This window comes from Streptomyces sp. NPDC102451, assembly GCF_044765485.1.
GTDB lineage: Bacteria > Actinomycetota > Actinomycetes > Streptomycetales > Streptomycetaceae > Streptomyces.
Genome location: NZ_JBIWKD010000011.1, coordinates 111,085 through 164,294, shown reverse-complemented (window position 1 = coordinate 164,294; position 53,210 = coordinate 111,085). Strand labels below are relative to the sequence as shown.

Here is a 53,210-nt window from a genome sequence, read left to right as displayed (position 1 = left end):
GTCTGGGTATCCCTCTGCCGGGCGAGATCATCCTCGTGAGTTCGGCGCTGCTCGCCTCCCAGCACGGCGACATCGACCCCGTGGTGCTCGGCGCCTGCGCGTCGGCCGGAGCGATCATCGGTGACTCCATCGGCTACGCCATCGGCCGCAAGGGCGGGCGCCCCCTGCTCGCCTGGCTCGGCGGGAAGTTCCCCAAGCACTTCGGGGCGCCCCAGATCGCACTGGCGGAGCGGTCGTTCGAGAAGTGGGGCATGTGGGCGGTCTTCTTCGGCCGCTTCGTCGCACTGCTGCGGATCTTCGCGGGACCGCTGGCCGGGGTCCTGCGCATGCCGTACTGGAAGTTCCTGATCGCCAATGTGCTCGGCGGGATCGTCTGGGCCGGCGGCACCACCGCCGTCATCTACTCGGTGGGCGTCGTCGCCGAGGCATGGCTCAAGCGCTTCTCGTGGCTGGGGCTGCTCGCCGCCGTGCTCATCGGCGTGGTCTCGATGCTGGTGCTGAAGAACCGCGCCAAGAAGGCCGCGGAACAGGCCGAGGGCACGGTGCCGGCGCCCGAGCCGGACGTGGTCCCCGCGGCCGACTGAACCGGCGGGGCCCGTCCTCGGGCGGCCCGGCCGATGGTGAGGGCCCCGCGCGGCAGCATCCGCCCGGGGCCCCGCTCCGAACGGCCCGCGGGCCGTCAGCCCTCCTGGTGCGCCTTGCGGTGGGCCTTCGCCAGCTCCACGTAACCGGCCGCGTTGAAGGCGATGCCCTCACGTTCCTCGGCGGTCAGCTCCCGCTTGACCTTCGCGGGCACGCCCGCGACGAGGGACCCGGGCGGCACGCGCATCCCCTGCGGTACGAGGGCCTGCGCCGCGATCAGGGAGCCCGCTCCGATGTGCGCGCCGTTGAGCACGGTGGCGCCCATGCCGACCAAGACGTCGTCCTCGATGACGCAGCCGTGCAGGACGGCGTTGTGACCGACCGAGACCCTGGCGCCCACCGTCATCGGGAAGCCCGGGTCGGTGTGCACGCTGCAGTTGTCCTGGATGTTGCTGTCGGGGCCGAGGGAGATCGGGCCGCCGTCGCCACGCAGCACGGCGTGGTACCAGACGCTGGAGCCCGCGGCCATCGACACCTCGCCGACGACGACGGAGGTCGGCGCGAGGAAGGCGTCCGGGTCGATGTCCGGCTGCCTGTCGCCGATACCGGTGACCAATGCCTGCTGTGCCATCGCCTGTTCCTCCGGTGGGGTGTGGTGCGCTCGGGGCCCTTGTTCCGCACGAACCGTAATGGACGGCCCCGGCGCTCCCGGCAGGTGGGGTGAACATCACAGCTCGTCGCACGGACCCGCTCCGGCCGGGCCGACTACCGTGAGCGGGTGCCGAAGAACCGGAACTCGTCCTCCTCCCTGGCCGTCCGGCGGCGTGGTGTCATGTCCCGCGTCGTCCACCGTGTCTGGGCCTGGGTGCAGGAGACCGGAGCGGTCACGGCGCAGCACCCCGGCCGGCTCAGGTTCGGCCGTATCGGTACGGGAACCCGGCTCGCCTTCCCGCAGGGCACCGTCTTCGGGGAGCCGTGGATCGAGCTGGGCGACCACTGCATCATCGGTGAACAGGTGACGCTCACGGCCGGCCTGATGCCCGATCTGGACCTGGGCGCCGAGACCGTCCTGACCCTGGGCGACGGCGTGGTGCTGGGCCGGGGCAGCCATGTCATCGCCGACACCACGGTGTCGATCGGCTCGGACACGTACTGCGGTCCGTACGTCTACATCACCTCCACCAACCACAGTTACGACGACCCCCACGAGCCGGTCGGCAAGCAGTGGCCGCGGATGGAGCCGGTCGTGATCGGGCCCGGCTGCTGGATCGGCACCGGAGCGGTGATCCTTCCGGGGGCCAGGCTCGGCCGCAACGTCGTGGTCGCGGCAGGAGCCGTCGTACGCGGAGAGGTCCCCGACCACGCGGTGGTGGCGGGAGCCCCGGCCAGGGTGGTGCGGAGCTGGGACCCGGAGAAGGGCTGGCAGCCGCCGCTGCGTACCCCCGCGCCCGTCCCGATCCCCGAGGGGGTCACGCCCGAGCAGCTGGCCGCGGTGGCGCTGCTGCTGGAGGACGCGGCCGACGGGGCCTGACCGCTTCGGGCCCCCTTCCGTGCGTGCCGGACCCTCAGCCCGTCGCCAGCAGGAGCGTTCCGAGGAGGGCCAGGCCCGCGCCCGCCGCCTGGACCCCGCGCAGCCGCTCGCCCAGCACCCCCCGTGCCGCCAGCGCCGTCACCACCGGGTACGTCGACGCGAGAACGGCGGCCACGGTGACCGGGCCGTGCTGGGCGGCGAGCGCATACGTGCCGTTGGCGGCGACATCGGCGAGTCCGACGAAGGCCAGCGCGGGAAGCGCCGCCCGTACGACGCCGGCCCCGCCCTCCTCGGGCAGCGCGCGGCCGCCGCGGCGCACCGAGACGTACAGGGCGGTCCCCCCGACCGCGATGTTCGTGACCCGCTGGACGAACAGGGCGAGGAAGAGGCCCGTCACGGTGGTGGACGCCTCCGAGATGAGCGCCATCACCGCGCCGAAGCCGAAGGCGGCCAGCAGGGTCAGCACGACCGCCTGACGCTGCACCGGCGCCCCGCGCAGCTGCGGCCCTCCGGCCAGGACGATCCCGGCGACGGCGACCGCGACCCCGGCGAGCTGCAGCAGCCCGGGCCGCTCGCCGACGAGCAGGCCCACTCCCACCGGGACCGCCACGCCGATGGAGCCGAGCGGGGAGACCACACCCATCGGGCCCAGCGCCAGGGCCTTGTAGAAGCTCAGCATCGCGACCGGGCCGACGGCCCCCGCCGCCACCGCGAACCAGAGACGGCCACCGGCCTCGCTCCAGCCGCCGGTCGCGATCACGACGGCCCCCAGGACGACGGCGGCGATGCACTGGGACACGACCACCACCGTGAGCGCGGGCGTGCGCCGGGTCAGCACTCCGCCGCCGAAGTCGGCCAGCCCCCACATCAGGCTCGTGGCCAGGGCGAACAGTGCTGTCATCGGGCGCCTCGCAGTACAGTGCGGTGGTCGGGTGGGGACACCACACCGTAGTGCAGTATTTTCGACTCTGTCATCCATAATATTGGACGGAATGTGTCTGACCTCGATCAGCTCACCCAGTCGCTCGCCCGAAACCTCAAGCGCTGGCGAGGGGAGCGCGGTTTCACCCTGGACGCTCTCGCGGCCCGGGCGGGCGTCAGCCGCGGCATGATCATCCAGATCGAGCAGGCCCGTACGAACCCGAGTGTCGGCACCACCGTGAAGCTCGCCGACGCGCTGGGCATCAGCATCACCACGCTGCTCGACTTCGAGCAGGGCTCCCAGGTGCGGCTGGTGCCCGAGAGCCAGGCGGTGCGGATGTGGTCGACGGAGGCGGGGAGCTCGACCACGCTGCTGGTGGGCACGGAGGCCAGGGGGCCTATCGAACTTTGGTCCTGGCATCTGATGCCCGGCGACAGCAGCGCCTCCGACCCGCACCCCGAAGGGACGGTGGAACTCCTGCACGTCACGGCGGGCGAACTGACCCTTGTCGTCGACGGCGAGGACCACACGGTGCCCGCAGGTACCTCCGCCACGTTCGAGGCCCATGTGCCGCACAGCTATCGCAACGACGGCGCCGAGCCCGCCGATCTGACCATGGCGGTGTCGATCCCGCCGGTCCGCCGGGAGGGCAAGTGAGCGGCTCCCCGGGGCTGTTAGCGTGAGCGGCATGCGCGCACCCCTGGGCACCTTCAGCGATGCCTCTCCCGCGGCCGACCGGCTGGACCTGCTCACCGCGCCCGTCGCGGAAGCGGTGGCCGCCGGCTGGGGCGGCATCCCCGCCGAGTCGGTCGTCTATGTCGACACCGACCCCGGGGTCGCCGACACGGCCGTCTTCGTCGAGCACTACGGCCCCGAGCTGCTCGACACCTCGGCCAACTGCGTCGTGGTGGCGGGCAAGCGGGGTGGCGAGACCACCCTGGCGGCGTGCGTGGTGCTGTCGCGCACCCGCGTCGATGTGAACGGAGTGGTGCGCAAGCACCTCGGGACCCGCAAGGCCTCCTTCGCCGCGATGGACGTGGCCGTCGGCGAGAGCGGCATGGAGTACGGCGGGATCACCCCGATCGGCCTCCCGGCGGCCTGGCCCCTTCTGATCGACTCCGCCGTGGTGGACGAGGAGTGGGTCCTCATCGGCAGCGGCCGCCGCCGCGGCAAGCTGATCGTCCCGGGCAAGGCGCTGGCCGCACTGCCCGGAGCGGTCGTGCTGGAGGGCCTCGGGGGCTGAGGAGCGGCGCCCCGGACGGGATGCTCAGCAGCCGTCGGGCCGACGCTCCCCGATCCACTCCGTGGCGAAGTCCACGGCCGTACGGAGGCGGAACAGACGGCTCCGCGCCGCCGCCACCCGGCCGGTGCTGACCGCTCCGGGCCGCGCACGGCAGAAATCGGCCCCGAGGGCGGGGAAGTCGCTGTCGTCGAGGGCGACGTCCTCGTACTCCCACCAGCGGCGTCCGCCCTCCGAACCCACCACGCAGCGGTAGAGGCGGCGGGGCGGTGAGGGGCGGCGGTACTCACCGAGGTGGAAGGCGGTGCAGCTGTCGAAGCCCGTGCCCAGCAGCAGGACCCGCGCGTCCGCCTCGTACAGCCGGGCGAGGGGGGAGTCCTCGCCGAGGTGGCAGTCGCGGCGGTGGCCGGCGAGCAGCTTCGCCGCCCCCGGGCCGAGCGCGGCGAACGAGGTCTGCGGGTGGGCGCTGCGCAGCGCCCCCGGAGCCAGCCGCACCGTCTCCGCGAGCGTGCCCATGGCGGGCGCGGGAGATGTCGCCGGGTCGAAGGCGGGCATCGACGCACGCACCTCGGCGCGGGCCTCGTCGCTCAGCCCCCGGACGCGGTCCAGATAGGCGCGCGAGGTGTCGGAATTCTCCGTAGTGAAGGCAGGGACGACCAGCGTCCCCTCCGGGCCCAGAGCCTGGCGCAGTGCGGCGGCCATGGTCGCGGGGTCCCCGCCCACGGAGCGCATCGAGGCGTGGACCAGCAGGACGCCACCCCGCCGCACGCCGAGCTCGTGCAGCTGGGCGGCGGTGTGTCCGTCCCGGAGGAGGAGATGCTGTGTCACATCGGGCATTCTCCCCGCCGGAGGCCTTCCGCGACACCACGCCTTCCGGACCGGCGGGACGCCGCACGCCCCCGCTGCGGAGGCCGCCCGGAGGCGGGACCGCAGGAGCCGGCGGTCAGCGGCGGGCGTCCAGGCGGGGTATCTCGATCGCGGGGCAGCGGTCCATCACCATGTCGAGACCGGCCTCGCGCGTGCGCCCGTAGGCCTCCTCGTCGATCACGCCCAGCTGGAACCAGACGGCCTTCGCGCCGGTCGCCACCGCCTCGTCGGCCACCGCGCCCGCCAGATCGCTGTTGACGAAGACGTCCACCACGTCGACGGGGAAGGGTATGTCCGCCAGCGATGCGTATCCCTGTTCGCCGTGGACCGGCTCCGCCTTGGGGTGGACGGGTACCACCCTCTTGCCGAAGCGCTTCAGGACCTCCGCCACCCCGTAGGCCGCGCGGGAGCGGTTGGTGGACAGGCCGACCACCGCCCAGGTGTCGCCCGAGTCCTGGAGGATCCTGCGAACCGTCTCATCGTCTGCGTACATGCCCGGACAACGGACGGTCCTCCCGCACCATTCCCCACGGGAGGGTGAAAAGTCGGGGCGGACCGGCGCATAGGGTGGACCGATGCAGGAGCAGTACCGGACAGTCGCCCGCGCGGGTGTGCACGAGACCGAGATCAGCCGATCGCGTTTCCTCTGCGCGCTCGCCCCCGCCGCCACCGAGCAGGAGGCGCAGGAGTTCGTCGCACGCGTCCGCAAGGAGCACCCCACCGCCAACCACAACTGCTTCGCCTACGTCATCGGCGCCGACGCCTCCGTGCAGAAGGCCAGTGACGACGGGGAGCCCGGCGGGACGGCCGGCGTCCCCATGCTGCAGATGCTCATGCGCAGGGAGGTGCGGTACGCCGTCGCCGTCGTCACCCGCTACTTCGGCGGGGTCAAACTCGGCGCGGGCGGACTGATCCGGGCCTACGGCGGAGCGGTCGGCGAAGCGCTCGACGCGCTGGGCACGACCACCCGCCGCCGGTTCCGCCTCGCGACCGTCACCGTGGACCACCAGCGGGCGGGCAAACTGGAGAACGACCTGCGCGCCACCGGCCGTGCCGTCCACGACGTGACCTACGCCGAGGCGGTCACCATCGCGATCGGGCTACCGGACGCCGACGTCGACGGCTTCAGGGCCTGGCTGGCCGATGCCACGGCAGGCACCGCGACGCTCGAACTGGGCGGCGAGGCGTACGGGGATGTCGGAGGCGGATGAGGGGTCCGGGGCCGCGCGGCATTAGCGTGGTCGGGCCGGTCGCGGAAATCCGCGGCGGGTTGCATGCCGGACCCGTCGGGTCCTGGGGGCGGAGGAAGTGGAACATGCAGGTCGGAGCCGTCGGAGTGATGTCGTGAGGATTCTGCACACCTCGGACTGGCACCTGGGGCGGTCCTTCCACCGCGTCTCCATGCTCGACGCCCAGGCCGCCTACCTCGACCATCTCGTCGGGACCGTGCGGGAACACGACGTCGACGTGGTCGTCGTGGCGGGTGACGTCTACGACCGGGCCGTGCCGCCGCTGTCGGCCGTCCAGCTCTTCGACGACGCACTGCACCGGCTCGCAGCCGCCGGCGTGCCGACCGTCATGATCTCCGGGAACCACGACTCGGCCCGCAGGCTCGGCGTCGGCGCCGGGCTGATCGCACGGGCCGGGATCCATCTGCGCACCGACCCCGGCGAGTGCGCCACCCCGGTCGTGCTGCACGGCACACAGGGCGATGTGGCGTTCTACGGGCTGCCCTACCTGGAGCCGGCCCTCGTCCGGGACAGCCTGGGTGCATCGAGGACGAGCCACGAAGCCGTCCTCACCGCAGCCATGGACCGGGTGCGCGCCGATCTCGCCTCCCGGCCGGACGGCACCCGGTCCGTGGTTCTCGCCCATGCGTTCGTGGCAGGCGGTGAACCCAGCGACAGCGAACGCGACATCACCGTCGGCGGTGTCGCCGCCGTGCCCGCAGGAGTCTTCGACGGTGTCGACTACGTGGCTCTCGGCCATCTGCACGGGTGCCAGACGGTCACGGAGCGCGTGCGCTACTCGGGCTCTCCGCTCGCGTACTCCTTCTCCGAGCACACGCACCGCAAGACGATGTGGCTGATCGACCTCGGTGCCGGGGGAGACCTCGTCGCCGAGCGCATCGACTGCCCGGCTCCGCGTCCGCTCGCACGCCTCCGCGGTCGTCTCGGCGCGCTGCTGGAGGACCCGGCCCTGGAACGGCACCGGGAATCCTGGGTGGAGGCCACCCTCACCGACCCGGCGCGGCCGGACGAGCCGATGGCCCGCCTGGCCGAGCGCTTCCCGCACACCCTCAGCCTGGTCTTCGACCCGGAGCGTTCCCCGCAGGACCCCCTCGCCTCGTACGCCCGGCGGCTCGAGGGACGTGACGACCAGGAGGTGGCGGAGGACTTCGTGGCCCATGTACGCGGCGGGGGCGGACCCAGCGCACAGGAGCGGACGGTGCTGCGTGCCGTCTTCGACGACGTACGGGTGAACGACGCAGCCGGCGAGGTGTCCCGTTGAGACTGCACAAGCTGACCCTGACCGCGTTCGGACCCTTCGGCGCCACTCAGGAAGTGGACTTCGACACCCTGTCCTCAGCCGGGATCTTCCTGCTGCACGGCCCCACCGGCGCGGGCAAGACCTCCGTGCTCGACGCCGTCTGCTACGGGCTGTACGGGGCGGTGCCCGGCGCCCGGCAGAGCCCCGGCACCTCGCTGCGCAGTGACCACGCCCCGGTGGACCTGCCGACCGAGGTGCGCCTGGAGCTGACCGTCGGAGGGCGCCGCCTGGAGGTCACCAGACGGCCCGCACAGCCCCGTCCCAAGAAGAGGGGCGGCGGCTTCACGACCGAGAAGGCGCAGAGCTGGCTGCGCGAGTACGACCCCGGGCACGGCTGGAAGGCACTCAGCCGTTCCCACCAGGAGATCGGCGAGGAGATCGGCGGGCTCATCGGGATGAGCCGCGACCAGTTCTGCCAGGTGGTGCTCCTCCCGCAGGGCGACTTCGCGCGGTTCCTGCGCGCCGACGCGGAGGCGCGCGGAAAGCTGCTCGGCCGGCTCTTCGACACCCGCAGGTTCGCGGCCGTCGAGGAGCGCCTGGCCGAACTGCGCCGGGCGGCCGAAGCCCGGGTCAAGGCGGGCGACGAGCAGATCCTCGCCCTGGCCCAGCGCATCGCGCAGGCGGCCGGCCCGGCGGCGGACGAAGCGGCACCACCGGAGGAACGGCCCGGCGAACCGGGCCTCGCCGAAGGGGTCCTGCAATGGGCCGCCGTCGCGCGCAGCGGAGCCCGCGAACGGCTCGACATCGCCCGGCGCGTCCTGGCCGGGGCCGAGGACCGGACCACCGCCGCACACCACGCACTCGAAGCCGAGCGCGAACTCGCCCGCCTCCAGCAGCGGTACGAGGAAACCCGCCGACGCGCCGCGGGGCTGGAGGAGCGCCGCGCGGAACGCGACCGCTGCCACGAACAGCTGGCCCGTGCACGCAAGGCGGAACTGGTCGCCCCGGCGCTCGACCTGCGTGACGACGCCGAGCGGGCCCACCGCACGGCCGTCGGCGCCCGGGAACGGTCCCGCGCAGGGCTCCCTCCCGAGCTGGCCGGAGCGGGCTTCGAGCAGCTGGCCGGCGCGGAACGCGGCCTGCGGGCGGATCTGGGAGCGCTCGACGCCGCGCGCCGCGCCGAACGGCGCAGCCGGGAGATCGACGCCGAACGGTCCGGCCTGGAGAGGCAGTCCCGTTCCGACGACGAACTGATCCAGGAGGCGGCGGAATGGCTGGCCGGCTGGGACGCCACCCACCGGAGCCTCAGGGAGCGCGTCGAGACGGCACGGGATGCCGCGACCCGCGCGGAGCAGCTGGCCGGCCGGCTCGATCCCGCGCGCAGGAGGCTGGAGGCGGCCCGCCGGCGCGACGCTCTCGGTGCGCAGGAGGAGACGGCGTCGGCCGCTCTGACCGCCGCCCGTGAGCGTGCGGTGGACGCGCACGAGAAGTGGCTGGCCCTGCGGGAGCAGCGTCTGCGCTCCGTCGCGGCGGAACTGGCCGGTCAGCTCGTCGACGGCGTGGCCTGTACGGTGTGCGGCTCGGCGGAGCACCCCGAGCCGGCCCGCGCGGAGGCCGGCCATGTGGACCGGGCCACCGAGGAGGCGGCGCTCGCCGCCCACCGGCGGGCCGACCGGGCCCGTGCGGATGCGGAGAGCGAGCTCGGGGTCCTGCGCGAACGCCTCGCCGCGGCGCGGACCGAGGCGGCCGACCCGGAGGACACGCCCGGCGCTCCGGGACCGGTGGGCCCGCAGGACGCGACCGCGGCCCCGGGACCGGAGGACGCGGACCGTGCCCCCGCCTCCGTGGCAGCACTGCGGGCGGTCGTCGACCGTCTGACCCGGGAGCACGCGGACGCGCACCGTCTCGCCGCGGGCACGCACGCCGCCAGGGAAGCCCTCGCCGCCGCCGAGCGTGAGCACCTCGGCCGTCTCGACGGCCGGCAGCAGGCCGAGCGGCGTGCCGCTGCCCGCACCTCGCAGCGTGAAGCGCTCGACCGTGAACAGGCTTCGCTACAGGCTGACTTGGTGAAGGCCCGTGGCGGCTGCGCCTCCGTGGCCGAGCACGCCGGGCTGCTGGAGCGCCGTGCCGGGATGCTGGCCGAGGCCGCCGAGGCGCTCCGCGCCGAGCAGGACGCGGCGGAGCGGCTCAAGGAGGCCGACGGCAGGCTTGCCGACGCCGCCTTCAGGGCCGGCTTCGCCACCCCGCAGGCCGCCGCCGCGAAGCTCCTCGGCGACACGGCCCAGCGGGAGCTCCAGCACCGGATCGACGCCTGGCAGACGGAGGCCGCCACGGTCGCCGACCGGCTCGCCGAGGAGGACGCCCGGACCGCCGCCGAACGGCCGGCCGCGGCACCGGACGCGGCTCAGGAGGCGTACGACCGGTCCGCGAAGGCCCTGCGTGACAGTGCGGCGGTGCACGCCGCCGCGCAGGAGCGCGGTGCGGAGCTCGGCCGGCTCTCCCGCCGCGCCGAGGAAGAGGTGCGTGCCCTGGGCCCGCTGCGCCAGGAGTACGAGAGGGTGGCCCGTCTCGCCGGCCTGACCGCGGGCACCTCAGCGGACAACGAGCGCAAGATGCGGCTGGAGGCGTACGTACTGGCGGCCCGCCTCGAACAGGTCGCCGCAGCGGCGACGGCCCGGCTCCAGCGCATGTCGGCGGGCCGCTACACGCTGGTCCACTCCGACGAGCGCAGCGGGGGCCGCAGGGCGGGGCTCGGCCTGCACGTCGTCGACTCCTGGACCGGCCGGGAGCGCGACACGGCAACCCTGTCCGGCGGGGAGACCTTCTTCGCCTCGCTCGCCCTGGCCCTCGGCCTCGCCGATGTGGTGACGGACGAGGCGGGCGGAGTCCGACTGGACACCCTCTTCATCGACGAGGGCTTCGGCAGCCTGGACGACCAGACGCTGGACGAGGTGCTCGACGTCCTGGACTCGCTGCGCGAACGCGACCGCAGTGTCGGCATCGTCAGCCACGTGGCCGACCTGCGCCGTCGCATTCCCGCCCAGCTCGAGGTGGTCAAGGAGCGAAACGGATCGGCCGTCGTCCACCGCGCGGCCGGCGCGCTCAGCGGCTGATCGCCCGCCGGGGGAGGGGCGAGGAGTACACGACGCTGGTGGTCACGGATCCGAGGGCGCCGATTCTCCCCGTGACCTCCTCCAGATGTCGCATCGACCTCGCGGTCACCTTCAGGACGAAGCAGTCGTCCCCGGTGACATGGTGCGCCTCCACGATCTCCGGGGTCGTCTCCGTCAGATCGTGGAACGGCTTGTAGTTGCCGTTCGGATAGCGCAGCCGTACGAGGGCGAGGATCGGGAGACCCAGCCGCTCCGGATCCACCACGGCGGCGTATCCGCTGATCACCCCCACCTCCTCAAGCCGGCGTACGCGCTCCGTGACGGCGCTCGGGGACATCGCCACGGCGCGGGCCAGCTCGGCGAAGGTCGCACGTCCGTCGCGTTGCAGGACTTCGAGGATGCGCCAGTCCGTGGCGTCCGGGGAATACTCGGTCATGGGAGCAGGCAACAGGGGAATCCCCTGCGGATCAAGTGATGTGCCGGGGATCACTGCTTCCGCTGGAGGTGAGCCGACCGTAGATTTCTGGCCATGACCTCACAGCTCCTCACCTCGGACAACCCCGTCCTCCGGGTACCGCCCGCCTCCCCGGCAGCGGCCGCCGCCCATTTCGGCGCGTCGCTCGCGTTCCACGCGGACGTGTCCGACGTGGCCACCGCCCTGGGGGCCGGCGGCGACCCCGGATTCGTCGTACTGGACTCCCGGTCCACCGCGTCCTGGGACCAGGGGCACGTCCCGGGCGCGGTGCACCTGCCGACCGCCCTCGTCGCGGAGCGGACCGCCGGGCTCCTCGACCCGGCGGTCCCCGTGGTCACGTACTGCTGGGGGCCGGGCTGCAACGGCGCGACCCGGGCCGCCCTGGCGCTCGCCGAACTCGGTTACCAGGTCAAGGAGATGCTCGGCGGATTCGAGTACTGGGTGCGCGAGGGATTCGCCTTCGAGACCTGGGAGGGGTCAGGGCGACGCGCCGCCGACCCGCTCACCGCACCGGTGGACGCCGACGACTGCGGCTGCTGAACGGGCGGAGGAGGCTCAACGGTTCCAGGAGCGCGCCGGGCAGGGAGAGCCGCTCATCCCTGGAGCAGCGCGCCGAACAGGCCCTCGCCGTCGTCGCCTGCGGGCAGCCCGCTGACCTGGCCGTCGCCGACCTCCACCACCCGCCACGCCCCGTCCTCCCGCAGCGCCATGTCGGTGGTCACCCACCGGCAGCCCAGAGAGCGGACGGCCTCGCCGACGCTGTCGAGGGCGGGTGCCGGGAGCAGACCGGGCGTGTCCGGATGAGCTGTCACCCGCACCGCCCGGCCGTCCACCCACCACACCCGTGCCTCCCCGCCCGGCACGAACGGCTCGTACGCGCGCAGCACCACCCCGCCGGCCAGGAACTCCCCCTGCAGTTCGAGGAACCGCCCGACGACGCCCGCCAGCCGTTCCGCGTCGCTCAGCTCCGGCACGAAGCACGCCTCATGCCATTCATGCTTACGGGACTTCACGAAGTCCTTGACGATGCCCGGGCCCGAGCCGAGATCTCCGGCGAGGTCCGACCACGCGGAAGGATCAGGCAGTGCCTCTCCCACGGACAGGACGCGCCAGACGCTGCGCGGGGTGAGGCCGGCGAACGCCTCGTACCAGCCGGGAAGTTCATGGGCGGTGCGATACGCGGCGGAACCCGTGAGCAGTGAGCAGCCACGGGCGAGGAGGGCGCGCTCCAGGTCCGCGTAGCGGTCGGGCGGGATCATCCAGCCCCGGTACCAGTACTGGCCCGAGTCCCGCCGCACCCGGCCGACGGCGGTCTCCGCGTCCCCGGAGAGCAGCGCGTCGTGGTCGATCAGGACGACCTGCGCGCCGGTGCGTCGTGCGGCGGCCTCCTCCTGGGCGAACCCGGGATCGGGGTGACGCGGCCGCAGTGGGTCGGAGCAGAACAGGAAGCCGGGCGGAGACATGCGGAGATCGTCCTTCGGGCCGTCGGCGAGGGAGAGTCGGCGGGGAGAGCGAGTGCCGGGGGCCGGTGCACGGGCACCGGCCCCCGGCACCTCCCGGATCAGAGCCTGGACAGCTCGTCCACCAGGTCGTCCAGGCCGAGCGACCCCTGCGACAGGGCCGCCATGTGCCAGGCCTTGAGGTCGAACGCGTCGCCGTGGGCCTTCCGGGCGTTCTCCCTGCCCAGGAGCCAGGCACGCTCGCCCAGCTTGTAGCCGATGGCCTGGCCCGGCATCGACAGATAGCGGGTCAGTTCGCTCTCCACGAAGTCGGCGGGCCGGCCGCTGTGGCTGCCGAAGAACTCCTCGGCCAGGGCGGGCGTCCACCGCTCACCCGGGTGGAACGGGGAGTCACCGGGGATCTCCAGCTCCAGGTGCATGCCGATGTCGACGATCACCCGGCAGGCCCGCATCATCTGCGCGTCCAGATAGCCCAGGCGGCGCTCCGCGTCGGGCAGGAAGCCGAGTTCGTCCATGAGCCGCTCGGCGTACAGCGCCCAGCCCTCGGCGTTGGCGCTGACCTGGCCGACCGACGCCTGGTAGCGGGAGAGGCTGTCGGCGACGTGCGTCCACTGCGCGATCTGCAGGTGGTGGCCCGGCACGCCCTCGTGGTACCAGGTGGACACCAGGTCGTAGACGGGGAAGCGGGTCTCGCCCATGGTGGGGAGCCAGGTGCGGCCCGGGCGCGAGAAGTCCTCCGAGGGCCCGGTGTAGTACGGAGCGGCGGCGCCGCCCGCGGGAGCGATCCTGGACTCCACCTTCCGCACGCGCTCGGCGAGTTCGAAGTGGGTGCCGTCGAGCGCCTCGATCGCCTCGTCCATCAGGCTCTGCAGCCAGACCCGGACCTCGTCCACGCCCTCGATGTGCTTCCCGTGCACATCGAGGTGGGCGAGCGCCTCCCAGGGACCCGCGCCCGGAAGGATCTTGTCCGCCTCGGCCCTCATCTCGGCCAGCAGCCGGTGGTATTCGGACCAGCCGTACGCGTACGCCTCGTCCAGATCCAGATCCGTGCCGTTGAACTGCCGCGCCCAGCGGGCGTAGCGCTCCCGGCCCACCGTGTCGGGGGCACCCTCGATCGCGGGGGCGTACACATCCCGCATCCAGTCCCGCAGCGCGACCAGGGCCGCGGCGGCCTGCCCGGCCGCCTCGTCCAGCTCCGGGCGCAGCGACGCGGGTCCCTCGGTCACGAAGTCCTGGAAGAAGCCGGGTCCGTCGCCCTCCCCGGCCCAGGTGCCCAGCTGTCCGATGAACGTCGCGGCCGGGCGGGGGCCGCCGTACAGCTTGCGCTCCAGACCGAGGGCGAGCGAGGCGCGGTAGCCCTCCAGGGCCGCGGGAACCGCCCGCAGCCGGTCCGCGACCGCGGCCCAGTCCTCGTCGGTCGCCGTCGGCGTCGCCGAGAAGACGTCACGGAGGCTGTGCGCCGGGGAGTGGATGTTGGACACCGCCCGCAGCCCCTCCTCCGCCTCGTGGATGGCGAGTTCGGCCGTCAGGCGTTCCCGCAGCAGTCGCGCGCAACGCCTCTCCTCGTCGGCGTCGGCGCCCGGCACCCGCTCGGCGGCGTCGAGTTCCGCGAGGGTGCTGCGGATGAGCCCGGCCATGGCCTCCTGGCCGGCGGGCGAGAAATCGGGCAGCCGGCGGGAGCTTTCCGCGACACCGAGATAAGTACCTGTGATCGGGTCGAGTTCGATGTACGCGTCGACGTAGGCGTCGGCGACCTGGCGCGGCAGTGCGCTGCTCGATGTGTCTGACATGTGGGACATCCTCGTACGGCGGAGGCCTCCCCGTCACGGGGGAACAGGACTTCGGCCGGAGGAAGATCCTTTATGGCGCGGAGGTACCGGGGCGCTCCGGGGCGCCCGCAGGACTCCGCGCGCCCGTCTCGGGCGGCATCAGCGGGCCGCATTCCCACTGCTGGAAGATGAGCCGGGTCTCCACGCGTGCCACCTCGCGGCGTGATGTGAACTCGTCCAGGACCAGGCGCTGCAGATCCGTCGGGTCGGCGACGGCCACATGCACCAGATAGTCGTCGGGACCGGTGAGGTGGAAGAACGCCCGGGACTCCGGCAGGGCCCTGATCCGCTCGACGAACGGGCCGATGAGCTCCCTGCGGTGCGGCCGGACCTGGACCAGCAGGAGAGCCTCCAGGCCACGGCCGAGCCGCGCCGGGTCGAGCCGCAGCCGGTGTCCGAGGATCACCCCCGAGCGGCGCAGCCGTGCCACACGGTCCAGGCAGGTGGACGGGGCCGCTCCGACTTCTGCGGCGAGCTCCCGGTACGTCGTCCGCGCATCGTTCTGCAGGAGACGCAGAATGTGCAGATCAACCGGATCGAGAACGACGGATTCAGCCATCGGGCGAACGTAGCACGGCATTCCGGCACCCTGGGCCGGTTCCTGTTCAGGCTGGTGACATGGACACCGAAGCCTCCTCGCTGACATCCCAGCCCTCCTTCCGGTCCAGGGCCCTCGCCACCGAAGCCGTGCACGCCGGACGCGACGATCTCGCCTCCCTCGGCCTGCATGCCGCGCCCATCGATCTCTCCACCACCTATCCCTCGTACGACTCCCGGGGGGAGGCCGCGCGCATCGACGCCTTCGCCTCCACCGGGGCCCGGCCCGACGGCCCGCCCGTGTACGCGCGGCTCGACAACCCGACGACGGGCCGCTTCGAGACGGCACTGGCCCGGCTGGAGGGTGCCGACGACGCGGTCGCCTTCGCCAGCGGCATGGCGGCGCTGACCGCCGTCCTGCTGGCACGCGCGAGCCTTGGGCTGCGCCATGTCGTCGCGGTGCGCCCGCTCTACGGCTGCAGCGACCACCTCCTGGGCGCCGGACTGCTGGGCACCGAGGTGACCTGGACGGATCCGGCGGGCATCGCCGACGCGATCCGCCCGGACACCGGTCTGGTGATGGTCGAGACGCCGGCCAACCCCACGCTCGCCGAGATCGACATCCGGGCCGTGGTGCACTCCTGCGGCTCGGTGCCGCTCCTCGTCGACAACACCTTCGCCACGCCCGTGCTGCAACGGCCGCTCGAAGAAGGGGCGCGGATCGTGCTGCACAGCGCCACCAAGTACCTCGGCGGTCACGGTGATGTGATGGGTGGCGTCGTCGCCTGCGACGACGAGTTCGCCGCGACCCTGCGGCAGGTGCGCTTCGCCACCGGGGGCGTGCTGCATCCGATGGCCGGCTATCTGCTGCTGCGCGGCCTCTCCACCCTGCCGGTGCGTGTACGAGCCGCGTCGGCCTCCGCTGCCGAACTGGCCCGCAGGCTCTCGGCCGACCCCCGCGTCGCGCGCGTGCACTACCCGGAGGTGGGCGGGGCGATGGTGTCCTTCGAGGTGTTCGGGGATCCCCACCGGATCATCGCGGGCGTACGGCTGGTCACGCCCGCCGTCAGCCTCGGCAGCGTGGACACCCTCATCCAGCATCCGGCCTCCATCAGCCACCGCATCGTGGGTGAGGGAGACCGGAGGGCCGCCGGCGTCGGTGACCGTCTGCTGCGTATGTCGGTCGGCCTCGAGGACGTCGAGGACCTCTGGGCCGACCTGTGCCAGGCGCTCAGTGACGGAGGTGCTGTTCAGCCTGAGGTGCGAGCCGTTGTTCAGCCTGAGGTGCGAGCTGCTGTTCCGTCTGCGGTGCGAGCTGCGGGGCAGGAGCCGCGGCCAGCCGGGCGGTGATGACCAGGGTGCCTTCCTCGATCTGGTAGTCGAGAGGCAGCGAGAGCGCCCGCATGGCGGCCACCATCCCCGTGTTGTGGGCCTGGGTCACCGCGTAGACGCTCTCGCAGCCCGCCTCGACGGCCAGGGCCACCAGCCGGCCGAGGAGTTCGGAACCGATCCCGCGGCGCTGCCAGTCGTCCTCGACGAGGAGGGCGACCTCGGTCTCGTCCCCGTCCCAGAGCAGATGGCCGAGCGCCACCAGCCGCCCGGAGGCCGTCTGCACGGCGAGCGTGCGGCCGAAGCGGGGGCTCAGCAGGTGGTCCAGATACCGGTCGGCGTCACGCACCGGACCGTGGTAGCGCAGGCCGAGGGTCTGCTCGGAGCAGCGGTCGTGCATGGCGAGGGCCGCGTCCCGGTCGTCGCGGTCCGCGCGGCGCACGGTGATCTCGTTGCCCTCGGGCAGGGTGAGGACGTCCTCGCTGCGTGGTACGCGCGGGCCGAGCCGGGCGTCGAGCTCGACCAGGGCACGGGCCCGGGCGAACTCGGTCGGGGTGAAGGGGAGGTACGGGCGCTCGACGGTGATGGCACCGCCCGACGGATCGCGCAGCCGCATCACGGTGTCCTCCAGGACACCTTCGACCGGTGCGCTCTCACCGGTGGGGCGGCCGGTGATGGACAGGGCGGGCAGCGAGTGGATGGTGCACCGGCCCAGGAGCTGACGCAGGGCCAGGGGGAGTTCGGCAGCGTCCAGCGCCGTGCGTGTGGCGAGGCCGAGGACCCGGGTGGGCGTGTCCACCAGGTCGTGGGCGTCCGCGCGCTCGATCCAGGTCGCGGTGCCGCCGGCGGCGGAGATCTCCCGCGTGAGCTGCTGGGCCGGCAGCGTCGCCGGCGCCCGCAGCAGGAACTCGTCGACCGTGCCCTCGGCCAGCGGGTGGGTCTGCAGGGTCAGGATGTCGATCCGGTGACGGGCCAGGGCGATGCAGAGGGCGGCCAGGGCGCCGGGGGCGTCCCGTACGGTCGTCCGCATCCGCCAGAGCACCGTCCCAGCGGTCTCCTCGGTGTCGGCGGAGGGCAGCTCCTGGCCGGCACCGGTGCCGGTATCGGTGTCCGGGGGCGGCGCGTGGCTGTGGCGCCGTGCCCACCATGTGTGGAAGGCGGCCGTGGCGACCAGGGCCACGGCCGAGGCCATGAGCAGATAAGGCCCGTCGGGCTGGTGCCCGATCAGGTTCGCGATCGCGTCTGCCACGGCCACGGCCGTGAACAGGGCGGCCAGCTCGATCAGGTCCCGCCGCCAGTGGTGCGGGCGGCGGGCACTCTTCGCGGATGTCACATCAGTCATGTATTCACTGTGACCGAACGGTGTTGCCTGATCACGAACGCATTGTGACTGATGGGTTACGTGTGGATCTGGTCGCCTTCAGGGCGTTATCTCATGGATCACTGGCCGGTGCGCCCCGGCTGCAGCACCTTGCTGAACAGGACCGTGCCGCCCTGCGCCCGGAGCCGTACGGTCAGCTCGCCGCTCCCGCCGTCGATGTCCACCTCTCCGAAGAACTGCGGCTGCTCCATGGGGGACACGTTCTGCCGGTCCGGTGCCCGGACGAAGACCCGATCCGGGCCGAACGTGCCGTCCAGCGCGTTGGCGGGGAAGCTGCCCGCGGCCAGCGGGCCCGACACGAACTCCCAGAACGGCGCGAAGTCCTTGAAGGCCGCGCGCTCGGGGGCGTAGTGCTGGGCGGAGGTGTAGTGCACATCGGCCGTCAGCCAGACGGTACCGGTGATCCCCCGGTGCTTGATGTGGCGCAGCAGCTCGGCGATCTGCAGCTCGCGGCCCAGCGGTGCGCCCGGATCGCCCTGGGCCACCTCCTCGAAGTCCGTGGCACCGTCCGGGACCACCAGCCCCAGCGGCATGTCGGCGGCGATCACCTTCCACACCGCGCGGGACCGCGACAGCTCCCGCTTGAGCCAGCTCAGCTGCTCGGCGCCGAGGATGCCCGTGGTGTCGTCGGGCTGCCGGCCGGGGGAGTTGGCGTTGCGGAAGGACCTCATGTCCAGCACGAAGAGATCGAGCAGCGGACCGTGCCGCACGACGCGGTGCATGCGCCGCTCGGCCGGCGACGCCTGGAGCGTCGGCACGGGGAAGTACTCGCGGAACGCCCGCATCGAACGCGCCGCGAGCACATCCACGTCCTTCTCGGTGTAGCGGACGTCGTCGAGGATCTGCCCCGGGTACCAGTTGTTGCGCACCTCGTGGTCGTCCCACTGGATGATGGAGGGGACCTGCGCGTTGAACGTCCGCAGGTTGTCGTCCAGCAGGTTGTACCGGAAGTTCCCGCGGTACTCGTCCAGGGTCTCGGCGACCTTCGACTTCTCCGGGGTCGTGATGTTGCGCCAGACCCGGCCGTCGGGGAGCGTCACGCTGGGCTCCAGCACCCCGTCCGCGTAGATGTTGTCGCCACTGCACAGGAAGAAGTCCGGGTCCAGGCGGCGCATCTCGTCGTACACCCGGTAGCCGCCGATGTCGGGGTTGATGCCCCAGCCCTGTCCCGCGATGTCGCCGGACCAGAGGAACCGCACCCCGTCGCGGCGGCGGGCGGGCGCGGTGCGGAAGGTCCCGTACACGGGCTTGCCGGTGCGGCGGGGGTCGTGGGGGTCCGCGAGGGTGACGCGGTAGTGCACCTGCTCGCCGGCCGGCAGCCCGTACAGCGGGGTCGTCCCGGTGAAGTCCGTACGGGCGCCGATCAGCGGGCCGTGCCAGGTGCGGGCGCGGCGGAAGGACTCGGTCGCGGAGGTCTCCACCACCATCCGGGCGGGGCGGTCGGAACGCACCCACACCAGGGCCGACGAAGCCGTGACATCGCCGACCTGCACGCCCCACGCCGCGCTCGGCCGGCCGGACAGGGCGAACGCGGGAGCGGTGGTGAGCGTCGCGGGCACGGCGACCGCGGCCGAGGCCAGGAGCGAGCCGCGCAGTACGGTGCGGCGGCCGGGGGCCGGGACGGGCGGACGGTTCGACATCGATGCGCCTCCAGGGGCGGGTGCGGCTGCCGGGACAGCAGGGGCGTACGGGCTGACTGCGGACGGCGGGGGCGTACGGGCTGACGGCAGCCGGCCGGGGTCGTACGGGCCGGCTGCAGACCCATGCCTAGTCCCCGGTGGCGGCGGGGACGCCAACCGCAGATGAACAACCGGTCGGTCCGTCCCCGTGAGCCTCCGCTGCCGCGGGCCCTCAGCCGTCGTGCCCCGGGCCGTACCCAGGGCCGTACACCTGGCCTTGCCCCGGACCGCCACGGACCGATTCGGCGAGCAGACGGACGCCGTTCCCTATGACGGCGGGCGCCAGATGCGCGTAACCGAGCACCAGCCGGACCGCGTCGTCCCGCGCCCCGCCCGCCGTGCAGTCGCTGAGCGGGCGCAGCGCGATCCCGGCGGCCGTCGCCCGGCGCAGGAACTCGTCCTGCGGGCCGAACCGTTCGGGCAGTCGGGCGATGATGTGCAGACCCGCGGCGATCCCGCTCACCTCCGTCCCGGGGAAGCGCGCGTCGAGCGCTCCCGTCATCGCGTCGCGGCGCTCCCGATACGCGCGCTGGCAGCGGCGCAGCTGCCGGTCGTAGCCGCCGCCGGTGACGAAGTCCGCCAGTACCGCCTGGTCGACCGACGGATTGCCGAGGTCCATCGTGCGCTTGCGGGCGACGATGGCGTCGGTCATCGCCGCGGGCGCGATGAGCCAGCCGAGCCGCAGACCGGGGGCGAGGGACTTGCTGACCGAGCCGGTGTACACGACGTGCTCGGGGTCCAGACCCTGCAGCGCCCCGACCGGCGCCCGGTCGTAGCGGAAGTCGCCGTCGTAGTCGTCCTCCATGATCACTCCGGAGGTGCGACGGGCCCAGTCGAGCAGCTCACCGCGCCGCTCCGAGGAGTACCCGATCCCGGTGGGGAACTGGTGAGCCGGGGTCGTGACCACAGCGCGCACGCCGGAGCGCAGGAGCGGGTCCACCGCCAGCCCCGCGTCGTCGAGCGGCAGCGAAACCGTGGTCAGGCCGGTGGAGGCGAAGAGCGAGGCGTGCTCGGGGCTCCCGGGATCCTCGACACCGACCGCCGTGGCGCCACGCTCACGCAGCACGAAGCCGAGCAGGGTCGTCGCCTGGGCCACCCCCGAACACACCACCAGCCGCTCAGGATCGGCCACCACACCCCGGCGCCTGGTGAGCAGGGACGCCAGCGCCACGCGCAGCTCCGGCAGGCCGCGCGGATCCGGGTAGCCGAGGGAACTGTGCGGCAGCCGGTCCAGGACCGTGCGATGGGCCGCTGCCCAGGCACTCCGCGGGAAGAGCGCGAGGTCCGGGGTGCCCGGACGGAAGTCCACCCGCGCGCCCGGCGCACGCGGTGACAGATCCCGCGCCCCCCGGGCGGCGGGCCGCACCGCACCGCTCACCCAGGTGCCCGAACCCCGGCCGGCGCGCAGGTAACTCTCGGCGGTCAGCTGCTCGTACGCCTCGGTCACCAGGCCGCGTGACACCCCGAGATCGGCGGCGAGTTCCCGGCTGGCCGGAAGCCGGGTCCCGGCCGGCAGCCTGCCCGAACGTACGGCATCGCGCAGCGCCGACTGCAGTGCGCGCCCCCGTCGGCGTGCGGGGGCGGAGGCGGCGGGCAGCAGCAGTTCCCAGGCGGCGGAAGCGTTCCCGTCCCCGTCCCGCGAGGCCGGGCCGGGCGGTGGATTGGTCCCCGAAGACGTCATGGAAGTGGACCTTAAACGGGACCGCAGTGAAACCTAGCGTCGCCCTCATGAACGAAACGTCCCTGCGCGGAGCCCTTCTCGCGGCCTTCGCCTGCACCCTCGTAGGCGCCTCCTTCACGGCGAACAGTGTCCTCGGCGACTATCCGTACGCGGGCGGCCAGGCACTGCGGTACGGACTGGCCGCCCTGCTGCTCCTGCCGCTCCTACGCTCCGGCGGCCCCCGGCCGGCCGCCGCACTGAGGGCGCTCACCCGGGGGCAGTGGGGCCGCCTGGCTGCTCTCGCCGCCATCGGGATGGTCGGCTTCAACCTGGCGGTCCTGGCCGCGGAACGCACGGCGGAACCTGCGGTACCGGGCGTGCTCGTCGGCTGCGCGCCCATCGTCGTCGGCGTCCTCGTGCCCGCCCTGGAAGGGCGCCGCCCCACCCGCGCCGTCCTGTCCGCGGCGGGTCTCGTGGCCGTCGGCGCGTTCACCGTCCAGGGCTGGGGGCGCACCGACCTGGCGGGCGTCCTCTACTCGGTGGGCGCGCTGGCCGGAGAGGTCGGCTTCGCGGTCCTGGCCGTGCCGGTGCTGCGCCCCCTCGGACCGAAACTGCTGTCGGCGGTCGTTTGCGCCGTGGCCGCAGCGGAGTCGGTGGTGCTGGGCATCATCCTCGATGGGGGCGGCTTCCTGCGGGTGCCCACAGCGGGGGAGGCGCTCGCGCTGCTCTGGCAGGCGGCCGTTGTCACCGTCATCGGCTTCGTGTGCTGGTACAGCGGGATGCGGCGCATCGGAGCCGAGCGGGCCACGCTCTTCTCCGGGCTGATCCCCGTGTCGGCGGCGCTGACCGCACCACTGGCCGGCACGGGGACGTACGGCCTGGGCCAGGGCGTGGGAAGCCTCCTGGTCGGCCTGGGCGTGGCGCTGGGCTCAGGCGTTCTGGGCCGGGGCCGTACCGGCGGGCCGGCGGCTCGTGTCGAGGATGACCCGCGCCACGGCGGCGGGGTCGTCGTTCATCGGGACGTGGCCGCAGTCGGGAAGACGGACGAGCCGCGCCCCCGGTATCACGCGCTTGGCCCTGACGCCCTGCCGCGGCACAAGGAGGCGGTCCTTGCTGCCCCAGGCGATGCTGACGGGAACGTCCGGTACGTCGTCGGTGAACGCCACGGTCCGGCCCGCATCGAGGGTCTGGTGGAAACCGGTGGCCTCGCGCAGGGCGACGGTCTCCGACACGACCGCAGCGGGTGAACGGCGGCCGGGGCGCGCGTAGATGGTGCTGGTCAGCACGGTGCGTCCCGGTGAGCTCTGCGAAAGCCGCTCGATCAGCGGCATCGGCATCGAGAGGGCCGCTCCTCGCATCGCGCGCAGCACTCCGAAGGCGTAGCGCCGCTCGCTCGGTGTCCAGAAACCGGCGGGCGACAGGGCCGTCACCGAACGTACGAGCCTCTCGCGGCCCAACTCCAGTGCCAGCAGGCCTCCCAGGGAGTTCCCGGCCGCATGCGGCCGTACCACGCCGAGCGCGTCGAAGAACGAGCCGAGCACCGGGACCATGGTCCGCAGGTCATGGGCGAGCCCCTGCGGCAGCGCCGGTGACGCGCCGAATCCGGGCAGGTCCACCGCGATGACATCCCGCTCGAGCGCCAGGATGCGCAGGACCGGGTCCCACGCCTGACGGTGATGGCCTATGCCGTGCAGCAGTACCAACGGCTCGCCCGAACCCGTCCGTTCGTACGACATCTCGACCGTGCGCCGCCCGGCGGGAGAGCCGAATGCGAACGAAACCGTGGTGGCCATGCTGCTCCTCGGGACGGTCCTGCCGGGTTGGGACGGACGTAACCGGACGCCTCGTCAACCCTCGTCCACCATGCTTACCGTCGGGTAGCCCCTAGTTCAAGGGGCGAACGTGAATCCCGCTGGACACCCCGAAGTCGCGTCGGCTGGGATGGGAAAGTGACTGCCGACACCGTTACCGACCTCTTCGAAGAACACCGGCCCTTCCTCACCGGGGTCGCGTACCGCATGCTCGGCCGTGTCGCCGATGCCGAGGACGTCGTGCAGGAGGCCTGGCTGCGCTGGTCCTCGGCGGAGCGTGGGGACGTGCGGGAGCCGCGGGCCTTTCTCGTGCGGATCACCACACGTCTGGCCATCGACCGGCTGCGCCACCTGAGGTCCCGGCGCGAGGCGTACGTGGGACCGTGGCTGCCCGAACCCGTGGTCACCGAATTCGGCCCGGCCGTCCCCGATTCCGCGGAGCGCGCGGTGCTCGCCGACTCCGTGTCCCTCGCCGTACTGGTCGTCCTGGAAACCCTCTCCCCGCTGGAGCGTGCCGTCTTCGTCCTGCGCGAGGCCTTCGGTTTCCCGTACGCGGAGATCGGCGCCGCCCTCGACCGGTCCGAGGCTGCGGTACGGCAGCTCGCCGGCCGCGCCAAGCGCCATGTGGAGGAGCGCAAACCGCGGTACGACGTGGATCCGGCGGTACGGCGCGATCTCACCGAGCGCTTCCTCGCCGCGGCTTCGGGCGGGGACCTGGAGAAGCTGCTCGCCCTGCTGGCACCCGACGCGCGCCTCGTCAGTGACAGCGGAGGCAAGGCGAAGGCAGCGCGGCGGATCATCGAGACCGCCGACAAGGTCGGCCGCTTCCTCATCGCCGTGAGCCGCGACCTGCCGCCCGGTACGGAGGTGAGGGTCACGGAGCTCAACGGTGGCCCCGCTCTGGTGTTCGGTGTGGACGGGGTGGTCGAGACGGTCTTCCAGGCGGAGGTCGAGGGTGGAGTGATCCGCTGCGTCTACGTCATCCGCAACCCGGACAAGCTGGCCGGTCTGCACATGGGTTAGGGCCTCTCGCCCCGCGAGACCCGCGAGCCCCACGGCCGGTGACGGCCGTGGGGCTTCGTGTTGCCGTGCCTCACAGCCGCGCGAACGTCCCGTGAACGCTCTGCGGCAGGAGGCCGTTCCGCTGTGTGACAGGAAGAGGATTGGTCTTGACCAAGGTGGTTCGCCGCCCTAAGGTCTGAACGATAAGGCAGGAACCTTTAATAAATAACGTCGCGGAAAACAAGCCACCGGGCGGATGCGGAGGACAGGGTGGGGACCACGCAGCTGGAATCGGTGCAGGAGCCGAAGTACTGGCACCTCAAGACCGTGCTCAGTGAGGCACTCGACTCGGACTTCGCGGTGGGAGAGGTACTGCCCAACGAGCGGGACCTCGCGGCGCGCTTCGGCGTCGCCCGGGCCACTCTCCGTCAGGCACTGGAGCAGCTGGAACTCGAAGGAAGGCTGCAGCGACGCCGCGGCGTGGGCACGACCGTCGCCCCGCCCCGCGTCGGAGTTGCCGTCGCCACCGCTCAGCACGGCTGGGTGGGCGGCGACACGGACGAGGCGTGGCAGGCCCTCGACTGCACCGTCGAGACGGCTCCCGCCGCGGTCGCGGCCATGCTCGGTACGGACGCCGGGGAGCCCGTGCACGTGGTGCGCCGCACCCGTGTCGCTCAGGGGCAGGCCGTGGCGGCGGAACTCCTGTACGTGCCGACGGCTTCCGTGCCCGAACTCTCCGCCATCGAGGCGCCGTCCGGGCCGGTCCGGGCGCGCGGTGTCCTGAGGGAACTGCACCGCCTCGACCTCGACGGCCAGGACCGCTCGGTCGAACTCGGCTCGGCACGCGCGGACGACGCGAAGGAGCTCGACCGGCTCCCCGGTGCCCCGGTCCTGGTGGTCACCACGCGGTACCTCGCCGCCGCCGGCACCGCAGCAGTCTCCGTCGCCACCTACAGGGCCGACACCTGCCGGCTGACCTTCGGGGATTCCGGGGCGCTGGAGATCAGCCACGACGAGCAGGAGCGCAAGGCCTCCTGAAACCCCCGAGGTCCCCGCCTCTGAAACCCCCGAGGCCCGGCCTCCTGAGACCCCCGAGGCCTTCACCTCCTGAGGCCCTCGCCTCCTGGCGTTCCACGGCCCGTCGCGTTTTCAGCGGCGGGCCGTCACCGTGCCGTCCACGGCGAAGAGCTGTTCCTCGACGTGGTCCAGGGCCAGCCGCAGGGCCCCGGTGGCGACGGCCGCCTCCCCGAGGAGCGAGAGGGTCACCCGGGGCGGCCGCAGACAGTAACGGGCGAGCTCGCCGCGGAGCGGATCGAGGACCCCGTCCAGTCCGGCGGCCCACCCGCCGATCACCACGAGCTCCGGATCGAGCGCCAGCACCAGGGCCGCGACATCGTGCACCAGCCGCTGTATGAACCGCGCGACGGCGGCCTGCGCCCCGGCGTCGCCGTGCTTGGCCTTGGCGAAGACCGCGGCGACGGCGTGCTCGTCCAAGGGGTCCAGCGGGGTGTCCGTCGTGGAGAGCAGGTGTTCCGGTGTGACATCGCGGCCGAGGAGATGCAGCGCGCCGATCTCCCCGGCCGCGCCGCCGAACCCGCGGTGCAGCCGGCCACCGATCAGCGACCCGGCGCCGGGGCTCAGGCCCGCCAGGACGAAGACGATGTCGTCGGACTCGGTCGCCGCGCCCTTCCAGTGCTCGGCCACCGCGGCCGCGTTGGCGTCGTTCTCCACGAGGACGGGGCACCGGAAGGAACGCCGCAGCCTTTCGCCGAGCGCGAGACCGGTCCAGTCCGGCAGCGCCGTGCCCAGCCGCACCGTGCCATCGGCCTCCACGATGCCGGGGCTGCCCACCCCGACCGCCCGCAAACTGCTCCGCTGCACCCCGGCGCGCCGCAGTACATCGGCGATCATGCCTCTGACCTGGTCGAGCCTGTCATCCGCGCACGCGGTCTCGGAGACGTCCCGTGAGCCGGCGCCGACGATCCGGCCATCCAGCCCGGACAGCAGGGCGGAGACCCGGTGCGGGCCGATCTCGATGCCCAGCAGGTACCCGGCCTCCGCGCGGAACCTGAACCGGCGAGCGGGCCGCCCCTGGCGCCTGGCGCCACTGTCGTCGGGCAGCGCCTCCACCACCAGGCCTGCCCCGATGAGCCCTTCGACGACACCTTCGACCGTGGGACGCGACAGACCGGTGACCCGGGTCAGGTCCGTGAGGGTGGGCGAATCCGCCCCTCGCAGGGCGTGCAGCACCACCGCGGAATTGATCCTCCGCAGCAGAGACGGGTCCCCACCGGTCAGCCGGCTCACCGTGTGTCCTCCCAGGTCGTGCCCATGTCTGCCGGATCGTACTCGCTGGCCCCGGCCTCGGCGACCAGCACCCGGGGCGAGACAACCGGAACCCGCCCAGGAGCCGGGGAACGGCCTCGGTCAGCGCGGAGCGACGAAGCCGGACTCGTAGGCTGCGATCACCGCCTGTGTGCGGTCCCTGGCTCCCAACTTCGCGAGCACGGCGCTGACATGTGACTTCACGGTCTCCACCCCCACGACGAGCTCGGCGGCGATCTCCGCGTTGGAACGGCCCCGGGCCATCAGGCGGAGGACTGCCGCTTCGCGGTCGGTGAGCGCCGCCCGGTCCATCGCGTCCCGCGCCTTGCTCGTGCCGTATTCCGCGGCGAGTTGCCGGACCGCGGCGGGGAACAGCAGCGACTCGCCTTCCGCCACCAGCCGCACCGCGTGGACGATCTCCGCGGGCCGGGCCCGCTTGAGCAGGAAACCGTCCGCCCCCGCGCGCAGCGCCTCGTACACGTACTCGTCGTTCTCGAATGTGGTCACCACCAGGATCTTCGGCGGATCCGTAACGGTGCGCAGCACCACCCTGGTCGCCTCGATGCCGTCCATCAGCGGCATGCGCACATCCATGGCCACGACGTCGGGCCGCAGGCGGTTGACGAGAGGGATCACGGCCGCGCCGTCGGCGGCCTCGCCCACCACCTCGATGTCGTCCTGCGCCTCCAGGACCGCGCGGAGCCCTGCGCGAACCAGAGGTTCGTCGTCGACCAGAAGTACGGTAACCGGCATCCGGTCAGCGTATGCGGTCCAGCGGGAGGGTCGCGGACACGATCCATTCCCCCTCGTGCGGGCCGGTTCTGGCCCTGCCGCCCAGCAGGGCCGCCCGCTCCCGCACACCCCGCAGTCCACTACCGCTCCCCGGGCCGCGCGAGGACGCAGCAAGGGGGTTGGCCACCTCCAGCTCCAGCCTTTCCTCCGCCACAGCGATCCTCACCCGTACGGGAACGGCGCCGGCGTGACGCAGCACATTGGTGAGCGACTCCTGCAGGATCCGGTAGCCCTCGCGGGACACCGGGCCCGGCACCAGCTCCAGTGGTCCGGTCATTTCCACGTCCATCTTCACGCCGGAGCCGCGGGCCGAATCCAGCAGCCGGTCGGCTTCCACCAAGGTGGGGCGCGCCCCGACGGGAAGGTCGGCCGATTCCCTCAGCACGCGCAGGACACGCTCCAGATCGTCCAGCGCGTTGCGCCCCGTCTCCTCGATGGCGGCGAGGGCCTGCGCGGTGAACTCCGGGTTGCCCGCCGTCCTGGCAGCCCCTGCCTGCACCACCGCGACCGTCAACGCGTGGCCGATCGAATCATGGAGCTCGCGCGCTATCCGGTTACGCTCCAGCAGTTGTTCGGTGCGCTCCTCCAGGGTGGTCAACCGCTCGGTCGGCGATGGTCCCAGCAGCCCGCGGGCGGCAGCCGTGGCCACTTCACCGCACAGGATGATCCATCCGAGCAGCATCAGTATCGGGAGAGGTGCGAGCAGGGCGCACAGCCACCGCACACCGAGGAAGTCCGTCAGCCAGTTCACGCCCGGATCGGCGCCGGCCGTGACACTGATGAGGTCGAACGTCGTGGTCGGCAGCCAGACGGTGGCGAAGCCCGCCGCCACGGTGAGCAGCAGCCTGACCTCGAGCCAGGCCACGGTGCGCCAGCGATCGGCCCATGTCCCCGCGGGGGCTGCGGAGATCGAGGGGTCCGCCCGGCCGCGTTCCCCGGGCGTGAGGAGAAGCTGCGCCTGCACTCCTTCCACGAGGCGCATCGAGGGCAGCAGCCCGGCCGGCACCGCGAAGACGAAGGGCATCGGCACCCACGGAGTGCCGATGGCAATGAACATCCACACGCTGACGACTGCGGTCGGAATGAGCAGATGCAGCCAGCGGCTGTACGTGACGGGCGCGGCCAGCGGCCCGAGAAAGTGGCGCATGCCGCCATCGTGTCAGCGCAGGGCCACGAGCGGCTCCCCCGAGCGAGGGAGACGAACCACCCTGCCGGGGGAGGCCCCGGGCGCCGGGCGGGAGCCAGGCTTGGTTCATGACCAGCATCGACGTCCACGAACTCACCAAGGACTACGGGCCCACACGAGCCGTGGACCAGCTCACGTTCAGCGTGGAACCCGGCCGCGTCACAGGCTTTCTCGGACCCAACGGCGCGGGCAAGTCCACCACCATGCGACTGGTTCTCGGCCTGGACCGGCCCACAGCCGGCACCGCCACCATCGGCGGAGTGCCGTACGCCTCGCTGGGAAACCCGCTGCGCCGGGTCGGAGCCCTGCTCGACGCCCAGGCAGCTCACGGATCACGCACCGCGCGTGACCACTTGCTCGCGCTCGCGGTGAGCAATGGCATAGCCGGCACCAGGGCCGACGAGGTCCTGGAGGAAACCGGGCTCGCAGCAGTCGCGAGGCGGAGGATCAAGACGTTCTCCCTCGGAATGCGGCAACGCCTCGGAATCGCGGCCGCGCTGCTCGGCGAGCCGGATGTGGTGATGCTGGACGAACCGTCGAACGGGCTGGATCCGGAAGGCATCATCTGGATCCGTGAGCTGATGCGCGGCATGGCACGCGAGGGCCGCACCGTCCTGGTCTCCAGTCACTTGATGAACGAGACCTCCTCGTTCGCCGATCACCTGATCGTCCTCGGCCGGGGACGGCTCCTCGCCGATCTGCCCATGCAGGAATTCCTCGACTCCCGCAGCCGGCCCGGCGTCCGGCTCCGCACCACCGAACCCGCGCGGCTCCGCGAGGTCTTGACCCGCAAGGGATTCATGCCGGAGCAGGAGGCCGACGGGCGCTGGACCGTCGACGGGGCGAAGGCGGAAGAGATCGGCGCCGCAGCCGCGGCCGAAGGCATTCCCCTTCTCGAACTCATCGACCAGCAGACCACATTGGAAGAGGCCTATCTCCGTCTCACCACGGACGAAGCAGAGTTCGCAGCGGCCCCATCGGCCATCGCACGCCAGGAGGCATGATTCTCGTGACCACGTCGACGACGGCGGTACTGCGCTCGGAATGGATCAAGATCAGATCGGTGCGATCCGTATCGATCTCACTGATGGCGATATTCGCCGCCACGCTTGCCGTCACGGTGCTCGCGTTCGCCACCGTGGGTCAGGCGGAGGCGGACAGCCCGGACTACGAACCCCTGTTCTCCGCCTTCTACGCGCTGAACTTCGGTCAGATCGCAGCCATCAGCTTCGGGGCGACTGCTCTGTCCTCGGAGTTCCTGAACGGCGCGCTGCGGATATCCCTCTCTGCCGTCCCCCGACGCGGACTCCTCTACGCCGCGAAGATGTCGGTCGTGGGCGGACTCGCCCTCGCCATGGGGGTGATCACCGGCTTCGCCACCTTCCTGGTGGGGCAGATGTTCATGGGGGAGTACGCGATCGGCCTGGGGGACCCCGGCGCGCTCCGTGCCTCGTTCGGCGGCGGTGTCTATCTCGCGCTCATCGCCCTGTTCGCCGCAGGCCTGACGGCGGTGCTGCGCAGCGCCGTCGCCGTGCTCAGCACGCTCATCCCCCTCTTGCTGATCGTCTCCTTCGTCGTCGGAGACATCGCTGGAGACATCGCCCGGTATCTGCCCGACCAAGCAGGCCAATTGGTGCTGCACCAGAATCCGGACGGGGGCCTCGGTCCGTGGACGGGTCTGGCGGTGACCGCCGCGTGGGCCGGTGCCGCCCTGCTCGCCGGCTGGTGGACCCTCCGGACGAGAGACGCCTGAGCACGGTGAAGGCCCGCCGGAACGGCATGTGTCAGTGCGGAGCGGTTTACTGACGGTATGACCACCGCACATCACCTCCGCCTCATCGACGGGATGCGTACCGAGGACTTCCCCTTGGAGCGCGTTCCGTCGGGCTCGGGAATCAGCGGACCTGGCTACCACACAGCGCTCCTCCTCGGCGAGGACGACCACGAGGACGGAGACGAGGCGGACCGCATCGAACGCCGTGCGCAACGCCTTGCGGAACACGACGCGTTGCTCGCGCTGCTCACCCTGCGCTGGGGCGAACCGCAGATGGTCAGCCTGTGGAGCGCACAGGAACGGATGATGGCGGGGGAGGTGATCGCCGAACCATGGGCCGACCCGGTCGCGAGCTGTGAGCATCTTCAGCTCTGGCGGGCGGATGACCGGTGGATAGCTGTCGTGCTCTATCTGGAGGAGGACGGTCCGGGCTGCGAGTTGGGCGTGGTGGTCACCGTGGTCGACCCACCCTGATCCTGTCCGGGGGCGTTCCGGTCGACTGCCGCCAGCAGGCGGCCGTACTCCTCGGCCATGGTGCTCACGGTCCAGTGCGCGTTCAGGCCACTCGGGTTGGGCAGCGCCCAGACGCGGGCGCCGCCGATGGTCCTCTCCTGGGGGCCTATCCGGGCGCGGCGGTCACCGAAGGCCGTGCGATAGGCGGTGACCCCGACTACAGCCAGCCACAGCGGGCCCAGCTCCTCCACCTTGGCCGACAGCACTCTTCCGCCCTCGCGGAACTCCTCCGCGTCCAGCTCGTCCGCCCGTGCCGTCGCTCTGGCCACCACGTTGGTGATGCCCAGGCCGTATCCCGGAAGCTGATCCTGTTCCGACGGTTTCAGCTGACGCGGAGTGAAGCCCGACCGGTGCAGCACCGGCCAGAACCGGTTGCCGGGATGGGCGAAATGGTGCCCCGTGACGGCCGTCATGAGGCTCGGGTTGATTCCGCAGAACAGCACACGCAGACCGCCCGCGACCACGTCGGGTACGACGCGATCGCGGGCGGCCAGTAGCTCGTCGGGTGTCATCCGGCAGGGGAGCCCGCCGTCAGAGGATGGAGCCGGGGGCGTACGCCGCGGCCTCCGGGTGCTGCTTGGCGATCTCCTCGATCCTGGACACCAGTACGGCGATCTGATCGCCTGCCGCACCGGTGAACGAGAGCTTGTCCGCCATCAGGGCGTCGAGCTCACCGCGGTCGAGCGGGATGCGCTCGTCGGCGGCCAGCTTGTCCAGCAGCTCGTTGCGCTCGGCGCCCTGCTCCCGCATGGCGAGTGCCGAGGCGACCGCGTTCTCCTTGATGGCCTCGTGCGCGACCTCGCGGCCGACCCCGGCCCGTACCGCGCCCATCAGCACCTTGGTCGTGGCGAGGAAGGGGAGGTAGCGGTCCAGCTCACGCGCCACGACTGCGGGGAACGCGCCGAACTCGTCGAGCACGGTGAGGAAGGTCTCCAGCAGACCGTCGAACGCGAAGAAGGCGTCCGGCAGCGCGACCCGGCGGACCACGGAGCAGGACACATCGCCCTCGTTCCACTGGTCACCCGCCAGCTCGCCCGTCATCGACGCATAGCCGCGCAGGATCACCATCAGGCCGTTCACCCGCTCGCAGGAGCGCGTGTTCATCTTGTGCGGCATGGCGGACGAGCCGACCTGGCCCGGCTTGAAGCCCTCGGTCACCAGCTCGTGTCCGGCCATCAGCCGGATCGTCTTGGCGACCGACGACGGTGCGGCGGCCAGCTGCACCAGCGCGGTGACCACGTCGTAGTCGAGCGAACGGGGATAGACCTGGCCGACGGAGGTGAAGGCGTGCGCGAAGCCGAGGTGCGTGGCGACACGCTGCTCCAGGTCCGCGAGCTTGTCCGCGTCGCCGCCGAGCAGGTCCAGCATGTCCTGCGCCGTGCCGACGGGGCCCTTGATGCCGCGCAGCGGGTAGCGGCCCAGCAGGTCCTCCAGCCGCCCGTACGCCACCAGCAGCTCGTCCGCGGCCGTGGCGAAGCGCTTGCCCAGCGTCGTCGCCTGCGCGGCGACGTTGTGCGAACGGCCCGCCATGACCAGCTCGCCGTACTCCGCGGACAGCTTGCCCAGCCGCGCCAGAACCGCCACCGTACGGTCGCGCATCAGCTCCAGCGAGAGCCGGATCTGCAGCTGTTCGACGTTCTCGGTGAGGTCCCGGGACGTCATGCCCTTGTGGACCTGCTCATGGCCGGCGAGGGCGTTGAACTCCTCGATCCGGGCCTTCACATCGTGCCGGGTGACCTTCTCACGCTCGGCGATCGAGGCGAGGTCGACCTGGTCGATCACACGCTCGTAGTCGGCCGGCGCAGCGTCGGGTACCTCGATCCCGAGGTCCTTCTGAGCGCGCAGCACCGCCAGCCACAGCTGACGTTCCAGCTTCACCTTCTGCTCGGGGGACCAGAGGACGGCCAGCTCCGTAGAGGCATAGCGGCCGGCCAGGACATTGGGGATGCGAGGCTTCGCAGACACAGCAGTCACGTGTCCCGAGTTTACCGGGCGTCCATACAGGTTCCGAACCGTCTCCCTATGTAGGAAGCTCCAGGTCAGAGGTGAATCGTCGCTTACGCCGCAACAGGTCCGTGCCGCCGCCCCGTGGGGCCCTTCCCCACGTCGTCCGCCTGCCTGAGGTCATGGGTGGCGACGCCTGCGCCCCGCGGTCCTCACCGCTTCGCGGCCACGAAGCCCCACTGGTCCACGGGGTCCCCGGTAGTGGGTTCCTCGGGGCGCCACAGGCTGATCGACCCGAACCCCGGTTCGACGAGATCGAGCCCGTCCGCGAAGGAGCGCACGATCTGCCGGGGGCGCGAGATGTAGGGCATGGCGCCGCCACTGGCGTACTCGTCGGAGGCCGCCAGGGTCTCCTCTGTCTCGATGGTGTCGCACAACATCAGGTAGCTCCCGGCGGGGACCGCGTCGAGGTAGCCGCGCAGCAGGGCGGCGGCCTCACCGTCGTCGGCGACATGCCCCAGGGTGGAGAGCACCATCAGTGCCACCGGCCGTTCGAGGTCCAGCGTGGTGGCGGCCGCCCGGAGCACGGTCCCGGTGTCCCGCAGATCCGCGTGCACGTAGTCCGTTGCGCCTTCGGGGCTGCTGGTCAGCAGGGCACGGGCATGGGCCAGCACGATCGGGTCGTGGTCCACGTAGACGACGCGGGCCGTGGGTGCGACGGCCTGCGCGACCTCATGGGTCGCGTTCGCGGTGGGCAGGCCGGTACCGAGATCGAGGAACTGCCGGATCCCGGCCTCCCCGGCCAGATGGCGGACCGCCCTGGCCTGGAAGTGCCGGGAGGCGCGGGCGATATCGATGATCTGCGGGTAGAGCTCCGCCATCGTCGCGCCCAGCCGACGGTCCGCCTCGTAGTTGTCCCTGCTGCCCAGCCAGTAGTTCCAGACCCGCGCGGAGTGCGGCGCGCTGGTGTCGATCACGTCCGCCGGTTCGTGGATGTCCGGTACGCCGCTCATGGGTTCTCCCCGCTCCGGTGCCCAGGGAGTCCCTGCGCGGTGGACACCCATGCTGTCCCACCGGCCCCGCGCCCGACAGTGGCAACTGCGCCAACTCGGCGGCGCGAGAACTGTGCCGCCCGGCCGACGCGAGTCGCCCGGCCGACGCCATCCGGTCAGCTCGCGTCGGCCGGCCGGTCAGCCGTCCAGCCGACGCCAGCCGGTCACCGGCCCGGGCGTTGCCGCGTCCTCCGGCGTGATCCAGAACGCCTTCCCCAGCCCGGCGTCGAACTGGGCGCCGGCCCGGCCGTCCCCGGACGAACGCCCGGTCAGGCGCCGTCCGATCCAGGGAATCAGATGCTGCCGGGCGAACCGGACGTCGTCGACACGCCGCTGCGCCCAGCGCGCGGGTGCGGACTCCGGCATCGGGACCCGCCAGTCGGTCTCCGCGGGCAGCCCCAGCGTCTGCCAGACCGCCTCCGCGACCCTGCGGTGCCCCTCGGCCGTCAGATGCAGCCGGTCCACGTCCCACATCCGAGGGTCTCCCAGCGACGCCGCTCCGTACAGGTCGGCCACCAGCGCGCCATGCCGCTCGGCCAGATCGCCGATCAGCTCGAACAGCTCCTCCATGCGAGGGCGGAAACGTTCCATCACAGGCCCGTTCCGGCCCGGGCTGCGCATCAGGACCAAGGTCTTGCACGACGGCGCGAGACGCTCCACGGCCTCCTCCAGCCGACCGCGGACCATGCCCATGTCGCACTTCGGCCGCAGGGTGTCGTTGAGCCCGCCGACGAGCGTGATCACATCCGGCTGGAGCGCGGCGGCGACCCCCACCTGCTCGTCCACGATCTGGCCGATGAGCTTTCCCCGTACGGCGAGATTGGCGTACCGGAATGCGGGTGTACGGGCCGCGAGGCGGGCGGCGAGCACATCGGCCCAGCCGCGGTAGGACCCGTCGGGCAGCAGGTCCGACATGCCCTCGGTGAACGAGTCGCCGACCGCGACAAAACTGGTGTAGGAGGCATTCAATTCCATGGCGATGCCGATCGTACCGCGAAGGAGGGGCGCGGCTCCCGGCCGCGCCCCTCCTTTGAACCGTCACCGGAATCGGGCGTCAGCGGACCTGGGGCCGGCCCACGAGTTCACGCAGGACGTCCTCCATCGTGATCATGCCCGCCAGCCGGCCGTCCTCGTCGAGTACGGCCGCCAGATGCGTACGGCTCCGCCGCAGCGCGGTCAGCACATCGTCCAGCGGTGTCGCCGCGCGCACCCGGGCGATCGGCCGCAGAGCCGTCACCGGGAACGGCACGTCGCGAGGCATGGCGTCCAGGGCGTCCTTCACATGGAGGTACCCGATGATGCGCTGCTCGCTGTCCATCACCGGGAAGCGCGAGAAGCCGGACTCGTGCGAGAGCCGCTCCAGCTCCTCCGGCGTCGTACCGACCCTGGTGTACAGCACCCGGTCGACCGGAAGGAGCACGTCCCGGACCGGGCGGCGGCCCAGCTCCAGCGCGTGGCGCAGACGCTCCGCCGAACGGTCGTCGACGAGCCCCGAGTCCTCGGCGTCCTTGACGAGGCGTGCCAGTTCGTCGTCGGAGAAGGTCGCGGAGACCTCGTCCTTGGTCTCCACCCGCAGCAGTCTGAGCAGCGCGTTGGCGAAGGCGTTGATCGCGAAGATCACCGGCTTCAGTGCCCTGGCGAGCGTCACCAGGGGTGGCCCCAGCAGCAGCGCGGTGCGGGCGGGCTCGGCCAGCGCGATGTTCTTCGGCACCATCTCGCCCAGCAGCATGTGCAGGTACGTCGCCACGGTCAGGGCGATGACGAAGGAGATCGGGTGCACCAGTCCGTGCGGCACCCCCACCGCGTCGAAGACGGGCTCCAGCAGATGGGCGATGGCGGGCTCGGCGACGATACCCAGCACCAGCGTGCAGAGCGTGATGCCCAGCTGCGCCGCCGCGAGGAGCGCCGAGACGTGTTCGAGGCCCCAGATGACGCTGCGGGCCCGCCGGTTCCCGGCTTCGGCCTCGGGCTCGATCTGACTGCGGCGTACGGAGATCAGCGCGAACTCCGCGCCGACGAAGAAGGCGTTGACGACCAGGGTCAGCAGGCCGATGAAGAGCTGGACGGCGATCATCGTTCGTCCTCCGCCGGCTCGTCGCTGCCGGGAAGCGGCGCGTGCAGCAGCGCACGCGCGGCCCGGTGCCCCGAGGCGTCCACCACGTCGATGCGCCACCCCGTGAGCTCGACGGTGTCGCCGACCACCGGAATGCGGCCGACCTCCGTGGCGATCAGACCGGCCAGCGTCTCGTACGGCCCGTCCGGCACCCGCAGTCCGATGGTGCGGAGCTGGTCCGTGCGGGCCGCCCCGTCGGCGGACCACAGGGTGCGCCCGTCCGCGTCCTCGCCCGCCGCTGCCAGGTCGGGGGTCTCGTGCGGGTCGTGCTCGTCCCGCACCTCGCCGACGACTTCCTCCACGATGTCCTCCAGCGTCACGACTCCCGCCGTGCCGCCGTACTCGTCGATGACGACGGCCATGGCCAGCTTCCCGGAGAGCCTGTCCAGCAGGCGGTCCACGGTCAGCGTCTCCGGCACGAGCAGCGGCTCGCGCAGCATGTCCGACACCCGCTTGCGGGGCCGCTGCTCCGCGGGAATCGCCAGCACGTCCTTGATGTGCGCGACGCCGACGACGGTGTCCAGGCTGCCCCGGTACACCGGGAACCGGGAGAGACCGGTCGCCCGCGTGGCGTTCGCGACGTCCTCGGCGGTCGCCTGCGCGTCGAGGGCGGTGACCTGGACGCGGGGGGTCATCACGTTCTCCGCGGTCAGTTCGGACAGGTTGAGGGTGCGTACGAAGAGCTCGGCGGTGTCCGCCTCGAGCGCGCCCTCCTTGGCGGAGTGGCGCGCCAGGGCGACCAGCTCCTGCGGGCTGCGCGCCGAGGCGAGTTCCTCGGCCGGCTCCAGACCGAAGCGGCGCACGATCCGGTTGGCGGTGTTGTTCAGGTGGCTGATGAAGGGCCGGAAGACCGCCGTGAAGGCGCGCTGCGGTGTGGCGACAGCGCGGGCCACGGTCAGGGGGGACGAGATCGCCCAGTTCTTCGGGACGAGCTCGCCGACCACCATCAGGACCACCGTGGACAGCGCGGTACCGATCACGAGTGCCAGTGAGGAGGACACGCCGGGCGACAGCCCGGTCGCTTCCACCGGGCCCCGGATCAGTTTGGAGATGGACGGCTCGGAGAGCATGCCCACGACCAGGTTGGTGACGGTGATCCCGAGCTGTGCGCCGGAGAGCTGGTAGGTGAGGCTGCGTACGGCCTTGAGAGCTCCCGCCGCACCCCGGTCCCCCCGCTCGACGGCCCGTTCGAGGTCGCCGCGCTCCACGGTGGTCAGAGAGAACTCGGCCGCGACGAACACACCACAGGCGAGGGCGAGCAGGAGCGCCACGAGGAGCAGGAGCACTTCGGTCATCGGTTCACCTCCGTCCCATGATCGGGCAGGGGCAGGAGGATCGCGCGATGTCGGCGGTATCGACTACTGGGGGGCTCGCCCATGGGCGGACGCTCACACCTTTCGAAAGGGTCGGACGGTCGAGGATCCATAGTAAAGGATCGGCAAAATACCCTGTGTGGTGGACGGTTCCGCGGATGCTCACGGGCTCCCGGCGGTCCCGGGGGCGGTCACAGGGTCTTGACCCAGCGCCGCCAGTGGTCCTCGCGATGGTAGCCAGCCGCGTCCCATGTGTGGTGGGCCCGCTCGTTGGACTCCAGGACCATGGCGTCGATCCGTCGGCCGCCGAGCGCGAGGAACCGCTGCTCCGCGGCGTCCAGCAGTGCGGTCGCGATGCCCTGCCGGCGGCAGTCGGGGTGTACGGCGAGCCGGTATGCCGAGCACCGCCATCCGTCGAAGCCGGCTATCACGGTGCCGGTGATCAGGCCGTCGCGTTCCGCCAGGATCAGGGCCTCGGGGTCCCGCGAGATCAGCCGGGCCACTCCGTCGTGGTCGTCGGTGATGCTGGTGCCTTCCGCGGCCCCGCGCCAGAAGCGCAGCACGGCGTCGACGTCGGAGAGGGTGGCGTTGCGGATGTCGAGATCGGTCATGGTCCGAGCCAACCAGAGCGTCCGGGTGTACGGCCAACCTCTTTCGCCCCGGTGCTCCCGCGTCGTTCCGCTCCCCTTGCGGGTGCTAGCGCACACGCGCTAGCGTGATGGCGTGCCCAAGACGCAGCTGAACGTTCGAGTGGACGAGGCCACCGCCGAGGCGGCGCGACAGCGCGCCCTGCAGCGGGGCATGAGTGTGAACCGCTACATAGAGGAGCTCGTCAAACGGGATGCGGGCGAGGTGGGACACACCTTCGTCGAGGCCGCGGCCGACTTCATGAAGCAGTACGAGTCGGTGTTCGCCGAGGAGTTCGGCCCGGAGCGCAAAGGCACCCGTTGAACCTGCAGATCGACCTTTCCTGGCTCCTCATGGTCGCCGAGCACAAGACGCCCGGTGATCCGCAGGTCGTCGACTGGGGTGCGCTCGTCGCCGCCGTCAGCCGGCACGAGGCGGAGATCTTCGGCAGCCCCGTCTACAGCGACCCGCACGCGCGGGCGGCCGCCCTGCTGCAGCTGCTCCTCCATGTGCCCGCACTGGAGCACTCCAACGCGATGTTCGCCTCCGCCGTGGCCTACGGCTATCTCGTCGCCTCCGGGCTGAAGGTCATCACCTCTCCCGAGCAGGTGCGCGATCTCGCCCGGCTGGTGAAGGAGGGCAAGGCCGACGTCCGGACCATCGCCGACGAGCTGCGCCGGTGGAGCCTGTGAGGGGCGGCCCTCAGCCGGCCTCCGCCGCGCGGTCCACCACGGCGGACCGGCGGGCCACCCCGAGCACACACGGGGAGCTCGGCAGCCGCACACCCCGGTCCGGGATGAGGAACCTGCGGTACACCCCCAGCTCGAAGCCGGCCTCCTCGATGGCCGCGAGCGTGTCCCGCGCGGTGTGACAGCCCCCGAAGAGCAGCGGCCACACGGTGCGGTCCGCGGCCCGCTGCGCCGTCGCCAGCACCCGGCCCGGAGCCAGCGTGTGCTCGAAGAAGCGCAGCTCACCGCCGGGCCGAAGCACCCGCTTGATCTCCGCCAGCGCCCGGGGCAGGTCCCGCACGGTGCACAGGACCAGTGAGGCCACCGCAGCGTCGAACGCCTCGCTCTTGACCGGCAGGGCCTCGGCCGTGCCCGGCACCACGTCGACCGGCACCTCCGCGCGCAGCCCCGCGCCGGCCGCCAGCTGCCGCAGACTGCGCTCGGGCTCGATCGCCACCACTTCGGACACGGCCCCCGGGTAGTGCGCGAAGTTGAGGCCGTTGCCCGCGCCGATCTCGATGACACGGCCGGAGAGACCGGTGAGGAGCTCGTCGCGACGGTCCGCCACACCCCCCTTGAGATCGGCCGCCACGCTCATCCGGGCGTAGAAGCGGGCGAAGACCGGGTGGTGCACCGCGTCCCGGGGGACAGGTGCGTTGCGCCGAAGCATGATCGGACCTCCTCGGAGGGCACGCGTGTATACGGCTCTCCTTGGATTCTCCCCCGTACGGCCCGGCTCAGCCGCTCATCCGGCGGGTCGATTCCCGCCGAGCTCCGGTGCCAGCCAGCCCGCCGCCCGAGCCCGGAATTCGGCCGGCTCCAGCGCACCCGCACCGGCCGGCACCGCGCCGAGCAGCGGGACGCCCGCGGCGACCGGAAGGTCGTCGACGTTGCACCGCGAGGCCAGGTCCGGATCGGCCGGCATGCTGCCCACCACCACGCCGGGACACGTCAGCCCGCGCGTACGCAGCGCCTCGGTCGTCAGCGCCGTGGCGTTGAGGGTGCCCAGGCCCGCGGGGGCCACCACCAGCACCGGCGCAGCCATCAGCCGGGCGGCGTCGGCGAGCGTGGCGCCCTGCTCGTCGTAGCGGACGAGCAGCCCTCCCGCGCCCTCGACCAGGACCAGGTCGTGCTCGGTCGCCAGCTTCTGGGCCGCCTCGGCGACCTCGTACGGGCGTACGGGTGCGAGACCGGCGCGGCGCGCCGCCGTCTCAGGTGCCAACGGTTCCGGGTAACGGGCCAGTTCGACCGCCGTCACATGGGCGCCGGCCAGCCGTGCCACCTCGGCGGCGTCTCCAGGCTCACCCGGCGCGAGACCCGTCTGGGCGGGCTTGAGGACCGCGACCCTGAGGTCACGGAAAGCGGCCGCCACCGCCGCGGTCACGATCGTCTTGCCGATCTCGGTGCCCGTACCGGTCACCACGAGGATCGTCATCTCAGCCCTCCTTCGCCGCGGCGCACACGGCCCGGCAGATCCGTGCCACATCGTCGTCCCCGGTCACGTACGGCGGCATCGTGTACACGAGATCGCGGAACGGGCGCAGCCACACGCCCTCGCGGACCGCGGCCCGGGTGGCGGCCTCCATGCCCACCTCGTGATCGAGCTGTACGACGCCGATCGCGCCCAGCACCCGGACGTCCCGTACACCCGGCAGACCGGCGGCCTCCGCCAGCCCCCGGCGCAGCCCCGCGCCGATCCGCTTCACCTCCAGCTCCCAGTCCTGGCCCAGCAGGAGATCCACGGAGGCGCAGGCCACCGCCGCGGCGAGCGGATTGCCCATGAACGTCGGCCCGTGCGCCAGCACCGGCACGTCCCCGCTCGAAATGCCCTCCGCCACCCGCGAGGTGCACAGCGTGGCCGCCAGCGTCAGATAGCCGCCGGTCAGAGCCTTGCCGACACACATGACGTCGGGTGACACCCCGGCGTGGCCGGCCGCGAACAACTGCCCGGTGCGGCCGAACCCCGTCGCGATCTCGTCGAACACCAGGAGCACGTCGTTCGCGTCGCACGCCTCGCGGAGCACCCGCAGATAGGCGGGGGAGTGGAAGCGCATCCCGCCCGCGCCCTGCACCACGGGCTCCACGATCACCGCCGCCAGCTCGTCGGCGTGGGCGGCCACCAGCTCGCGCAGATGCCGGGCGTACGCCTCGTCCGGCTCGGCGTCGAAGCCGTCCGGAGGGGCGTCCGCGAAGACCTGCCGGGGGAGCGACCCCGACCACAGCTCGTGCATTCCGCCCTCGGGGTCGCACACCGACATCGGATGCCAGGTGTCCCCGTGGTACCCGCCGCGCCAGGTCAGCAGCCTCTGCTTGGCGGGCCGTCCCGCCGAACGCCAGTACTGCAGGCACATCTTCACCGCGACCTCGACGGAGACGGACCCCGAGTCGGCGAGGAAGACATGCTGCAGCGGCTCCGGAGTGATCTCCACCAGCCGGGTCGCCAGCCGGACGGCGGGCTCGTGGGTGAGCCCACCGAACATCACATGGCTCATCCGGTCCAGCTGGCCGCGGGCGGCCTCGTTGAGCACCGGATGGTTGTAGCCGTGGACCGCCGACCACCAGGACGACATGCCGTCCACCAACTCGTCCTGGCCTTCGGCGGGTTCGGCGAGCCGGAGACGCACCCCGGACGCGGACTCCACGACCAGCGGCTGCTGCCGGCCCGGCATCGGGCCGTAGGGATGCCAGACGTGGGCCCGGTCCAGGGCGAGGAGATCGGCGGGGCGGAGCGGATCAGGCATTGGGCGCGAGGTCCGTCCCGGCACCGCGACGGCGGACCGCCACCAGATCCGTACGCGCCGACAGGGCCTCCGGCAACTCCGGAACGGCGTCCGGCGCCGCCTCGGGGGCATCGCCGCAGGGGCCGCAGGATCCCCCCTCGTGCGAACCGCAGCCGCCGCCCGCCGGGGCGCGGTGGCCGGGGAGCGTCGTGGTCTCCGCCCCCTCCACCTCGAAACCGGCGTCCTTGATCATGTCGAGGTCGGACTGGCCCGACTGGCCCTCGGTGGTCAGGTAGTCGCCCAGGAAGATCGAGTTCGCCAGGTTCAGGGCGAGTGGCTGCATCGAGCGCAGATGGACCTCGCGCCCGCCCGCGAGCCGCACCTCGACGTCCGGGCAGACGAACCGGACCATCGCCAGGATGCGCAGGCACCGCTGGGGAGTCAGGTGCCATTCCTTGGCGAGCGGTGTGCCCTCGATCGGGATCAGGAAGTTCACCGGCACCGAGTCCGGGTCCAGCTCGCGCAGCGAGAACACGACGTCGACCAGGTCGGCGTCGGTCTCCCCCATGCCCGCGATCAGCCCCGAGCACGCCGAGAGTCCGGCCGCCTGGGCCTGCTGCACGGTGTCCACCCGGTCGGCGTACGTGTGGGTGGTCGTGATCTCCCCGTACGTCCCCTCCGAGGTGTTGAGGTTGTGGTTGTACGCGTCGGCGCCCGCGGTCCTCAGCCGGTCGGCCTGGCCCTGCGAGAGCAGACCGAGGCACGCGCACACCTCGACGTCCTCGTGCTGCTCCTTGATCGCCTCGATCGTCTGCGACACCCGGTCGACGTCCCGGTCCGTCGGGCCCCGGCCGCTCGCCACCAGACAGACGCGCTTGGCGCCGCCGGCCACTCCGGCGGCGGCGGCCTTCGTCGCCTCGTCCGGTTTCAGCCAGGTGTACTTGAGGATCCCCGCCTTGGAACCGAGCCGCTGCGAACAGTACGAGCAGTCCTCGGGGCAGAGCCCGGACTTCAGGTTCACCAGATAGTTGAGCTTCACGCGCCGCCCGAACCATTGGCGGCGTACCTTTCCGGCCGCCGCCACCACGTCGAGCAGTTCGTCGTCGGAGGTCGCCAGCACGGCGAGCGCTTCGTCACGGGTCGGCAGTTCGCGCCGCAGCCCCTTGTCCACCAGCGTATTCAGCAGGTCCATGGCGTTGATCCTGACGTACGGCACCGCCTTCGGCCAAGGAGGAACCGGACAGTTAAGGCGGTCGATGCTGTGGGTATTGCCACACCCTGGCCTGTTGCGCACCCGGTTAGGGTCTGTGAGCTGCCTACAAAAAGGGACCCGCCCATGTCCTACGCCCCGTTCGACTGGATCGACGACGAGGCCCGGCGCCGCGCCGACGCCGGACTCGTCCGGACGCTGCGCCCCCGGCCCGCCGCGACGGAACTGCTGGACCTCGCGAGCAACGACTATCTGGGGCTGAGCCGCAACCCCGAGGTCACCGCCGCCGCCGCCGAGGCGGCACGGACCTGGGGCGCCGGTGCCACCGGCTCGCGGCTCGTCACCGGATCCACCGCGCTGCACGCCGAACTCGAGCGGGAGCTCGCCGACTTCTGCGGATTCGAAGCCGCCCTGGTGTTCTCGTCCGGCTACGCGGCCAACCTCGCCGCGCTCACGGCGCTCACCGGACACGACTCGCTGATCGTGTCCGACGCCGGCAACCACGCCTCGATCGTGGACGGCTGCCGGCTCTCCCGGGCCGCCACCGCCGTCGTGCCGCACGCGGACCCCGAGGCCGTGCGGAAAGCGCTCCACACCCACGACGGGCGGGCACTGGCCGTGACCGACTCCGTCTTCTCGGTCGACGGCGACGCCGCCCCGCTGACCGGGCTCGCCGAAGTCTGCCGCGAAGGGGGCGCCGCCCTCCTGGTGGACGACGCGCACGGACTGGGGGTCCTGGGCGAGGGAGGGCGCGGCGCGCTCGCGGCCGCCGGGCTGGCGGGCCGCGAGGGGATCGTCGCCACGCTCACCCTCTCCAAGTCGCTCGGCAGCCAGGGCGGTGCGGTGCTCGGTCCTGCCCGGGTCATCCGCCATCTGGTCAACACGGCCCGTACGTTCATCTTCGACACCGGGCTCGCGCCTGCGGCCGCAGGCGCGGCTCTGGGCGCCCTGCGCCTGCTGCGCCGCGAACCCGGCCGCGCGGCACGGGCCGGGGCGGTCGCCGCCGAGCTGTACGGCAGGCTCACCGCGGCCGGACTGACCGCGGTACGCCCCGACGCCGCCGTCGTGTCCGTCCGCGCGCCCTCGGCGGAGTCCGCGGTGCGCTGGGCCGCCGACTGCCGCACAGCGGGTCTCGCGGTGGGATGCTTCCGGCCGCCGTCGGTGCCGGACGGGATCTCCCGGCTGCGGCTGACCGCGCGTGCGGACCTGACCGAGGAACAGATCGCGACCGCCGTGAGCACGGTCCTCGCGACGGCGCCGCAGTCCGTCAGCCGACCGGACGGCCGGGCAGTGCGGTGACGAAGGACGTCCATGCCGCCGCGGAGAAGCGAAGCGGCGGCAGCACCGTGTCCTTGGAGTCCCGTACGGCGAGCTGACCGTCGTCGAGCAGCGCGGTCTCCACGCAGTTGTTCATTCCGGTGCTGCGGCTGCTGCGCCGCCACCTGGGTGCGGGCAGTGCGGGCAGTGCGGGCGGTGCGGGACGGTCGGACATCGTGCCCCCCTCGGGCAGTCTGAAGGTTCCGCCTGACCGCCGCGGGCCACCGCGGCGATGAGGTCCAGCGAGCGCTCCGGCGACAGCGCATGAGCCTGCATCGTGCGGAAGGCCGAGCTGTACGCCTCGAGGTCTTTTTTCCGCTCCAGATAGAGGTTACTCGTCAAATGGTCAAGAACGACCACATCCAGATCGGAAGTGTTCGGAAAGGAGAAGATAACGAAAGGCCCGGTGAGGCCGACATAGCTCCCGGCCTCGAACGGCAGTAACTGGAGCGTCACGTGCGGCAGTTGTGCCACCTGCGTCAGATGGCGCAGCTGTTCCGCCATGACCCGCGGGCCGCCGACCCCCCGCCGGAGCACCGCCTCGTCGAGTACGGCGCTGAGCCGCAGCGGCCTGGGTGCGTGGAGGACGCTCTGCCGGGCCAGCCTGACCTCCACCAGGGAATCGAGCTGTGCGGGCGGCAGTCCGTCCAGCGAGGACCGGGTCACCGCCCGCGCGTAGTCGGCGGTCTGGAGCAGGCCCGGGACCACCGAGGTCTCGAGCGTCCGGGCGGCGTCGGCCTGGGACTCCAGGCTGATGAAGTCGCGGTACTGGGGCGGAATGAGCCCGCGATAGGCGTGCCACCAGCCGCTTCCGCCTCCGCCGGCCGAGCCGGCGAGCGTCTGGAGCAGGGAGCGTAACCGGCCGTCGTCCACCCGGTAGGCGTCGAGCAGCCGGGTCACGTCACCGGGCGTCACGCCGCTCGCGCCCGTCTCGATCCTGCTGACCTTCGACTGGTGCCAGCCCAGCATCCCGGCGGCATCCCGGCTCGTGAGTCCCGAGGTCTGACGCAGGCTGCGCAGCTCCTCCCCGAGCTTGCGACGGCGTACCACTGGGCCGTTTCGCATCGCGGCCTCCTCCCGTTGTGCAGAGAGCCGCCCAGGCGGGTCCGGCTCGGAAAGGGGCCAGTGTGACGCCGGTGCACGGTTCGGTGGGCAGGGTTCACCGTAATGAGCGACAGATATATGCATATCTTGGTGGATCGCCGTCATGGGACGCGGCATCGGTGGCAGTCTGGCGCGAAGCACAATCCAGGCCGACCACCGGTCGGTCGGGCGGGAAAGGGACGGCGTCGCCATGGCAGACCATCAGGAAGCATCCGTCACCCTGCCGAGCGATCCGGCCTCGGTCTCCGCGGCCCGGAGACATGTGGCCCGGGTACTCACCGAATGGGGCCTCTCCGAGGACGGCGACACGGCCGAGGCCATCCGGTTGATCGTCTCGGAACTCGCCACCAACGCCGTCCAGCACACCTTCGGACAGTCACCCACTTTCACCGTGGACCTCCGTCTCGACCGGGACGTGGAGTTCTACCTCGGTGTGACGGACAGCCACCCCCGGTGGCCGCAGCGGCTGCCCGCCGCGGTCCGCCAGGACAACGGGCGCGGCATGGTGATCATCCGGGCCCTGACGAAGGAGCACGGCGGCCGGCTCGGTGTCATTCCCACCCCGGACGGCGGCAAGACCGTGTCGGTCGCTCTTCCCTGGCCGGTCCCCGCGCAGGCCTGACGCCGCCGGGCGTACCGGCCTCCGGCGGGGCGGGGCGCCCTCACCCGGAGGAGGCGCGCCCGAAGCCGTTGCGCAGCAGTGCTCTCAGTGTCGCCGCCGCCGGGGTGTCCCGGTCCCCCCGGTGCACCACGGAGATCGTCCGTCGGAAAGCGGCGGGTTCCAGCCGCCGGACGGCGACCGGCGCCGGGGACATCGCGGCCACCATCTCCGGCACCACCGCCACGCCGATCCCCGCACTGACCAGGGCGCACACCAGTGCGTAGCCGGGCGACTCGCACACCACGGCGGGGGTGGCCCCCGCCTCGGCCAGCGCGCGCTCCACCCCGCGCCGCGGCGGATGGCCGGGCGCGCTGCTGATCAGCGGGCGGCCCGCGAGTTCGGCCACGGGCAGCGGGCCGCTGCCCTCGGACAGCATCTGCCCGAGCGCGGTGACCAGCACCAGCTCCTCGACGAGCAGTGGCTCGGCCGACAGCCCGGCCGGCAGCGGCTGGGGGGCCGCGGGTTCGTACGCATGGGTCAGCGCCAGGTCCACGTCACCCGCCGCCACCGCGGCGACCCCGGCGGGCGGCTCGTAGTCCGTGACGGCCAGCTCCACATCGGGGTGGGCCCGTCGGAACGCGGTGAGCACGGGCGGCAGCAGATGGATCCCGGCCGTCACGAACGTGCCGACCCGCAGCCGGCCGCCGGACAGCCCCGCGAGTCCGGCCAGCTCGTGCCGTGCCTGGTCCATCTCGTCCAGTACGCGTCTGGCCCGCCCCGCCAGCAGCTCACCGGCCGCCGTCAGTCGCGCCCCGCGGTGGTGGCGGACGAGGAGGGCGGCTCCCGCCTCCCTCTCCAGCTTGGCCAGCTGCTGGGAGAGCGCGGGCGCGGTGTAACCCAGCCGCGCTGCCGCGCGCGTGATCGAGCCGGCCTCGGAGACCGCCACCAGCGCGGCCAGCCGTGTCGGGTCGTACATTAAGCGTTCCTTTTGGCAGACCCAGAAGATTGCAAGTACATGCTAAAGGGCCTGAGCGGTCAGGGTGGACCCATGGACGCACAACTGCTCGCCTTCGTCGCCGTCGCCGCGGGAATGGTGGCGCTCCCCGGCGCCGACTTCACCGTGGTCGTACGCAACGCGCTCGCATCCCGACGGTCCGGGCTCGCCACCGCGGTGGGGGTCGCGGGAGGGCTGCTGGTGCACACCGCGCTGGCCGCCGCCGGACTCGCCGCCGTCCTCGTGACGATGCCCGTCCTCTTCCGCACCGTGCAGCTGCTCGGCGGCGCGTACGTGCTCTACCTGGGGCTCAGCGGCCTGTACGCGATGCGGCGGCGGGTGGCCGCCACCGGAACCGGCACCGAGGAGGAGGACCCGGGCGGGCCGCTGCCGGGGCTCGGACGCTCGCTGCGCCAGGGCTTCCTGACCAACGCCCTCAACCCGAAGGCGCCCGTGCTCTTCCTCAGCCTGCTGCCCCAGTTCGTCCCCGAGGGGCGGTCCGCGCTGCCCAGGACCCTGCTGCTGGCCTCGGTCGTCGTCGTGCTGGCGCTGGTCTGGTTCCCGGCGGTGGCCCTGCTGGTGGACCGCCTGGGCCGGTGGCTGCGCCGGCCGCGTGCCGCCCGTGCGATCGAGGGCGGCAGCGGCACGGCGCTCACCGCGTTGGGACTCGTTCTGGTGACGGGCCCCCTGCTGCACTGAACCAGGAGCGAAAGGGCGTCAGGCGACCCTCCCGTACCAGACGTTGCCGGACCAGATCTTCTCCAGCCGGACCACGGCGCCGGTCTTCGGTGAGTGCCAGATCTTCCCGCTGCCGGCGTAGATGCCGACGTGGTACACGCTGCGGCCCGCGTGGAAGAAGACCAGGTCGCCGCGTTTCCGCTGCGACCTGGAGATATGGCGGGTCTTGTTGTACTGCTGCTGAGCCGTACGGGGAAGTTTCTTGCCGGCCTTCTTGAACGAGTAGAGCGTGAGTCCGGAGCAGTCGAACCGATGGGGGCCGGTGGCGCCCCATCTGTAGGGCGACCCCTTCTTCGAGGCGGCGATGTTGAGCGCCCTCGTCGAATGGGCGGCGGCCTCGGCGTCGTTCACGAGACCGGGGGCCATCATGGTGGTGCCTACGGCGAATGTCAGAACCGAGGCCGTGCCGACCCGGGCGAACAGAGACGGGACATGAACCTGCGCAGTCATGCGCAACCCTTCGTCAGCCGCCTGTGAAGGATGACCTGTCGGGTTCGGGCTGGCGAAGTTGCCCGGCCGCGTGGTGCGGCTTCACCCCGAGGGCCGTCCGGATACCCGGTCGGCCCGTTGTGCTCGGGTCCTCCACTCCTGCCGATCCACTCCTGTCGACCAGGCATCCGGACGGCGGCAGGACTCGGCGTCCGCCCGGACCGCCCCGCCGCGGTGGCGGGGGCTTGTCGTCCCAGGGATCTTTACGCACGCACTGCCGGATTTCCTCGTTGAAGGGGCGATATGTGAGAGTCGTCACGACTGATCCGATCGGGTGGACGCGGTCGGCCCGGTGCTGCGGGCGTCGCACCGGACCAGCCGTGTACCAGGGGCGGAACGACAGATTCCGCTCAGTGTCCGCGCGCGTTGCGCAAGTTGGCCTGTCCCTCGGGCGGGGGAGCTTCTACGCCGAACGAGCGAGCAAAACTCATCGGCCCGCCGGGCGTGTCGAAAAGAGGCACCGAACGGAGGGCCGCCGGCCCGGCCGGGTGCGAGGCGCTCAACTCGACGACACGGGAGGCACCGCGACCCGCGCGGCACGACGCTCGCCGTCCAGCAGCCGCAGCGCCCTGGTCAGGGTGTCCGCGTGGATCTGCGACTCACCCCGCTCGTGCATCAGCGCGAGCGCGTCGCGGAGGGCGGTGGCCCGGGACGCGAGAGCCTGAGCCGCCCGGAGCGCGCCGTACGTGTCGCTGCCGCGGGCGGGGTTGATGCGGCCGAGCTGGTCCAGCGCCTCCAGGTAGCAGTCGATGAACTCGGCCTCGGCGCGGGTCAGTGCGGGAAGCGGCGGGAACTGGGGTGGGAGCATCGGGCGTTCACCTCGCGGGATGCGGCGGCCGGGACGGTGTGCGGTTCTCCATGACGTGGTCCACCAGCCCGAACGCCAGGGCCGCGGGCGCGTCGAGGATGGTGTCGCGTTCGATGTCGGCGCTGATCTCCTGTGTGGAACGCCCCGTGTGACGGGCCAGCATCGCCGTGAGCATCTCGCGCTCGCGCATCAACTCACGGGCCTGGATCTCGAGATCGGAGGGCTGGCCCTGCACCGGCTCGTCCAGGGCGGGTTGCTGAATGACTACCCGGGCGCCCGGCAGGGCATGTCGGTGGCCGGGCGTGCCGGCCGCCAGCAGCACCGCGGCACTCGAACCCGCCTGGCCGAGGCAGAAGGTCTCCACCTCGCAGGCGAGGAAGTTCATGGTGTCGTAGATCGCGGTCATGGCGTTGAACGAGCCGCCCGGCGAGTTGATGTAGAGGGACAGGGGCCGGTCGGGGTCCGCGTGCTCCAGATACATGAACTGGGCGATCAGATCGGTGGCCGCGGTGTCGTCGACGGGCGTACCGAGGAAGACGATCCGCTCGGACAGCAGCTTCGAGTACGGATCCATGCTCCGGGAGCCGTAAGCGGTGCGCTCGGTGAACTCGGGCAGGACGTAGCGGGCGGCGGGACGGAACATGACGATGCCTCTCCTCGGACCACGGCGAATCGAAGTACGTTAAAAATGTACAGGACGTACAGGAGGTTAAGATGGGGGCATGGCCTACGAGATTCCGGTGACGCAAGCCCGGGCGGAGCTCGCCGAACTGATCAACCGTGTCGTCTACGGGGGTGAACGTGTGGTGGTGACGCGGCACGGAAAACCTTTGGTGGCCCTGGTGTCGGCCGCTGACCTGCAGCGACTCGAAAGCGACGAGGCTGCGGCACAGGAGGCGGCGCAGGCGCAGGCCGAGGAGCAGGTGATCAGTTCGGTGTCCTCGCTCCGCTCCGTGTCATCCGCTCAGGGCGAACGCCACCGCTTCGGTATCGCCGCCGAGCACCGCGGCCACGACGACCGGGACCGCTGACGCAGTCCGGCCGGACGGTCGCTGACGCCGTCCTCCGGCCGAGACCGGGACGCGGCTCCCTTCGCTCCTCGGAGGAGGCGGAACCGCGAAAAGCCGCGCCCCCGCCTGTCCTGGCGGGGGCGCGGCTCGTCCGGGTGGTGTCCCGTCAGCCCGTGAGGGCCGGTTCGCGGCGGTTCGCGGAAGGTTCGGCCGGGCCGACCTGCCCCGGCCGTCGGCGGCTGCCGACCAGAACGGCGGCCAGGCCCAGCACCGCCCACGCCGTCAGGGTCAGTACGGCACCGCCCGCCGCGGCGCCGTCGAAGAACGCGACCGACCGCAGCAGTGAGCCGCCCGCGCCCGGCGGGAGCCACTGACCGATCATGCCGACCGGTTCGGGCAGCAGCTGGGGGGCGCTCGTGACGCCCGAGAAGGAGTTGCCGAGCAGGACCATCAGCAGCGCGCCCACGCCGATGCCCTTCGGGCCCAGCAGGGCCGCGAGCCCTCCGACGGCCGAGGCGATGGCCAGCACGGTGAGTCCGATGACGCCGGCCTCCGTCCACCAGTCACCCGTCAGCACGCCCAGCCAGCTGTGGGCGACCGCGGTGGCCGCGATGCCCACCAGCCCCGCCGCGCCGGTGAGGGCCACGGCCGCCCTGGCGCCGCGCAGCCCCATGACGTTCACCAGCGCCCCGGCGGCGACACCGGCGAGGGCCAGCGGGAGGATGCTCGCGCCGAGTGCGGCACCGCGCGGATCGGCCTCGGGCGCCGCGACGACATCGGTGACCGGTATGTCGGTTCCCGCGGGTGCGGCTCCCTTGACCGCCTCGGTCAGCAGCTGGGAGACGACAGGGCTCGCCGCGGAGGCGGTCAGCAGGCGCGGGCCCTCCCCGGTGACGACGACGGCGCCGTATACGACCCGGTCCTCGACCGCTTCGCGGGCCGCGGCCTCGTCCTCGTAACGGTGGATCTCGAAGGCGCCCTCGCGCTGTTCGAACCGACTCTGCAGCTGGTCGGCCGCCGGTGCGGCGCCCGCGATGCCCACGGGCAGGTCGCGCGGGGCGATCCGGGCGGCGGGCCACGCGAACGCCCAGAGGCTGAGCGTCACGATCAGCGGGACGAGGAGGATGACCGCGACCGCGCGGCGATTGGGCGCAGCAGGCATGACGACTGCCTCAATTCAAAGAGAAGGATCGTTCGTTTTACGGAAGCCCACTGTCTCCCCGGGGTCGGACGCTTGTCAAGAAGGAACGTTCGTTTTAGATTGGCGCCATGGCACGCGTATCCCAGGAGCACCTCGACGCCCGCCGCCGGCAGATCCTCGCCGGCGCCGCACGCTGCTTCGCCCGCAACGGCTTCCACGGCACCTCGATGCAGGACGTGCTGAAGGAGGTCGGACTGTCCGCGGGGGCCGTCTACCGCTACTTCGCGGGCAAGGAGGACCTGATCGCGGCCATCGCCGACGAGGCGTTCCGTGGCATCCGGCGCGCCTTCGAGGAGGCCGCGGAGGTCACCCCGCCGCCCACTCCCGATGTGCTGCTCGGCAGGGTCCTGCGCGGGGTCTTCGAGGAGCAGATGTACGGGATGGAGCGCCGCGAGTGTGCCGCGCTCATCGTCCAGGTGTGGGCCGAGACCATGCGCAACGAGCGGCTGGCGAGGACGCTCCACGACGGCTACACGGGCATGCGCGCGGCGTGGGCCAAGCTGGTGGACGCCTACCGGGCGGCCGGGCTGATGCGTGCCGACGTCCCGGCCGACGACGTGGCCCGCACCCTGATCGCCACCGCCCAGGGATTCATCGCGCAGGAGGCGCTGTTCGGCGGGGTCGAGCCCGACGTCCTGGAGAACGGGCTGCGCGGCCTGATGTCCATGGATCCGTCAAGGATCAGTTAACGCGCCGGAAAAACTTCCGCCCTAACGTGCCATACCTGGTCGCGGAGCCCTCTTCGTCGTTCAACAGAGTGTTGAAGGCGGGATAAGGTCCCGCTGCGCCCGGGGCAGGTACCGGGCGGAAGACGAAGAGGGTGGAAGCGTGCAACTGACTCCGCACGAACAGGAACGCCTGCTCATCCATGTGGCGGCCGACGTCGCAGAGAAGCGCAGGGCGCGCGGACTGCGGCTGAACCACCCCGAGGCGATCGCGCTGATCACGTCGCACCTTCTGGAAGGCGCCCGCGACGGCCGGACCGTGGCCGAACTGATGGCCTCCGGCAGGACGGTCCTCACCCGCGACGACGTCATGGACGGCATCCCCGAGATGATCCACGACGTCCAGGTCGAGGCCACCTTCCCGGACGGCACCAAGCTGGTCACCGTCCACGAACCGATCGTCTGACGGGGGATCCGCCGATGATTCCCGGAGAGATCCTGTTCGCCGAGGGGCGGGTCCCGCTCAACGAGGGGCGGCCCGTCACCCGGCTCACCGTCCTCAACGCCGCGGACCGGCCCGTCCAGGTCGGCTCGCACTACCACTTCGCCGAGGCCAACCCCGGTCTCGACTTCGACCGCCGCGCGGCCCACGGGCTGCGGCTGAACATCGCCGCCGGAACCGCTGTGCGCTTCGAGCCCGGCATCCCCGTCGACGTCGAACTCGTCCCGCTCGCAGGTCTGCGCACCGTCCCCGGCCTGCGCGGCGACACCGGAGGTCCCCTCGATGCCTGAGCTCAGCCGTCCCGTGTACGCCGATCTGTTCGGGCCCACCACCGGCGACCGCATCCGGCTCGCCGACACCGACCTCGTCGTCGAGATCGAGGAGGACCGCTCCGGCGGCCCCGGACGGGCCGGTGACGAAGCCGTGTTCGGCGGCGGCAAGGTGATCCGTGAGTCGATGGGCCAGGCGCGGACCACCCGCGCCGAGGGTGCCCCCGACACTGTCGTCACCGGCGCAGTCATCATCGATCACTGGGGCATCGTCAAGGCCGACATCGGTATTCGCGACGGCCGGATCACCGGGATCGGCAAGGCCGGGAACCCGGACACCATGGACGGCGTCCACCCCGAGCTGGTCATCGGACCCGAGACCGAGATCATCGCGGGCAACGGCAAGTTCATCACCGCCGGAGCCATCGACGCGCACGTCCACTTCATCTCGCCGACCCTCGTCGACCAGGCGCTCTCCTCCGGGATCACCACACTCGTCGGCGGAGGCACGGGACCGGCCGAAGGGACCAAGGCCACGACGATCACCCCGGGCCCCTGGCACCTGGCCCGGATGTTCGAGGCACTGGAGGGCTACCCGGTCAACATCGGTCTGCTCGGCAAGGGCAACACGATGTCCCGCGAGGCCATGCACTCCCAACTGCGCGCGGGAGCACTGGGATTCAAGATCCACGAGGACTGGGGCGCCACCCCCGCCGTCATCGACGCATGCCTGAGCGTGTGCGAGGAGACCGGCGCCCAGCTCGCCATCCACACGGACACGCTCAACGAGGCCGGGTTCGTCGCCGACACCCTGGCCGCCGTCGCGGGCCGCTCCATCCACGCCTACCACACCGAGGGCGCGGGCGGCGGGCACGCTCCCGACATCATCAGCGTGGTCTCGGAGCCCTACGTCCTGCCCAGCTCCACCAACCCGACCCGGCCGCACACCGTCAACACCATCGAGGAACACCTCGACATGCTGATGGTCTGCCACCACCTCAACCCCACGGTGCCCGAGGACCTCGCCTTCGCCGAGTCCCGGATCCGGCCCTCCACCATCGCGGCCGAGGACATCCTCCACGACCTCGGAGCCATCTCGATCATCTCCTCGGACTCCCAGGCGATGGGCCGTATCGGCGAGGTGATCCTGCGCACCTGGCAGACCGCCCACGTGATGAAGCGACGGCGCGGAGCCCTGCCGGGGGACGGCCGGGCCGACAACCACCGGGCACGTCGCTATGTCGCCAAATACACGATCAACCCGGCGGTCGCGCAGGGCCTGGACCGGGAGATCGGTTCCGTCGAGC

Annotated in this window: 57 protein-coding genes, 1 pseudogene and 1 riboswitch (2 of these 59 only partly in view); of the genes and pseudogenes, 25 read left to right on the top strand and 33 right to left on the bottom strand. The window is 71.8% G+C overall.

Annotated elements, in window-relative coordinates; genetic code table 11:
• Positions 1-584 carry the 3' portion of a DedA family protein gene (locus ACIRD8_RS24190; protein WP_403995162.1) on the top strand. The gene continues 79 nt to the left of window position 1, outside the view, so the window shows 584 of its 663 coding nt (coding positions 80-663); the start codon falls outside the window, past its left edge; its stop codon occupies positions 582-584.
• A 95-nt stretch (positions 585-679) separates the two neighbouring features.
• On the opposite strand, the gene ACIRD8_RS24185 is transcribed toward ACIRD8_RS24190, so the two are convergent.
• Positions 680-1,213 carry a gamma carbonic anhydrase family protein gene (locus ACIRD8_RS24185; protein WP_403995159.1) on the bottom strand — a complete coding sequence of 178 codons (534 nt, stop codon included), beginning with the start codon at positions 1,211-1,213 and terminating at the stop codon, positions 680-682.
• Between the two features lie 147 nt (positions 1,214-1,360).
• Here ACIRD8_RS24185 and ACIRD8_RS24180 point away from each other — a divergent pair, with 147 nt between their 5' ends.
• Positions 1,361-2,113 carry an acyltransferase gene (locus ACIRD8_RS24180; protein WP_403995156.1) on the top strand — a complete coding sequence of 251 codons (753 nt, stop codon included), beginning with the start codon at positions 1,361-1,363 and terminating at the stop codon, positions 2,111-2,113.
• 34 nt (positions 2,114-2,147) lie between these two features.
• On the opposite strand, the gene ACIRD8_RS24175 is transcribed toward ACIRD8_RS24180, so the two are convergent.
• Complete coding sequence (locus ACIRD8_RS24175) at positions 2,148-3,014, bottom strand: EamA family transporter (RefSeq protein ID WP_403995153.1); 867 nt, start codon at positions 3,012-3,014, stop codon at positions 2,148-2,150.
• Positions 3,015-3,107: 93 nt separating this feature from the next.
• Here ACIRD8_RS24175 and ACIRD8_RS24170 point away from each other — a divergent pair, with 93 nt between their 5' ends.
• The gene (locus tag ACIRD8_RS24170) at positions 3,108-3,692 is read left to right on the top strand and encodes a helix-turn-helix domain-containing protein (RefSeq protein ID WP_403995150.1); all 585 of its coding nucleotides are present in this window, start codon (positions 3,108-3,110) and stop codon (positions 3,690-3,692) included.
• 31 nt (positions 3,693-3,723) lie between these two features.
• Positions 3,724-4,278: a YbaK/EbsC family protein gene (locus ACIRD8_RS24165; RefSeq protein WP_403995147.1), complete on the top strand. Its 555-nt coding sequence runs from the start codon at positions 3,724-3,726 to the stop codon at positions 4,276-4,278.
• Between the two features lie 24 nt (positions 4,279-4,302).
• On the opposite strand, the gene ACIRD8_RS24160 is transcribed toward ACIRD8_RS24165, so the two are convergent.
• Together ACIRD8_RS24160 and ACIRD8_RS24155 are read right to left on the bottom strand one after the other, a co-directional pair.
• Positions 4,303-5,112 carry an aminoglycoside N(3)-acetyltransferase gene (locus tag ACIRD8_RS24160; RefSeq protein ID WP_403995144.1) on the bottom strand — a complete coding sequence of 270 codons (810 nt, stop codon included), beginning with the start codon at positions 5,110-5,112 and terminating at the stop codon, positions 4,303-4,305.
• Positions 5,113-5,218: 106 nt separating this feature from the next.
• Positions 5,219-5,635, bottom strand: a complete 417-nt coding sequence (locus ACIRD8_RS24155) for a CoA-binding protein (RefSeq protein ID WP_403995142.1) — start codon at positions 5,633-5,635, stop codon at positions 5,219-5,221.
• 82 nt (positions 5,636-5,717) lie between these two features.
• Between ACIRD8_RS24155 and ACIRD8_RS24150 the strand changes: the two genes are divergently transcribed.
• From ACIRD8_RS24150 to ACIRD8_RS24140, 3 genes are all read left to right on the top strand, one after another.
• Entirely contained in the window at positions 5,718-6,353 is a 636-nt protein-coding gene (locus ACIRD8_RS24150; RefSeq protein ID WP_403995139.1) for a YigZ family protein, read from the top strand.
• A 133-nt stretch (positions 6,354-6,486) separates the two neighbouring features.
• Positions 6,487-7,653, top strand: a complete 1,167-nt coding sequence (locus ACIRD8_RS24145) for an exonuclease SbcCD subunit D (protein WP_403995136.1) — start codon at positions 6,487-6,489, stop codon at positions 7,651-7,653.
• Positions 7,650-10,745 carry an AAA family ATPase gene (locus ACIRD8_RS24140; protein WP_403995133.1) on the top strand — a complete coding sequence of 1,032 codons (3,096 nt, stop codon included), beginning with the start codon at positions 7,650-7,652 and terminating at the stop codon, positions 10,743-10,745. Before ACIRD8_RS24145 ends, ACIRD8_RS24140 begins: the two co-directional genes overlap by 4 nt.
• On the opposite strand, the gene ACIRD8_RS24135 is transcribed toward ACIRD8_RS24140, so the two are convergent.
• Positions 10,735-11,181, bottom strand: coding sequence for an Lrp/AsnC family transcriptional regulator (locus ACIRD8_RS24135; protein ID WP_403995130.1), 447 nt, complete (start codon positions 11,179-11,181; stop codon positions 10,735-10,737). The two genes, ACIRD8_RS24140 and ACIRD8_RS24135, sit on opposite strands and share 11 nt — an antisense overlap.
• Before the next feature lie 93 nt (positions 11,182-11,274).
• On the opposite strand from ACIRD8_RS24135, the gene ACIRD8_RS24130 reads away from it, so the two are divergent.
• Positions 11,275-11,760, top strand: coding sequence for a rhodanese-like domain-containing protein (locus tag ACIRD8_RS24130; protein WP_403995127.1), 486 nt, complete (start codon positions 11,275-11,277; stop codon positions 11,758-11,760).
• Between the two features lie 53 nt (positions 11,761-11,813).
• Here the strand turns inward: ACIRD8_RS24130 and ACIRD8_RS24125 are convergent, their stop codons facing one another.
• The 3 genes from ACIRD8_RS24125 to ACIRD8_RS24115 all read right to left on the bottom strand — a co-directional run bounded on the left by ACIRD8_RS24125 (position 11,814) and on the right by ACIRD8_RS24115 (position 15,068).
• On the bottom strand, positions 11,814-12,683 hold the full coding sequence (locus ACIRD8_RS24125; protein ID WP_403995124.1) for an ATP-grasp domain-containing protein: 870 nt from the start codon (positions 12,681-12,683) through the stop codon (positions 11,814-11,816).
• A 98-nt stretch (positions 12,684-12,781) separates the two neighbouring features.
• Entirely contained in the window at positions 12,782-14,470 is a 1,689-nt protein-coding gene (locus ACIRD8_RS24120) for a DUF885 domain-containing protein (protein WP_403995122.1), read from the bottom strand.
• Positions 14,471-14,540: 70 nt separating this feature from the next.
• On the bottom strand, positions 14,541-15,068 hold the full coding sequence (locus ACIRD8_RS24115) for an Lrp/AsnC family transcriptional regulator (RefSeq protein ID WP_403995119.1): 528 nt from the start codon (positions 15,066-15,068) through the stop codon (positions 14,541-14,543).
• Positions 15,069-15,127: 59 nt separating this feature from the next.
• Between ACIRD8_RS24115 and ACIRD8_RS24110 the strand changes: the two genes are divergently transcribed.
• The gene (locus ACIRD8_RS24110) at positions 15,128-16,396 is read left to right on the top strand and encodes a trans-sulfuration enzyme family protein (RefSeq protein WP_403995116.1); all 1,269 of its coding nucleotides are present in this window, start codon (positions 15,128-15,130) and stop codon (positions 16,394-16,396) included.
• Here the strand turns inward: ACIRD8_RS24110 and ACIRD8_RS24105 are convergent.
• From ACIRD8_RS24105 to ACIRD8_RS24095, 3 genes are all read right to left on the bottom strand, one after another.
• Positions 16,278-17,717, bottom strand: coding sequence for a GNAT family N-acetyltransferase (locus tag ACIRD8_RS24105; protein WP_403995113.1), 1,440 nt, complete (start codon positions 17,715-17,717; stop codon positions 16,278-16,280). The two genes, ACIRD8_RS24110 and ACIRD8_RS24105, sit on opposite strands and share 119 nt — an antisense overlap.
• A 98-nt stretch (positions 17,718-17,815) precedes the next feature.
• Complete coding sequence (locus ACIRD8_RS24100) at positions 17,816-19,396, bottom strand: alkaline phosphatase D family protein (RefSeq protein ID WP_403995110.1); 1,581 nt, start codon at positions 19,394-19,396, stop codon at positions 17,816-17,818.
• A 211-nt stretch (positions 19,397-19,607) separates the two neighbouring features.
• A complete protein-coding gene (locus tag ACIRD8_RS24095) occupies positions 19,608-21,116 on the bottom strand; it encodes a PLP-dependent aminotransferase family protein (protein ID WP_403995107.1) in 1,509 nt (502 codons plus the stop codon).
• Positions 21,117-21,163: 47 nt separating this feature from the next.
• On the opposite strand from ACIRD8_RS24095, the pseudogene ACIRD8_RS24090 reads away from it, so the two are divergent.
• Positions 21,164-21,961: pseudogene (locus ACIRD8_RS24090) on the top strand (DMT family transporter); the annotation flags it as partial.
• Between the two features lie 63 nt (positions 21,962-22,024).
• Here the strand turns inward: ACIRD8_RS24090 and ACIRD8_RS24085 are convergent.
• The gene (locus tag ACIRD8_RS24085) at positions 22,025-22,888 is read right to left on the bottom strand and encodes an alpha/beta fold hydrolase (protein WP_403995104.1); all 864 of its coding nucleotides are present in this window, start codon (positions 22,886-22,888) and stop codon (positions 22,025-22,027) included.
• A 156-nt stretch (positions 22,889-23,044) separates the two neighbouring features.
• Between ACIRD8_RS24085 and ACIRD8_RS24080 the strand changes: the two genes are divergently transcribed.
• The gene (locus ACIRD8_RS24080; protein ID WP_403995101.1) at positions 23,045-23,929 is read left to right on the top strand and encodes an RNA polymerase sigma-70 factor; all 885 of its coding nucleotides are present in this window, start codon (positions 23,045-23,047) and stop codon (positions 23,927-23,929) included.
• 249 nt (positions 23,930-24,178) lie between these two features.
• The gene (locus ACIRD8_RS24075; protein WP_403995098.1) at positions 24,179-24,946 is read left to right on the top strand and encodes a GntR family transcriptional regulator; all 768 of its coding nucleotides are present in this window, start codon (positions 24,179-24,181) and stop codon (positions 24,944-24,946) included.
• Positions 24,947-25,057: 111 nt separating this feature from the next.
• Here ACIRD8_RS24075 and ACIRD8_RS24070 read toward each other — a convergent pair whose 3' ends face one another.
• The 3 genes from ACIRD8_RS24070 to ACIRD8_RS24060 all read right to left on the bottom strand — a co-directional run bounded on the left by ACIRD8_RS24070 (position 25,058) and on the right by ACIRD8_RS24060 (position 28,172).
• The gene (locus ACIRD8_RS24070; RefSeq protein ID WP_403995096.1) at positions 25,058-26,215 is read right to left on the bottom strand and encodes an ROK family transcriptional regulator; all 1,158 of its coding nucleotides are present in this window, start codon (positions 26,213-26,215) and stop codon (positions 25,058-25,060) included.
• A gap of 120 nt (positions 26,216-26,335) precedes the next feature.
• Positions 26,336-26,986 (bottom strand): response regulator, encoded by a 651-nt coding sequence (locus ACIRD8_RS24065; RefSeq protein ID WP_403995093.1) that lies wholly within the window; start codon positions 26,984-26,986, stop codon positions 26,336-26,338.
• A 4-nt stretch (positions 26,987-26,990) separates the two neighbouring features.
• Positions 26,991-28,172 (bottom strand): sensor histidine kinase, encoded by a 1,182-nt coding sequence (locus ACIRD8_RS24060; RefSeq protein WP_403995090.1) that lies wholly within the window; start codon positions 28,170-28,172, stop codon positions 26,991-26,993.
• Between the two features lie 107 nt (positions 28,173-28,279).
• On the opposite strand from ACIRD8_RS24060, the gene ACIRD8_RS24055 reads away from it, so the two are divergent.
• From ACIRD8_RS24055 to ACIRD8_RS24045, 3 genes are read left to right on the top strand one after another with little or no spacing between them, the layout of a single operon-like run.
• Positions 28,280-29,215, top strand: a complete 936-nt coding sequence (locus tag ACIRD8_RS24055) for an ABC transporter ATP-binding protein (protein ID WP_403995087.1) — start codon at positions 28,280-28,282, stop codon at positions 29,213-29,215.
• A 5-nt stretch (positions 29,216-29,220) separates the two neighbouring features.
• Positions 29,221-29,964 carry an ABC transporter permease gene (locus tag ACIRD8_RS24050; RefSeq protein WP_403995338.1) on the top strand — a complete coding sequence of 248 codons (744 nt, stop codon included), beginning with the start codon at positions 29,221-29,223 and terminating at the stop codon, positions 29,962-29,964.
• Positions 29,965-30,021: 57 nt separating this feature from the next.
• Positions 30,022-30,459, top strand: a complete 438-nt coding sequence (locus ACIRD8_RS24045) for a hypothetical protein (RefSeq protein WP_403995084.1) — start codon at positions 30,022-30,024, stop codon at positions 30,457-30,459.
• On the opposite strand, the gene mug is transcribed toward ACIRD8_RS24045, so the two are convergent.
• The 7 genes from mug to ACIRD8_RS24010 all read right to left on the bottom strand — a co-directional run bounded on the left by mug (position 30,393) and on the right by ACIRD8_RS24010 (position 37,531).
• The gene (mug, locus tag ACIRD8_RS24040) at positions 30,393-31,010 is read right to left on the bottom strand and encodes a G/U mismatch-specific DNA glycosylase (RefSeq protein WP_403995081.1); all 618 of its coding nucleotides are present in this window, start codon (positions 31,008-31,010) and stop codon (positions 30,393-30,395) included. The two genes, ACIRD8_RS24045 and mug, sit on opposite strands and share 67 nt — an antisense overlap.
• A gap of 19 nt (positions 31,011-31,029) precedes the next feature.
• On the bottom strand, positions 31,030-32,472 hold the full coding sequence (gene purB, locus ACIRD8_RS24035) for an adenylosuccinate lyase (RefSeq protein WP_403995078.1): 1,443 nt from the start codon (positions 32,470-32,472) through the stop codon (positions 31,030-31,032).
• A gap of 182 nt (positions 32,473-32,654) precedes the next feature.
• Entirely contained in the window at positions 32,655-33,455 is an 801-nt protein-coding gene (locus ACIRD8_RS24030) for an SAM-dependent methyltransferase (protein WP_403995075.1), read from the bottom strand.
• Positions 33,456-33,632: 177 nt separating this feature from the next.
• Positions 33,633-34,469 carry an SGNH/GDSL hydrolase family protein gene (locus tag ACIRD8_RS24025; protein ID WP_403995072.1) on the bottom strand — a complete coding sequence of 279 codons (837 nt, stop codon included), beginning with the start codon at positions 34,467-34,469 and terminating at the stop codon, positions 33,633-33,635.
• A 79-nt stretch (positions 34,470-34,548) separates the two neighbouring features.
• Positions 34,549-35,568 (bottom strand): hemolysin family protein, encoded by a 1,020-nt coding sequence (locus tag ACIRD8_RS24020; protein WP_403995070.1) that lies wholly within the window; start codon positions 35,566-35,568, stop codon positions 34,549-34,551.
• Positions 35,565-36,902, bottom strand: coding sequence for a hemolysin family protein (locus tag ACIRD8_RS24015; protein ID WP_403995068.1), 1,338 nt, complete (start codon positions 36,900-36,902; stop codon positions 35,565-35,567). The genes ACIRD8_RS24020 and ACIRD8_RS24015 overlap by 4 nt, the downstream gene beginning before the upstream one ends.
• 209 nt (positions 36,903-37,111) lie before the next feature.
• A complete protein-coding gene (locus ACIRD8_RS24010; protein ID WP_403995066.1) occupies positions 37,112-37,531 on the bottom strand; it encodes a GNAT family N-acetyltransferase in 420 nt (139 codons plus the stop codon).
• Between the two features lie 112 nt (positions 37,532-37,643).
• Here ACIRD8_RS24010 and ACIRD8_RS24005 point away from each other — a divergent pair, with 112 nt between their 5' ends.
• Both ACIRD8_RS24005 and ACIRD8_RS24000 read left to right on the top strand, forming a co-directional pair.
• Positions 37,644-37,871, top strand: a complete 228-nt coding sequence (locus ACIRD8_RS24005; protein ID WP_099172088.1) for an antitoxin — start codon at positions 37,644-37,646, stop codon at positions 37,869-37,871.
• On the top strand, positions 37,868-38,239 hold the full coding sequence (locus ACIRD8_RS24000; protein WP_403995064.1) for a fic family toxin-antitoxin system, toxin component: 372 nt from the start codon (positions 37,868-37,870) through the stop codon (positions 38,237-38,239). The genes ACIRD8_RS24005 and ACIRD8_RS24000 overlap by 4 nt, the downstream gene beginning before the upstream one ends.
• A 10-nt stretch (positions 38,240-38,249) precedes the next feature.
• Here the strand turns inward: ACIRD8_RS24000 and ACIRD8_RS23995 are convergent, their stop codons facing one another.
• From ACIRD8_RS23995 to bioB, 4 genes are all read right to left on the bottom strand, one after another.
• Positions 38,250-38,945: a class I SAM-dependent methyltransferase gene (locus ACIRD8_RS23995; protein WP_403995061.1), complete on the bottom strand. Its 696-nt coding sequence runs from the start codon at positions 38,943-38,945 to the stop codon at positions 38,250-38,252.
• 75 nt (positions 38,946-39,020) lie between these two features.
• On the bottom strand, positions 39,021-39,710 hold the full coding sequence (gene bioD / locus ACIRD8_RS23990) for a dethiobiotin synthase (RefSeq protein ID WP_403995059.1): 690 nt from the start codon (positions 39,708-39,710) through the stop codon (positions 39,021-39,023).
• A gap of 1 nt (position 39,711) precedes the next feature.
• Positions 39,712-41,016, bottom strand: coding sequence for an adenosylmethionine--8-amino-7-oxononanoate transaminase (locus ACIRD8_RS23985; RefSeq protein ID WP_403995056.1), 1,305 nt, complete (start codon positions 41,014-41,016; stop codon positions 39,712-39,714).
• Positions 41,009-42,187: a biotin synthase BioB gene (bioB, locus tag ACIRD8_RS23980; protein ID WP_403995053.1), complete on the bottom strand. Its 1,179-nt coding sequence runs from the start codon at positions 42,185-42,187 to the stop codon at positions 41,009-41,011. Before bioB ends, ACIRD8_RS23985 begins: the two co-directional genes overlap by 8 nt.
• A 144-nt stretch (positions 42,188-42,331) precedes the next feature.
• On the opposite strand from bioB, the gene ACIRD8_RS23975 reads away from it, so the two are divergent.
• Positions 42,332-43,504, top strand: coding sequence for an 8-amino-7-oxononanoate synthase (locus ACIRD8_RS23975; protein ID WP_403995050.1), 1,173 nt, complete (start codon positions 42,332-42,334; stop codon positions 43,502-43,504).
• Here the strand turns inward: ACIRD8_RS23975 and ACIRD8_RS23970 are convergent.
• Positions 43,473-43,697: a DUF397 domain-containing protein gene (locus ACIRD8_RS23970; protein WP_403995047.1), complete on the bottom strand. Its 225-nt coding sequence runs from the start codon at positions 43,695-43,697 to the stop codon at positions 43,473-43,475. The genes ACIRD8_RS23975 and ACIRD8_RS23970 overlap by 32 nt on opposite strands.
• The gene (locus tag ACIRD8_RS23965; RefSeq protein WP_403995044.1) at positions 43,616-44,587 is read right to left on the bottom strand and encodes a helix-turn-helix domain-containing protein; all 972 of its coding nucleotides are present in this window, start codon (positions 44,585-44,587) and stop codon (positions 43,616-43,618) included. Before ACIRD8_RS23965 ends, ACIRD8_RS23970 begins: the two co-directional genes overlap by 82 nt.
• A gap of 229 nt (positions 44,588-44,816) precedes the next feature.
• Between ACIRD8_RS23965 and ACIRD8_RS23960 the strand changes: the two genes are divergently transcribed.
• A complete protein-coding gene (locus tag ACIRD8_RS23960) occupies positions 44,817-45,248 on the top strand; it encodes an ATP-binding protein (RefSeq protein WP_403995041.1) in 432 nt (143 codons plus the stop codon).
• A 40-nt stretch (positions 45,249-45,288) separates the two neighbouring features.
• On the opposite strand, the gene ACIRD8_RS23955 is transcribed toward ACIRD8_RS23960, so the two are convergent.
• Positions 45,289-46,203, bottom strand: coding sequence for a LysR family transcriptional regulator (locus ACIRD8_RS23955; RefSeq protein WP_403995038.1), 915 nt, complete (start codon positions 46,201-46,203; stop codon positions 45,289-45,291).
• A 72-nt stretch (positions 46,204-46,275) separates the two neighbouring features.
• Between ACIRD8_RS23955 and ACIRD8_RS23950 the strand changes: the two genes are divergently transcribed.
• Positions 46,276-46,920: a LysE family translocator gene (locus tag ACIRD8_RS23950; RefSeq protein WP_403995035.1), complete on the top strand. Its 645-nt coding sequence runs from the start codon at positions 46,276-46,278 to the stop codon at positions 46,918-46,920.
• A gap of 18 nt (positions 46,921-46,938) precedes the next feature.
• Here the strand turns inward: ACIRD8_RS23950 and ACIRD8_RS23945 are convergent, their stop codons facing one another.
• The 3 genes from ACIRD8_RS23945 to ACIRD8_RS23935 form a co-directional block, all read right to left on the bottom strand.
• The gene (locus tag ACIRD8_RS23945) at positions 46,939-47,409 is read right to left on the bottom strand and encodes a C40 family peptidase (protein WP_403995032.1); all 471 of its coding nucleotides are present in this window, start codon (positions 47,407-47,409) and stop codon (positions 46,939-46,941) included.
• A gap of 3 nt (positions 47,410-47,412) precedes the next feature.
• Positions 47,413-47,609, bottom strand: a riboswitch (cyclic di-AMP (ydaO/yuaA leader).
• A gap of 338 nt (positions 47,610-47,947) precedes the next feature.
• Complete coding sequence (locus ACIRD8_RS23940) at positions 47,948-48,256, bottom strand: hypothetical protein (RefSeq protein ID WP_403995029.1); 309 nt, start codon at positions 48,254-48,256, stop codon at positions 47,948-47,950.
• Positions 48,257-48,263: 7 nt separating this feature from the next.
• Positions 48,264-48,899 carry an ATP-dependent Clp protease proteolytic subunit gene (locus ACIRD8_RS23935; protein WP_403995026.1) on the bottom strand — a complete coding sequence of 212 codons (636 nt, stop codon included), beginning with the start codon at positions 48,897-48,899 and terminating at the stop codon, positions 48,264-48,266.
• 79 nt (positions 48,900-48,978) lie between these two features.
• On the opposite strand from ACIRD8_RS23935, the gene ACIRD8_RS23930 reads away from it, so the two are divergent.
• Positions 48,979-49,287: a type II toxin-antitoxin system Phd/YefM family antitoxin gene (locus tag ACIRD8_RS23930; RefSeq protein ID WP_403995023.1), complete on the top strand. Its 309-nt coding sequence runs from the start codon at positions 48,979-48,981 to the stop codon at positions 49,285-49,287.
• Positions 49,288-49,432: 145 nt separating this feature from the next.
• Here the strand turns inward: ACIRD8_RS23930 and ACIRD8_RS23925 are convergent, their stop codons facing one another.
• Positions 49,433-50,428: an ABC transporter permease gene (locus ACIRD8_RS23925; RefSeq protein ID WP_403995020.1), complete on the bottom strand. Its 996-nt coding sequence runs from the start codon at positions 50,426-50,428 to the stop codon at positions 49,433-49,435.
• Positions 50,429-50,535: 107 nt separating this feature from the next.
• On the opposite strand from ACIRD8_RS23925, the gene ACIRD8_RS23920 reads away from it, so the two are divergent.
• The 4 genes from ACIRD8_RS23920 to ACIRD8_RS23905 form a co-directional block, all read left to right on the top strand.
• Positions 50,536-51,156, top strand: a complete 621-nt coding sequence (locus ACIRD8_RS23920) for a TetR/AcrR family transcriptional regulator (protein WP_403995018.1) — start codon at positions 50,536-50,538, stop codon at positions 51,154-51,156.
• A 139-nt stretch (positions 51,157-51,295) separates the two neighbouring features.
• Complete coding sequence (locus tag ACIRD8_RS23915; RefSeq protein WP_403995015.1) at positions 51,296-51,598, top strand: urease subunit gamma; 303 nt, start codon at positions 51,296-51,298, stop codon at positions 51,596-51,598.
• 14 nt (positions 51,599-51,612) lie between these two features.
• On the top strand, positions 51,613-51,924 hold the full coding sequence (locus tag ACIRD8_RS23910; RefSeq protein ID WP_403995013.1) for an urease subunit beta: 312 nt from the start codon (positions 51,613-51,615) through the stop codon (positions 51,922-51,924).
• Positions 51,917-53,210, top strand: partial view of an urease subunit alpha gene (locus ACIRD8_RS23905; protein WP_403995010.1) — the 5' portion only. The gene runs 428 nt beyond the window's last position; only the first 1,294 of its 1,722 coding nucleotides appear in the window; it begins with the start codon at positions 51,917-51,919; its stop codon lies beyond the right edge, outside the window. Before ACIRD8_RS23910 ends, ACIRD8_RS23905 begins: the two co-directional genes overlap by 8 nt.

What these genes read in the sequence shown, in the direction of transcription:
- ACIRD8_RS24185 (WP_403995159.1), bottom strand. Translation starts at nt 1,213, where the DNA reads ATGGCACAGCAGGCATTGGTCACCGGTATCGGCGACAGGCAGCCGGAC.
- ACIRD8_RS24175 (WP_403995153.1), bottom strand. Translation starts at nt 3,014, where the DNA reads ATGACAGCACTGTTCGCCCTGGCCACGAGCCTGATGTGGGGGCTGGCC.
- ACIRD8_RS24165 (WP_403995147.1), top strand. Translation starts at nt 3,724, where the DNA reads ATGCGCGCACCCCTGGGCACCTTCAGCGATGCCTCTCCCGCGGCCGAC.
- ACIRD8_RS24160 (WP_403995144.1), bottom strand. Translation starts at nt 5,112, where the DNA reads ATGCCCGATGTGACACAGCATCTCCTCCTCCGGGACGGACACACCGCC.
- ACIRD8_RS24155 (WP_403995142.1), bottom strand. Translation starts at nt 5,635, where the DNA reads ATGTACGCAGACGATGAGACGGTTCGCAGGATCCTCCAGGACTCGGGC.
- ACIRD8_RS24150 (WP_403995139.1), top strand. Translation starts at nt 5,718, where the DNA reads ATGCAGGAGCAGTACCGGACAGTCGCCCGCGCGGGTGTGCACGAGACC.
- ACIRD8_RS24135 (WP_403995130.1), bottom strand. Translation starts at nt 11,181, where the DNA reads ATGACCGAGTATTCCCCGGACGCCACGGACTGGCGCATCCTCGAAGTC.
- ACIRD8_RS24130 (WP_403995127.1), top strand. Translation starts at nt 11,275, where the DNA reads ATGACCTCACAGCTCCTCACCTCGGACAACCCCGTCCTCCGGGTACCG.
- ACIRD8_RS24125 (WP_403995124.1), bottom strand. Translation starts at nt 12,683, where the DNA reads ATGTCTCCGCCCGGCTTCCTGTTCTGCTCCGACCCACTGCGGCCGCGT.
- ACIRD8_RS24120 (WP_403995122.1), bottom strand. Translation starts at nt 14,470, where the DNA reads ATGTCAGACACATCGAGCAGCGCACTGCCGCGCCAGGTCGCCGACGCC.
- ACIRD8_RS24115 (WP_403995119.1), bottom strand. Translation starts at nt 15,068, where the DNA reads ATGGCTGAATCCGTCGTTCTCGATCCGGTTGATCTGCACATTCTGCGT.
- ACIRD8_RS24110 (WP_403995116.1), top strand. Translation starts at nt 15,128, where the DNA reads ATGGACACCGAAGCCTCCTCGCTGACATCCCAGCCCTCCTTCCGGTCC.
- ACIRD8_RS24105 (WP_403995113.1), bottom strand. Translation starts at nt 17,717, where the DNA reads ATGACTGATGTGACATCCGCGAAGAGTGCCCGCCGCCCGCACCACTGG.
- ACIRD8_RS24100 (WP_403995110.1), bottom strand. Translation starts at nt 19,396, where the DNA reads ATGTCGAACCGTCCGCCCGTCCCGGCCCCCGGCCGCCGCACCGTACTG.
- ACIRD8_RS24095 (WP_403995107.1), bottom strand. Translation starts at nt 21,116, where the DNA reads ATGACGTCTTCGGGGACCAATCCACCGCCCGGCCCGGCCTCGCGGGAC.
- ACIRD8_RS24085 (WP_403995104.1), bottom strand. Translation starts at nt 22,888, where the DNA reads ATGGCCACCACGGTTTCGTTCGCATTCGGCTCTCCCGCCGGGCGGCGC.
- ACIRD8_RS24065 (WP_403995093.1), bottom strand. Translation starts at nt 26,986, where the DNA reads ATGCCGGTTACCGTACTTCTGGTCGACGACGAACCTCTGGTTCGCGCA.
- ACIRD8_RS24060 (WP_403995090.1), bottom strand. Translation starts at nt 28,172, where the DNA reads ATGCGCCACTTTCTCGGGCCGCTGGCCGCGCCCGTCACGTACAGCCGC.
- ACIRD8_RS24055 (WP_403995087.1), top strand. Translation starts at nt 28,280, where the DNA reads ATGACCAGCATCGACGTCCACGAACTCACCAAGGACTACGGGCCCACA.
- ACIRD8_RS24045 (WP_403995084.1), top strand. Translation starts at nt 30,022, where the DNA reads ATGACCACCGCACATCACCTCCGCCTCATCGACGGGATGCGTACCGAG.
- mug (WP_403995081.1), bottom strand. Translation starts at nt 31,010, where the DNA reads ATGACACCCGACGAGCTACTGGCCGCCCGCGATCGCGTCGTACCCGAC.
- ACIRD8_RS24030 (WP_403995075.1), bottom strand. Translation starts at nt 33,455, where the DNA reads ATGAGCGGCGTACCGGACATCCACGAACCGGCGGACGTGATCGACACC.
- ACIRD8_RS24025 (WP_403995072.1), bottom strand. Translation starts at nt 34,469, where the DNA reads ATGGAATTGAATGCCTCCTACACCAGTTTTGTCGCGGTCGGCGACTCG.
- ACIRD8_RS24020 (WP_403995070.1), bottom strand. Translation starts at nt 35,568, where the DNA reads ATGATCGCCGTCCAGCTCTTCATCGGCCTGCTGACCCTGGTCGTCAAC.
- ACIRD8_RS24015 (WP_403995068.1), bottom strand. Translation starts at nt 36,902, where the DNA reads ATGACCGAAGTGCTCCTGCTCCTCGTGGCGCTCCTGCTCGCCCTCGCC.
- ACIRD8_RS24010 (WP_403995066.1), bottom strand. Translation starts at nt 37,531, where the DNA reads ATGACCGATCTCGACATCCGCAACGCCACCCTCTCCGACGTCGACGCC.
- ACIRD8_RS23995 (WP_403995061.1), bottom strand. Translation starts at nt 38,945, where the DNA reads ATGCTTCGGCGCAACGCACCTGTCCCCCGGGACGCGGTGCACCACCCG.
- bioD (WP_403995059.1), bottom strand. Translation starts at nt 39,710, where the DNA reads ATGACGATCCTCGTGGTGACCGGTACGGGCACCGAGATCGGCAAGACG.
- ACIRD8_RS23985 (WP_403995056.1), bottom strand. Translation starts at nt 41,016, where the DNA reads ATGCCTGATCCGCTCCGCCCCGCCGATCTCCTCGCCCTGGACCGGGCC.
- bioB (WP_403995053.1), bottom strand. Translation starts at nt 42,187, where the DNA reads ATGGACCTGCTGAATACGCTGGTGGACAAGGGGCTGCGGCGCGAACTG.
- ACIRD8_RS23975 (WP_403995050.1), top strand. Translation starts at nt 42,332, where the DNA reads ATGTCCTACGCCCCGTTCGACTGGATCGACGACGAGGCCCGGCGCCGC.
- ACIRD8_RS23970 (WP_403995047.1), bottom strand. Translation starts at nt 43,697, where the DNA reads ATGTCCGACCGTCCCGCACCGCCCGCACTGCCCGCACTGCCCGCACCC.
- ACIRD8_RS23965 (WP_403995044.1), bottom strand. Translation starts at nt 44,587, where the DNA reads ATGCGAAACGGCCCAGTGGTACGCCGTCGCAAGCTCGGGGAGGAGCTG.
- ACIRD8_RS23960 (WP_403995041.1), top strand. Translation starts at nt 44,817, where the DNA reads ATGGCAGACCATCAGGAAGCATCCGTCACCCTGCCGAGCGATCCGGCC.
- ACIRD8_RS23955 (WP_403995038.1), bottom strand. Translation starts at nt 46,203, where the DNA reads ATGTACGACCCGACACGGCTGGCCGCGCTGGTGGCGGTCTCCGAGGCC.
- ACIRD8_RS23950 (WP_403995035.1), top strand. Translation starts at nt 46,276, where the DNA reads ATGGACGCACAACTGCTCGCCTTCGTCGCCGTCGCCGCGGGAATGGTG.
- ACIRD8_RS23945 (WP_403995032.1), bottom strand. Translation starts at nt 47,409, where the DNA reads ATGACTGCGCAGGTTCATGTCCCGTCTCTGTTCGCCCGGGTCGGCACG.
- ACIRD8_RS23940 (WP_403995029.1), bottom strand. Translation starts at nt 48,256, where the DNA reads ATGCTCCCACCCCAGTTCCCGCCGCTTCCCGCACTGACCCGCGCCGAG.
- ACIRD8_RS23935 (WP_403995026.1), bottom strand. Translation starts at nt 48,899, where the DNA reads ATGTTCCGTCCCGCCGCCCGCTACGTCCTGCCCGAGTTCACCGAGCGC.
- ACIRD8_RS23930 (WP_403995023.1), top strand. Translation starts at nt 48,979, where the DNA reads ATGGCCTACGAGATTCCGGTGACGCAAGCCCGGGCGGAGCTCGCCGAA.
- ACIRD8_RS23925 (WP_403995020.1), bottom strand. Translation starts at nt 50,428, where the DNA reads ATGCCTGCTGCGCCCAATCGCCGCGCGGTCGCGGTCATCCTCCTCGTC.
- ACIRD8_RS23920 (WP_403995018.1), top strand. Translation starts at nt 50,536, where the DNA reads ATGGCACGCGTATCCCAGGAGCACCTCGACGCCCGCCGCCGGCAGATC.
- ACIRD8_RS23910 (WP_403995013.1), top strand. Translation starts at nt 51,613, where the DNA reads ATGATTCCCGGAGAGATCCTGTTCGCCGAGGGGCGGGTCCCGCTCAAC.